56 protein-coding genes and 2 tRNA genes are annotated in these 53,719 nt (G+C 67.6%); 24 read left to right on the top strand and 34 right to left on the bottom strand.

The window, feature by feature from the left end:
- From ACE3Q6_RS16555 to ACE3Q6_RS16575, 5 genes are all read right to left on the bottom strand, one after another.
- Nucleotides 1–664: methionine--tRNA ligase (locus ACE3Q6_RS16555; protein ID WP_374434734.1), on the bottom strand; the 664-nt coding region annotated here is incomplete at its 3' end.
- A 64-nt stretch (nt 665–728) separates the two neighbouring features.
- Nucleotides 729–1,268, bottom strand: coding sequence for a cytochrome b (locus ACE3Q6_RS16560; RefSeq protein WP_374434736.1), 540 nt, complete (start codon nt 1,266–1,268; stop codon nt 729–731).
- A 1-nt stretch (nt 1,269) separates the two neighbouring features.
- Nucleotides 1,270–1,839: a YceI family protein gene (locus ACE3Q6_RS16565; RefSeq protein WP_374434738.1), complete on the bottom strand. Its 570-nt coding sequence runs from the start codon at nt 1,837–1,839 to the stop codon at nt 1,270–1,272.
- Nucleotides 1,840–1,935: 96 nt separating this feature from the next.
- The gene (locus ACE3Q6_RS16570; protein WP_374434742.1) at nt 1,936–2,688 is read right to left on the bottom strand and encodes an SDR family NAD(P)-dependent oxidoreductase; all 753 of its coding nucleotides are present in this window, start codon (nt 2,686–2,688) and stop codon (nt 1,936–1,938) included.
- Between the two features lie 72 nt (nt 2,689–2,760).
- Complete coding sequence (locus ACE3Q6_RS16575; RefSeq protein WP_374434745.1) at nt 2,761–3,399, bottom strand: ImuA family protein; 639 nt, start codon at nt 3,397–3,399, stop codon at nt 2,761–2,763.
- Between the two features lie 99 nt (nt 3,400–3,498).
- Between ACE3Q6_RS16575 and ACE3Q6_RS16580 the strand changes: the two genes are divergently transcribed.
- Genes ACE3Q6_RS16580 through ACE3Q6_RS16590 form a run of 3 tightly spaced genes read left to right on the top strand, consistent with a single transcriptional unit; the run spans nt 3,499 to nt 5,666 of the window.
- Nucleotides 3,499–4,539, top strand: coding sequence for an aldo/keto reductase (locus ACE3Q6_RS16580; protein WP_374434747.1), 1,041 nt, complete (start codon nt 3,499–3,501; stop codon nt 4,537–4,539).
- A 57-nt stretch (nt 4,540–4,596) separates the two neighbouring features.
- On the top strand, nt 4,597–5,190 hold the full coding sequence (locus ACE3Q6_RS16585) for a hypothetical protein (RefSeq protein ID WP_374434749.1): 594 nt from the start codon (nt 4,597–4,599) through the stop codon (nt 5,188–5,190).
- Nucleotides 5,178–5,666: a lipocalin gene (locus tag ACE3Q6_RS16590; protein WP_374434751.1), complete on the top strand. Its 489-nt coding sequence runs from the start codon at nt 5,178–5,180 to the stop codon at nt 5,664–5,666. Before ACE3Q6_RS16585 ends, ACE3Q6_RS16590 begins: the two co-directional genes overlap by 13 nt.
- Before the next feature lie 43 nt (nt 5,667–5,709).
- Here the strand turns inward: ACE3Q6_RS16590 and ACE3Q6_RS16595 are convergent, their stop codons facing one another.
- Entirely contained in the window at nt 5,710–6,564 is an 855-nt protein-coding gene (locus tag ACE3Q6_RS16595; RefSeq protein WP_374434753.1) for a helix-turn-helix domain-containing protein, read from the bottom strand.
- A 113-nt stretch (nt 6,565–6,677) separates the two neighbouring features.
- Between ACE3Q6_RS16595 and ACE3Q6_RS16600 the strand changes: the two genes are divergently transcribed.
- Nucleotides 6,678–7,667, top strand: a complete 990-nt coding sequence (locus tag ACE3Q6_RS16600; protein WP_374434755.1) for a fatty acid desaturase — start codon at nt 6,678–6,680, stop codon at nt 7,665–7,667.
- On the opposite strand, the gene ACE3Q6_RS16605 is transcribed toward ACE3Q6_RS16600, so the two are convergent.
- Both ACE3Q6_RS16605 and ACE3Q6_RS16610 read right to left on the bottom strand, forming a co-directional pair.
- Nucleotides 7,587–8,198: an NUDIX domain-containing protein gene (locus tag ACE3Q6_RS16605; protein WP_374434757.1), complete on the bottom strand. Its 612-nt coding sequence runs from the start codon at nt 8,196–8,198 to the stop codon at nt 7,587–7,589. The genes ACE3Q6_RS16600 and ACE3Q6_RS16605 overlap by 81 nt on opposite strands.
- Nucleotides 8,191–8,598 carry a DUF983 domain-containing protein gene (locus ACE3Q6_RS16610; protein ID WP_374434759.1) on the bottom strand — a complete coding sequence of 136 codons (408 nt, stop codon included), beginning with the start codon at nt 8,596–8,598 and terminating at the stop codon, nt 8,191–8,193. Before ACE3Q6_RS16610 ends, ACE3Q6_RS16605 begins: the two co-directional genes overlap by 8 nt.
- A gap of 183 nt (nt 8,599–8,781) precedes the next feature.
- Here ACE3Q6_RS16610 and ACE3Q6_RS16615 point away from each other — a divergent pair, with 183 nt between their 5' ends.
- The 4 genes from ACE3Q6_RS16615 to ACE3Q6_RS16630 are packed head-to-tail and all read left to right on the top strand — an operon-like array spanning nt 8,782 to nt 10,766.
- Complete coding sequence (locus ACE3Q6_RS16615) at nt 8,782–9,303, top strand: EF-hand domain-containing protein (protein WP_374434761.1); 522 nt, start codon at nt 8,782–8,784, stop codon at nt 9,301–9,303.
- A gap of 39 nt (nt 9,304–9,342) precedes the next feature.
- Nucleotides 9,343–9,951 (top strand): RNA polymerase sigma factor, encoded by a 609-nt coding sequence (locus ACE3Q6_RS16620; RefSeq protein ID WP_374434763.1) that lies wholly within the window; start codon nt 9,343–9,345, stop codon nt 9,949–9,951.
- The gene (locus ACE3Q6_RS16625; RefSeq protein ID WP_374434765.1) at nt 9,941–10,273 is read left to right on the top strand and encodes a dihydroorotate dehydrogenase; all 333 of its coding nucleotides are present in this window, start codon (nt 9,941–9,943) and stop codon (nt 10,271–10,273) included. The genes ACE3Q6_RS16620 and ACE3Q6_RS16625 overlap by 11 nt, the downstream gene beginning before the upstream one ends.
- Nucleotide 10,274: 1 nt before the next feature.
- Nucleotides 10,275–10,766, top strand: coding sequence for a periplasmic heavy metal sensor (locus ACE3Q6_RS16630; protein WP_374434767.1), 492 nt, complete (start codon nt 10,275–10,277; stop codon nt 10,764–10,766).
- On the opposite strand, the gene ACE3Q6_RS16635 is transcribed toward ACE3Q6_RS16630, so the two are convergent.
- A complete protein-coding gene (locus tag ACE3Q6_RS16635; protein WP_374434769.1) occupies nt 10,763–12,136 on the bottom strand; it encodes a diguanylate cyclase in 1,374 nt (457 codons plus the stop codon). The genes ACE3Q6_RS16630 and ACE3Q6_RS16635 overlap by 4 nt on opposite strands.
- 132 nt (nt 12,137–12,268) lie before the next feature.
- Here ACE3Q6_RS16635 and ACE3Q6_RS16640 point away from each other — a divergent pair, with 132 nt between their 5' ends.
- The 3 genes from ACE3Q6_RS16640 to ACE3Q6_RS16650 all read left to right on the top strand — a co-directional run bounded on the left by ACE3Q6_RS16640 (nt 12,269) and on the right by ACE3Q6_RS16650 (nt 14,908).
- Nucleotides 12,269–12,547 (top strand): DUF3572 domain-containing protein, encoded by a 279-nt coding sequence (locus ACE3Q6_RS16640; RefSeq protein ID WP_374434772.1) that lies wholly within the window; start codon nt 12,269–12,271, stop codon nt 12,545–12,547.
- Between the two features lie 8 nt (nt 12,548–12,555).
- On the top strand, nt 12,556–13,242 hold the full coding sequence (locus tag ACE3Q6_RS16645; protein WP_374434774.1) for an HAD family hydrolase: 687 nt from the start codon (nt 12,556–12,558) through the stop codon (nt 13,240–13,242).
- 109 nt (nt 13,243–13,351) lie between these two features.
- Nucleotides 13,352–14,908 (top strand): trimethylamine methyltransferase family protein, encoded by a 1,557-nt coding sequence (locus ACE3Q6_RS16650; RefSeq protein ID WP_374434776.1) that lies wholly within the window; start codon nt 13,352–13,354, stop codon nt 14,906–14,908.
- A 218-nt stretch (nt 14,909–15,126) separates the two neighbouring features.
- On the opposite strand, the gene ACE3Q6_RS16655 is transcribed toward ACE3Q6_RS16650, so the two are convergent.
- The 4 genes from ACE3Q6_RS16655 to ACE3Q6_RS16670 form a co-directional block, all read right to left on the bottom strand.
- A complete protein-coding gene (locus tag ACE3Q6_RS16655; protein WP_374434779.1) occupies nt 15,127–15,543 on the bottom strand; it encodes a DoxX family protein in 417 nt (138 codons plus the stop codon).
- 242 nt (nt 15,544–15,785) lie between these two features.
- Nucleotides 15,786–16,235 (bottom strand): SRPBCC domain-containing protein, encoded by a 450-nt coding sequence (locus ACE3Q6_RS16660; RefSeq protein WP_374434782.1) that lies wholly within the window; start codon nt 16,233–16,235, stop codon nt 15,786–15,788.
- A gap of 35 nt (nt 16,236–16,270) precedes the next feature.
- On the bottom strand, nt 16,271–16,738 hold the full coding sequence (locus tag ACE3Q6_RS16665) for an SRPBCC domain-containing protein (protein ID WP_374434788.1): 468 nt from the start codon (nt 16,736–16,738) through the stop codon (nt 16,271–16,273).
- A gap of 2 nt (nt 16,739–16,740) precedes the next feature.
- Nucleotides 16,741–17,079 (bottom strand): ArsR/SmtB family transcription factor, encoded by a 339-nt coding sequence (locus ACE3Q6_RS16670; protein ID WP_374434790.1) that lies wholly within the window; start codon nt 17,077–17,079, stop codon nt 16,741–16,743.
- 164 nt (nt 17,080–17,243) lie between these two features.
- On the opposite strand from ACE3Q6_RS16670, the gene ACE3Q6_RS16675 reads away from it, so the two are divergent.
- Genes ACE3Q6_RS16675 through ACE3Q6_RS16685 form a run of 3 tightly spaced genes read left to right on the top strand, consistent with a single transcriptional unit; the run spans nt 17,244 to nt 19,662 of the window.
- Nucleotides 17,244–18,530: a lipoprotein-releasing ABC transporter permease subunit gene (locus ACE3Q6_RS16675; protein WP_374434792.1), complete on the top strand. Its 1,287-nt coding sequence runs from the start codon at nt 17,244–17,246 to the stop codon at nt 18,528–18,530.
- Nucleotides 18,523–19,197, top strand: coding sequence for an ABC transporter ATP-binding protein (locus tag ACE3Q6_RS16680; protein WP_374434794.1), 675 nt, complete (start codon nt 18,523–18,525; stop codon nt 19,195–19,197). The genes ACE3Q6_RS16675 and ACE3Q6_RS16680 overlap by 8 nt, the downstream gene beginning before the upstream one ends.
- 54 nt (nt 19,198–19,251) lie before the next feature.
- Entirely contained in the window at nt 19,252–19,662 is a 411-nt protein-coding gene (locus ACE3Q6_RS16685) for a c-type cytochrome (protein ID WP_374434797.1), read from the top strand.
- 542 nt (nt 19,663–20,204) lie between these two features.
- Here the strand turns inward: ACE3Q6_RS16685 and ACE3Q6_RS16690 are convergent.
- From ACE3Q6_RS16690 to ACE3Q6_RS16700, 3 genes are all read right to left on the bottom strand, one after another.
- Nucleotides 20,205–21,233 carry a diguanylate cyclase gene (locus tag ACE3Q6_RS16690; protein ID WP_374434800.1) on the bottom strand — a complete coding sequence of 343 codons (1,029 nt, stop codon included), beginning with the start codon at nt 21,231–21,233 and terminating at the stop codon, nt 20,205–20,207.
- A gap of 3 nt (nt 21,234–21,236) precedes the next feature.
- The gene (locus ACE3Q6_RS16695; RefSeq protein WP_374434803.1) at nt 21,237–21,812 is read right to left on the bottom strand and encodes a heme NO-binding domain-containing protein; all 576 of its coding nucleotides are present in this window, start codon (nt 21,810–21,812) and stop codon (nt 21,237–21,239) included.
- A 62-nt stretch (nt 21,813–21,874) separates the two neighbouring features.
- Entirely contained in the window at nt 21,875–23,596 is a 1,722-nt protein-coding gene (locus ACE3Q6_RS16700; protein WP_374434806.1) for a hypothetical protein, read from the bottom strand.
- 128 nt (nt 23,597–23,724) lie between these two features.
- Between ACE3Q6_RS16700 and ACE3Q6_RS16705 the strand changes: the two genes are divergently transcribed.
- Entirely contained in the window at nt 23,725–24,174 is a 450-nt protein-coding gene (locus tag ACE3Q6_RS16705) for a GNAT family N-acetyltransferase (RefSeq protein WP_374434808.1), read from the top strand.
- Between the two features lie 61 nt (nt 24,175–24,235).
- Here ACE3Q6_RS16705 and ACE3Q6_RS16710 read toward each other — a convergent pair whose 3' ends face one another.
- The 5 genes from ACE3Q6_RS16710 to torT form a co-directional block, all read right to left on the bottom strand.
- Complete coding sequence (locus tag ACE3Q6_RS16710; RefSeq protein WP_374434811.1) at nt 24,236–25,264, bottom strand: ABC transporter ATP-binding protein; 1,029 nt, start codon at nt 25,262–25,264, stop codon at nt 24,236–24,238.
- Nucleotides 25,261–26,064 (bottom strand): ABC transporter permease, encoded by an 804-nt coding sequence (locus ACE3Q6_RS16715; protein ID WP_374434814.1) that lies wholly within the window; start codon nt 26,062–26,064, stop codon nt 25,261–25,263. The genes ACE3Q6_RS16710 and ACE3Q6_RS16715 overlap by 4 nt, the downstream gene beginning before the upstream one ends.
- Nucleotides 26,054–26,917, bottom strand: coding sequence for an ABC transporter permease (locus ACE3Q6_RS16720; protein WP_374434816.1), 864 nt, complete (start codon nt 26,915–26,917; stop codon nt 26,054–26,056). Before ACE3Q6_RS16720 ends, ACE3Q6_RS16715 begins: the two co-directional genes overlap by 11 nt.
- A 102-nt stretch (nt 26,918–27,019) precedes the next feature.
- Entirely contained in the window at nt 27,020–28,234 is a 1,215-nt protein-coding gene (locus ACE3Q6_RS16725) for an ABC transporter substrate-binding protein (RefSeq protein WP_374434819.1), read from the bottom strand.
- 89 nt (nt 28,235–28,323) lie between these two features.
- Nucleotides 28,324–29,397, bottom strand: coding sequence for a TMAO reductase system periplasmic protein TorT (gene torT / locus ACE3Q6_RS16730; RefSeq protein ID WP_374434821.1), 1,074 nt, complete (start codon nt 29,395–29,397; stop codon nt 28,324–28,326).
- A gap of 61 nt (nt 29,398–29,458) precedes the next feature.
- Here torT and ACE3Q6_RS16735 point away from each other — a divergent pair, with 61 nt between their 5' ends.
- Nucleotides 29,459–32,326, top strand: a complete 2,868-nt coding sequence (locus tag ACE3Q6_RS16735) for an ATP-binding protein (RefSeq protein WP_374434823.1) — start codon at nt 29,459–29,461, stop codon at nt 32,324–32,326.
- On the opposite strand, the gene ACE3Q6_RS16740 is transcribed toward ACE3Q6_RS16735, so the two are convergent.
- On the bottom strand, nt 32,307–33,008 hold the full coding sequence (locus ACE3Q6_RS16740; protein WP_374434826.1) for a response regulator: 702 nt from the start codon (nt 33,006–33,008) through the stop codon (nt 32,307–32,309). The two genes, ACE3Q6_RS16735 and ACE3Q6_RS16740, sit on opposite strands and share 20 nt — an antisense overlap.
- Before the next feature lie 195 nt (nt 33,009–33,203).
- Between ACE3Q6_RS16740 and ACE3Q6_RS16745 the strand changes: the two genes are divergently transcribed.
- The 3 genes from ACE3Q6_RS16745 (at nt 33,204) to ACE3Q6_RS16755 (ending at nt 37,182) form a co-directional block, all read left to right on the top strand.
- Entirely contained in the window at nt 33,204–34,136 is a 933-nt protein-coding gene (locus tag ACE3Q6_RS16745; protein ID WP_374434828.1) for an ABC transporter substrate-binding protein, read from the top strand.
- Between the two features lie 77 nt (nt 34,137–34,213).
- Entirely contained in the window at nt 34,214–35,236 is a 1,023-nt protein-coding gene (locus tag ACE3Q6_RS16750) for a glycine betaine/L-proline ABC transporter ATP-binding protein (protein ID WP_374434830.1), read from the top strand.
- A complete protein-coding gene (locus tag ACE3Q6_RS16755) occupies nt 35,233–37,182 on the top strand; it encodes an ABC transporter permease (RefSeq protein WP_374434832.1) in 1,950 nt (649 codons plus the stop codon). The genes ACE3Q6_RS16750 and ACE3Q6_RS16755 overlap by 4 nt, the downstream gene beginning before the upstream one ends.
- Nucleotides 37,183–37,184: 2 nt before the next feature.
- Here the strand turns inward: ACE3Q6_RS16755 and ACE3Q6_RS16760 are convergent.
- The 6 genes from ACE3Q6_RS16760 to ACE3Q6_RS16785 form a co-directional block, all read right to left on the bottom strand.
- Nucleotides 37,185–37,259, bottom strand: a tRNA-Glu gene (locus ACE3Q6_RS16760).
- Between the two features lie 43 nt (nt 37,260–37,302).
- Nucleotides 37,303–38,094: a lytic transglycosylase domain-containing protein gene (locus ACE3Q6_RS16765; RefSeq protein ID WP_374434992.1), complete on the bottom strand. Its 792-nt coding sequence runs from the start codon at nt 38,092–38,094 to the stop codon at nt 37,303–37,305.
- A gap of 114 nt (nt 38,095–38,208) precedes the next feature.
- Nucleotides 38,209–38,283 (bottom strand) — tRNA-Glu (locus ACE3Q6_RS16770).
- A 61-nt stretch (nt 38,284–38,344) separates the two neighbouring features.
- A complete protein-coding gene (gene recJ, locus ACE3Q6_RS16775) occupies nt 38,345–40,084 on the bottom strand; it encodes a single-stranded-DNA-specific exonuclease RecJ (RefSeq protein ID WP_374434834.1) in 1,740 nt (579 codons plus the stop codon).
- Nucleotides 40,085–40,424: 340 nt separating this feature from the next.
- On the bottom strand, nt 40,425–40,910 hold the full coding sequence (locus tag ACE3Q6_RS16780) for a cytochrome c (protein WP_374434836.1): 486 nt from the start codon (nt 40,908–40,910) through the stop codon (nt 40,425–40,427).
- A 51-nt stretch (nt 40,911–40,961) separates the two neighbouring features.
- Nucleotides 40,962–41,420 carry a cupin domain-containing protein gene (locus ACE3Q6_RS16785; RefSeq protein ID WP_374434838.1) on the bottom strand — a complete coding sequence of 153 codons (459 nt, stop codon included), beginning with the start codon at nt 41,418–41,420 and terminating at the stop codon, nt 40,962–40,964.
- A 120-nt stretch (nt 41,421–41,540) separates the two neighbouring features.
- On the opposite strand from ACE3Q6_RS16785, the gene ACE3Q6_RS16790 reads away from it, so the two are divergent.
- Nucleotides 41,541–42,455, top strand: a complete 915-nt coding sequence (locus tag ACE3Q6_RS16790) for a LysR family transcriptional regulator (protein ID WP_374434843.1) — start codon at nt 41,541–41,543, stop codon at nt 42,453–42,455.
- A 61-nt stretch (nt 42,456–42,516) separates the two neighbouring features.
- Here ACE3Q6_RS16790 and glpX read toward each other — a convergent pair whose 3' ends face one another.
- From glpX to ACE3Q6_RS16820, 6 genes are all read right to left on the bottom strand, one after another.
- Nucleotides 42,517–43,482 carry a class II fructose-bisphosphatase gene (gene glpX / locus ACE3Q6_RS16795; RefSeq protein WP_374434846.1) on the bottom strand — a complete coding sequence of 322 codons (966 nt, stop codon included), beginning with the start codon at nt 43,480–43,482 and terminating at the stop codon, nt 42,517–42,519.
- Between the two features lie 74 nt (nt 43,483–43,556).
- On the bottom strand, nt 43,557–44,846 hold the full coding sequence (locus ACE3Q6_RS16800) for a homoserine dehydrogenase (protein WP_374434876.1): 1,290 nt from the start codon (nt 44,844–44,846) through the stop codon (nt 43,557–43,559).
- Between the two features lie 65 nt (nt 44,847–44,911).
- Complete coding sequence (locus tag ACE3Q6_RS16805; RefSeq protein ID WP_374434889.1) at nt 44,912–45,145, bottom strand: hypothetical protein; 234 nt, start codon at nt 45,143–45,145, stop codon at nt 44,912–44,914.
- 79 nt (nt 45,146–45,224) lie between these two features.
- Complete coding sequence (locus ACE3Q6_RS16810) at nt 45,225–45,833, bottom strand: TadE/TadG family type IV pilus assembly protein (RefSeq protein WP_374434891.1); 609 nt, start codon at nt 45,831–45,833, stop codon at nt 45,225–45,227.
- A 5-nt stretch (nt 45,834–45,838) separates the two neighbouring features.
- Nucleotides 45,839–46,381: a TadE/TadG family type IV pilus assembly protein gene (locus ACE3Q6_RS16815; RefSeq protein WP_374434893.1), complete on the bottom strand. Its 543-nt coding sequence runs from the start codon at nt 46,379–46,381 to the stop codon at nt 45,839–45,841.
- Entirely contained in the window at nt 46,378–48,387 is a 2,010-nt protein-coding gene (locus ACE3Q6_RS16820; protein ID WP_374434897.1) for a pilus assembly protein TadG-related protein, read from the bottom strand. The genes ACE3Q6_RS16815 and ACE3Q6_RS16820 overlap by 4 nt, the downstream gene beginning before the upstream one ends.
- A 327-nt stretch (nt 48,388–48,714) precedes the next feature.
- On the opposite strand from ACE3Q6_RS16820, the gene ACE3Q6_RS16825 reads away from it, so the two are divergent.
- The 4 genes from ACE3Q6_RS16825 to ACE3Q6_RS16840 all read left to right on the top strand — a co-directional run bounded on the left by ACE3Q6_RS16825 (nt 48,715) and on the right by ACE3Q6_RS16840 (nt 53,652).
- Nucleotides 48,715–50,148, top strand: a complete 1,434-nt coding sequence (locus tag ACE3Q6_RS16825; RefSeq protein ID WP_374434910.1) for a Glu/Leu/Phe/Val dehydrogenase — start codon at nt 48,715–48,717, stop codon at nt 50,146–50,148.
- Nucleotides 50,149–50,447: 299 nt separating this feature from the next.
- On the top strand, nt 50,448–50,876 hold the full coding sequence (locus ACE3Q6_RS16830; RefSeq protein WP_374434915.1) for a TadE/TadG family type IV pilus assembly protein: 429 nt from the start codon (nt 50,448–50,450) through the stop codon (nt 50,874–50,876).
- A gap of 1 nt (nt 50,877) precedes the next feature.
- A complete protein-coding gene (locus ACE3Q6_RS16835; RefSeq protein ID WP_374434918.1) occupies nt 50,878–52,290 on the top strand; it encodes a Tad domain-containing protein in 1,413 nt (470 codons plus the stop codon).
- Nucleotides 52,291–52,401: 111 nt separating this feature from the next.
- Nucleotides 52,402–53,652, top strand: coding sequence for a sarcosine oxidase subunit beta family protein (locus ACE3Q6_RS16840; RefSeq protein ID WP_374434921.1), 1,251 nt, complete (start codon nt 52,402–52,404; stop codon nt 53,650–53,652).
- Nucleotides 53,653–53,719: the final 67 nt, after the last annotated feature.

Consider the following 53,719-nt stretch of genomic DNA (forward strand, 5'->3'; position numbering starts at 1 on the left):
GCCATTTCTTGGCGATCGAGGTGGTCAGGATCGGCCAGTCGGTCTTGCTATCGATCCAGGCTTCGAGCTTGTCCTTCAGCGCGCGCTGCTTGAGGTAGAGGTGCTTCGTCTCGCGGACCTCCAGGTTGGTCGAGCCGGAGATCGAGGAGCGCGGGTTGATCAGGTCGGTCGGATCGAGCTGCTTGGTGCAGTTCTCGCACTGGTCGCCGCGGGCGCTTTCGTAGCCGCAGTTCGGGCAGGTGCCGGTGATGTAGCGGTCGGGCAGGAAGCGGTTGTCGTCGATGGAGAAGACCTGCTTCTCGCTGACTTCCGCGATCAGGCCGTTTTCGGCGAGTTTCCCGGCGAAATGCTGGGTCAGGCGGTGGTTCCGTTGCGACGAGGACCGGCCGAAATGGTCGAAGGACAGCCGGAAACCTGCGGCAAGGTCCTTCTGCACCTCGTGCATCTCGGCGCAATACTCTTCCACAGGCTTGCCAGCCTTGGCGGCCGCAAGTTCGGCAGGCGTCCCGTGTTCGTCGGTGGCGCAGATGAACATCACCTCATGCCCCATCGCGCGGTTGAAGCGGGCGAAGAGGTCGGCGGGAAGCTGGGAGCCGACGAGGTTCCCCAGGTGCTTGATCCCGTTGATGTAGGGAATGGCCGAGGTGATGAGGATGCGTGCCATGTCTGCGCCTTCCGGGTGAGTCCGGCGATTGCTTAGCCCAAGCGTGCGAAAAGGGCCAGCGGCGCTAAGGGCGGCCCCTGATCATCCGGGTGAGGGTGCCATCGCCCTCCATTTCGCGCTTGAGGGCGCCGAGCATGTGGACGGTGATCAAGGCAACAAGGAGCTTGGTCAGGATGTCGTGGAGACGGAACCAGTAAGCCTCGCCGTCCTCGGACGCTTCGACGAGGGGAGGCACGGTCCAGCGGTCAGCGATCATCACGTCGATGCCGGTGGCGGAGCTTCCGGCCCAGCCCGTCAACGGAATGGCGATGACCAGCGCATAGATCGCCCAATGCGCGGCGCGGGCGGCCCAGAAAGTGGCGTTGCGCGGTCCCATCGGGACGGGTGGGGGCGAGATCAGGTGCCAGGCGATGCGGACGACGACCAAGGCGAGGATGCCGAAGCCGATGGTCTTGTGCAGGCCGTAAAGCCAGAGGTTCGCCAGCCCCGGCTCCATGTCCGCGATGCGCAGGCCAAGGGCAAGCTGGCCGATGATGAGAAGCATCATGGTCCAGTGGAGCACCCGGGTGACAAGGCCGAATTCGGCGGGGCCGTTCCGCAGCATCTTAGCCCTGGGCGTCGATGCGGGCGGTGATCAGGATGCGGACCTCATCCCCCACCATGTCGGCCCAGCCGGTGGCCCCGAAGTCCGAGCGGTTGACCTTGCCGGAGAGCTTCACGGTCAGGTGGTCGAGGTCGTCGGGCGCGCTGCCCTGGGGGCGGAAGAGCTGGGCCTTGAGGGTGACCTCTTTCGTGACGCCCCGGATGGTGAGGTTGCCCGTGACCTCGGCCACTTCGCCCGCGCCCTTGACCGAAGTGCTTTCGAAGGTCATCCGGGGATGATCCTTGGCGGCCAGAACCTTGGGGCCTTTCAGCGCCTGGGCGGCGAAGGGGAAGCTGGCGGTCGCCCCGGTCACGTCGAGCGCGACGTCCACGGTGCAGTTCGTGACATTGGCGAAGTCTAGCTGGAGGTCCGCCTTCTCCAGCGGGATCGCGCCGGTGATCTTGTCGGGGCCGAAGTCGGTCTCGAAGGCCACCGTCGAGTTGGCGGCGTCCATCTGGTAGGCGACGGTTCCGGCGTGGAGGGTCTGAGAAAGGCCGAGAGCCATCAGGGCAGCGAAAGCAAGGCGACGCATGGCAGGTCCCTCCGATGTCCAGGGGATGCTAGCACCGGAGGGTGGTTTGGCAAACTCAAGCCTTCGTGCGCCAGCGGGTGCGCGTCATGGGTGTCGTCATTGGGCGCAGTAGCCGCCATCGACCAGGTGGTAGGACCCTGTGATGAAGCTTGCCCGGTCGGAAAGCAGGAACTGGGTGAGATCCGCCACCTCTTCCGACCGGCCAAGGCGGCCGATTGGATGCACGCCGATCAGCGCCTCTTTCGCGCCGGGGGGCAGGTTGCCCAGAAGCGGCGTGTCGATGAAGGCGGGGCCGATCGCATTCACCCGGATGCCCTTGGCCGAATATTCCAGCGCGGCGGCGCGGGTAAGCCCGAGGAGCGCGTGTTTGGCGGCGGTATAGGCCGAGGCATTGGCAAAGCCGACCGAACCGAGGATCGAGGCGATGTTGACGATCGCGCCTCCGCCTGCGTCCAGCATCCGTGGGATGGCATAGCGCATGCCGTAGAAGACGGCGTTCAGGTTCACGTCCATCACCCGGTGCCAGCCTTCGATGGTGTATTCGCCCGTGGGCAACATCGGCCCGCCGATGCCGGCGTTGTTCACCAGAAGCTGGAGGCCCCCGCCCCAGTCCGCAGCCTCGGCCACCAAGCGTTCGACGGTGGGCGCATCGGCGACGTCGCCGCCGGTAGCGCGGGCCTGACCGCCGGTCTGGGTGATCGCCTCGGCCACGCGGGCGGCGGCCTCGCGGTTCAGGTCCTGGACGACGACCTTTGCGCCACTGGCGGCAAGGCCGATGGCGATGGCCTCGCCGATACCGGAGCCTGCGCCGGTGACGAGGGCGGTCTTGTCGGTGAAGGTGATCTGCATCGCTCTCTCCTTGCGGTTGGTGCCAGGAAAGGAAGGCACGGGCGGCAGCAAGGTTCCATGATCGAGGTCAAGTCAGAGATCGGGCAGGGGGCGGGGGTCCAGCACCTCGTCCTTCGACGTGGCGTGGAGCGTCCAGCTGGCCGGGGGCAGGAGGCGGGCGCGGAGGCGGGTGAGGGTGAAGCTGTCCTCGTCCGACCAGAGAAGCGCGCGGCTGGGGGCCGGGGCCAGGTGCCAGCGGCTTTCGACGCCCTGCGCGCCACCCTGGCCGGGCAGGAGGATCAGGCCCAGGGGCGGGGTCGCGCCATCGCGGCGGGCGGCCTCGGCCCCGGTTTCGGCAGCAAGGTGCAACCGGCGGGTCGGGGTCAGGGCGGGGGCGGCCAGAAGCTCGGCAATGACCAAGGGGGCGGCGCCGGAGCGGAGCGCCTCTTCGGCGGCCCAGAGCAGGCTGTCGTCGCGCGGCGCCTGGACGAGGATCAGGCGCGAGGGGGCGGCGAGGGGCTGCAGGCCGGCGGCGTTCAGCCGTTCGGGGGTCCAGCCGGGGCGGATCCAGACGACCGGACCCTGGCATTTGGCCATGATGCGGGCGGCGAGCATCATGCGGGAGGGGCCGCAAAGCTCATGCACCCGGCCGCGCTGCAGGGTCAGGTCGCCCGCAAGCGGTTGCTGGGCCTCGCCGCGACGGGGGGCGTGGTGGTGGATCGGCAGACTCATGCGGAAAAGGTAGCTTGTTCGTGAAATGTTCTCAAGCGCGGGTCTTTGCCCTGCCAAGGAACCGGCCTAGCTTTGCGGCCAACGAGAAGGAGTTTTCCGATGCAGACGCTGACCCTGGGCAAGACCGGCCTGACGGTTTCCGAGCTGTGCCTGGGCACGATGACCTGGGGCACGCAGAACACGGAAGCCGAGGGCCATGCCCAGATGGACATGGCGCTGGAGCATGGCGTGACCTTCTGGGACACGGCCGAGATGTATCCGGTGAACCCGGTCCGTCCCGAAACGGTCGGGCGGACGGAAGAGATCATCGGGACGTGGTTCGCCTCACGCGGGCGGCGCGACCGGGTCGTCCTGGCCACCAAGATTGCGGGCAAGGGGCCGAACGTGCGGCCGGGCCAGCCGATCACCGGAGCCACGATGCGCGAAGCGGTAGAGGGAAGCCTGCGGCGGCTGCGGACGGACTATATCGACCTTTACCAGCTGCACTGGCCCAACCGGAGCCATTACCACTTCCGCCAGATGTGGCGCTTTCAGCCCACGAAGCTGGACCGCGCGGCCGAAACGGCGAACATGACCGACATCCTGACCACGGCGCAGGCGCTGGTCAGCGAGGGCAAGATCCGGGCCATCGGCCTGTCGAACGAAACGGTCTGGGGCACGGCGCGCTGGCTGCACCTGGCCGACACGCTGGGCCTGCCGCGGATGGCCACGGTGCAGAACGAGTATTCGCTACTTTGTCGGCAGTTCGACACCGACTGGGCCGAGCTGTCGGTCATCGAGGACATCCCGCTGCTGGCGTTCTCGCCGCTGGCCACCGGATTGCTGTCCGGGAAATACGCGGGCGGGGTGATCCCCGAAGGCTCGCGCCGCAGCCTGAACCCGGATCTTTCGGGACGGGTGACGCCGCAGGTCTTCCCGGCGGTGGCGGCCTATCTGGGAGTGGCGGCGCGGCATGGGCTTGACCCCTGCCAGATGGCGATCGCCTTCTGCCGGACCCGGCCCTTCACGACGATCCCGATCATCGGGGCCACGACGCTGGAGCAGTTGCGCACCAACATCGGGGCGGCCGCGGTCACGTTGTCGTCAGAGGTGCTGGAGGACATAGCGGAAACCCACCGGGCCTACCCTGCGCCCTATTGACGGGACTTGCGGCCCAGGACGGATCAAGGCACTTCTTGCCGCGAACCGGAGACCCCGATGCCCCGCAAGCCGTTCCGCCTGTCGCTTGTTGCCGTTCTTGTCTGTGCGACGGGGTTTCTGGCGGCGTGCCAGAGCGGAGGTCCGGGCGGAAGCGGCAGGCCGTCGTCGGACGTGACGCCGAACGCCGTCGCGGGCGATCCCATCGAGGTGACGGCGCTGGACGATCCCGAAAGCGAAGGGGCGGCACCGGTGTCCGTCCCCGCCGAGGCTGGAGCGAGCGGAACCGCCGCCTTGCAGCCCGCCGCAATTCCCGCCGAGACACCTGCCGAGACCGCGGAGGGGACGCAGTCGGCTGCAGCCGAAGCGGAACCTGCGCCGCAGCCCGACCTTGCCGCGACGCCCGTGACGCCGAAGTCCGAGCAGCAGCTTGCCTGCGAGAAGCGGAAAGGTCGCTGGGCGAGGGTCGGTTCTGGCGACAAGCGCGCCTGCGTGTTCCAGACCAGGGATGCCGGCAAGCGCTGCGAGAAGGAAAGCCAGTGCGACAGCGTCTGCCTGGCCCGGTCTGGAACCTGCGCCCCGTTCAAGCCGATGTACGGCTGCAACGACATCCTGCAGGACAACGGGATGCGGGTGACGCTGTGTCTCGACTGATCTTCACGCTTGTCCTGATGCTGGCGGCCTGTGCGCCCAAGCCGCCTGCGGCCACGGCCTTCCGCGATGCAGGCGCGCCGATCTGGTCGGCGGCGGCCTTCGCCCCCGCGCAGGTGGCGGGAACCTGGCGACAGGTGGCGGATTTCGGGGCCTCGAAAGCGTGCCGCGACGGCGCGGTCGAGATCGTGCCGGTGGCCGGCGGCCTGCAGTTGCGCGGGACGCTGTGCCTGGCGGGGCGGGCCGAGACGGTCTCGGGCGTCGCGCCTCTGGTCGGGCCGGGACGGCTGCGGGTCAAGGGCGAGGACTGGTGGGTGATCTGGGTCGACGTCGGCTACCGGACGCTGGCCATCGCCACTCCTTCGGGCCGGTTCGGCATAATCCTCGACCGGGGCGCGCTTCCGGCGGACCGGCTGGCCGCCGCGCGGGAGATCTTCGATTTCAACGGCTACCGGACCGAGGCTCTGACCCCCTTGTGAGGGGAGACGGGTCGTCACGCCCTCGGCGGACGGCACCTTTCGGTCAGCGCACCCGGTCGAGCAGCATCTGCAGATGTCCCACCATTTCGCGTGCGCCGACCTCGGCTTCCCGGACGAGAAGGTCGAAATGCTGGGTGATCGTTTCGACACGGGCGCTGTCGCGGAACGCAAGGTAGTGCCGGCCCAGGTAGATGACGGCAAGCAGCGGGCCGAAAACGGTGACGGGGGCCGAGAAGAGCTTGCGCGCGTCGAAAAGGCAGATGCGCAGCGACGGATAAAGCTGTTCGCAAAGGGAAATCAGGTGGCGCAACTGCGCGCGGCGCGTGTCGGCCGGCAGGCCCTCGTAATAGCCCGAGGCGGTCGCGAAGGCAGCAAGCTCGTGCATTGGAAGCGCGATTTCATAGTCCGAGCCCGCGCCGCGCATCCATTTCAGCCGGTCCTCGAAGGCGCCGATGGCCTGTTCGGCCGTGCGTCCCAGTTGCGGCTCGTATTCCCATTCCACCACGGCGCGGGTCTTCAGCATGTCAGGCAAGGTCGCCGGGACATGGCGGATCTTGTAGCCCGCGGCCTCCTGGTGCCAGCCGAAGATGCGCTCGTCGATCAGGGCGCGGGGCGCTTCCGTCAGCGACAGCGACGCGGCAAGGAGGTCGGCGATCGGTTCCGGGCGGCCCGATAGTCCCAGAAGCCAGTCGGCGCTGATCCCAAGCGCACGGGCGCAGTCGGCGGCAAGCTGGGCGTTGGGCATCCGTGTGCCGTCCTGCAGCAGCGCCGAGATCGTGGACCGGTCGACGCCCGTCTGCCGCGCAAGCTCGGCCTGCGTCATCTTGCGCGCTGCCATCGCCTCGGCCAACCGGGCGCGAAACTGCGGAGCGCGATCGCGTTTGTCGATCTTTTCCATCGCCCGATGATTTTACAAAACGAATGCGGAGTAAAGTTTACAATATCCCGAATTTCAGTCAGATGGCGATCTTGCTACTGTCACAGAAACGTTACCCCTTGCCGAGGACCATCTTGCAGACCGAGACCCGGGCCATCGAATGGCCCACCCTGATCGTCTTCGCGGCCACCTATGCGCTTTGGGCGCTGGCGACCACCCTCCTCTGGACCTTCTCTCCCCCACTTGCCGTTCTCGCCGCCGCCCTGGCCATCGGACAGTATTCCTCGCTGACGCATGAGGTGCTGCATGGCCATCCCTTCCGGTCGCAAACCCTGTCGGAAGCGCTGGTCTTTCCCGGTCTCACGGTCTTCGTCCCTTACCTGCGCTTCAAGGACCTGCACCTGCAGCACCATTTCGACCCGGCGCTGACCGATCCCTATGACGACCCGGAGTCGAACTACCTCGACCCAGCCGTCTGGGCACGGTTGTCGGGTCCGGTGAAGGCCGTGCTGCGCTTCAACAACACGCTGTTCGGGCGGATGCTGGTCGGTCCGGCGATCTCGACCTGGGCGCTTGTGAAGGGCGACTTGGCCGCGATGCGCAAGGGTGACCGGCGGGTCTGGCTGGCCTGGGGGCTGCATCTGCCGGGGCTGGCGATGGTCTGGGCCTGGCTGGAATGGGTCGGCATCATGCCGGGATGGGCCTATCTGCTGGCCGCCTACCTGGGCTGGAGCCTTCTGAAGATCCGCACCTACCTGGAGCACCGAGCGCATGAGGCGGCGCGGGCGCGCACGGTGGTGATCGAAAGCCGGGGACCGCTGAGCCTTTTGTTCCTGAACAACAATTTCCACGTGGTGCACCACATGCACCCGGGCGTTGCCTGGTACAGGCTGCCGGCACTCTACTTCGGGAACCGCGAGCACTACCTGCGGCGGAACGAAAGCTACCGCTATGCCAGCTATGTCGAGATCTTCCGGCAGTTCCTGTTCCGCGCCAAGGACCCGGTCCCGCATCCGGTCTTCCCGGTCGAGAAGGGCGGGGCGCTAGACCAGCCGGCGGAACTGCGGGGTGGTGCCGGAATTGTCGAAGAACGGCACGCCGGGCTGATCGTGGCCCGCCACTAGGGCGGCGACCTCGGCCAGGACGACCTCGGTGATGAAGGGCAGGTCGAGCGCGCGGGCCTCGGGCAGGGGCAGCCAGCGCAGGTGAGACAGCTCTCCCGATGCAAGGCTGAAATCCTCGCGGTTGTCGTCCAGGCTGTCGGCATGGGCCAGAAGGAAGCGCGCATCGAAGCGGCGGCTCCGTCCGGGGGGCGTGATCGCGCGGAAGATGAACTTCAGCGATGGATGCTCCATCCCCGCAAGGTTGAGGCCCGTCTCCTCGGTCAGCTCGCGCAGCGCAGTGGCGACCAGCGTCTCGGGCGTGGGGGCATCCTCGGGGACCAGAAGCATCAGGCGACGGGCGCAGTCGGGGGCCAGGAAGCCCGGACGGGCGGCCTCGGCGTCCTCGGCGTCGACGCGGCCGCCGGGGAAGACGAATTTCGAAGGCATGAAGACCGCGCCCTCGCCCCGCTGGCCCATCAGGACCTGCGGGCCCTCTGAGCCGTCCCGCCAGAGGACGACCGTTGCGGCGGGACGGATCGGTTCCTCAGTCATGCGTGCGGCCGGAGAAGCCATGCATCCGGTTTGCCCATTGTAGGCCAACCAGTGCGCCCTTCAGCCGGGGCAGCAGATACAGCGACAGGGCCACCGTGCCGATGGTGAAGCCCACCGCCATGACCAGGGGCTCGGGCCGCCACTTGGTGTAGGTGAACAGCAGGATCGGCGCGAGCAGGTGACCGACTATCAGAATCGTCAGGTAGGCCGGCCCGTCATCCGCACGGTGGTGATGCAGCTCCTCGCCGCAGACCGGGCAATTGTCGCGCACCTTGAGATAGCCGCGCAGCATCGGTCCCGCGCCGCAGCTCGGGCAGCGCCGCCGCCAGCCGCGCAGCACGGCGGGCTTCCACGGACGTTCGTCTTGGTCGTTTGCGGGTGTCGTGTCGGTCATGGTCATCGGGATTTCCTGCGCCCCTTGGCGCTGTGGCAAGGGCCCTACATAGCGGTTGGAGGGCCCGGTTTACAGGGGAAAGACCGGCCTGTGTCGGGATGTCGCAAAAATCCGCGACGGAAATCCGCGCGCCGTCCGTTTGACAGGCAGAAGGGTCGGAATGTCGGCCCTCGTCAGATGGAGAGAAAGATGTCTGCACCGAAGAAGACCGCAATCGTCGCGCTGGCCGTGATGGGCGCCCTGATGGGCACGGCCGCGCTGGCCGAGAAGGGCGGCATGGGAATGGGTGGCGAAATGGGCATGGGCATGGGCGGCGAGGGCCGCGGTGCGATGCTGGCCCGGATGTTCGACACGATTGACGCCGACAGCGATGGCAAGGTGACGCTGGCCGAGCTTCAGGCGCACCGGAAGGCCGAGTTCGCGGCCGCCGACACCAACGGCGACGGTGCGCTCAGCCCCGAGGAACTGTCGGCCCACCAGCTGGCCCGGATGCAGGAACGGATGGCAGAGCGGACCCAGGCGATGCTCGACAACATGGACAATGATGGCAACGGTTCGCTGTCCGAGGACGAGATGGGCGAGGGGCCGGGCGAGCGCAACTTCGCGCGGCTGGACACCGACAACGACGGGGCGATCTCGAAGGCCGAGGCTGAAGAGGCGATGCAGCACCGCCGCAAGCGTGGCCACGGCTGGGGCATGGGCGACCACTAAGCTCTTTGCGGCCCAGCCGCCCGCCGCTAAGCAGTCGGAATGACGATGGCCTTCGATGCGCATGGGGATGTCTCGGACGAGGCGCTGATGGTGCTCTATGCCAATGGAGACCGTCACGCCGCGCTGGCGCTGACCCAGCGCGTCACGCCGCGCGTCCTGGCCTATGCGGCGCGGCTTCTGTCGGGCGACCGGGCCGAGGCCGAGGACGTGGCGCAGGAGACGATGCTGCGTCTGTGGAAGGTCGCCCCCGACTGGCGGCAGGGCGAGACGAAGGTGACGACCTGGGCCTACCGGGTCGCCACCAACCTGTGCATCGACCGGCAGCGGTCGCGCGGACGCAGGCGGCAGTTGGCGCTGGACGATGCGCCCGAGGTCGCCGATGCCGCTCCGGGGGCCGAAGGTCAGCTTCAGGAGGCCGACCGGATGGCGGCGCTGGAGGCGGCCCTGGCCGAACTTCCGGACCGTCAGCGCCAGGCGGTGGTGCTGCGGCACCTGGAAGGGATGACGAACCCCGAAATTGCAGCGATCATGGAGATCGGGGTCGAAGCGGTGGAAAGCCTGACCGCGCGTGGCAAGCGTGCGCTGGCGGCGATACTTTCGGGCCGGAAGGCCGACTTGGGCTATGAGGATGACGAACATGCAGGATGATCTGGACGACCTGCTGGCGCATGCGGCACGGCGGCCTGCCGTCCCGTCCGAGGCGCTGATGAACCGGGTCATGGCCGACGCTCTCGCGCTGCAGCCCGCGGTCCCGACCCCGCGTCAGGCACCCGTGAGGCGACCGGGCGTCCTTGCCCGGCTGGGCGCCCTTTTCGGCGGGCCTCCCGCCCTGGCAGGGCTGGGCACTGCGGCGGTCTTCGGGCTGGCGCTGGGCTATCTGAACCCCACCACCTTCGACTACCTGACAGGCGCCTCGGCCGACACGGCGGAGTTCTTCCCCGAGGCCGATTTTCTGACGACGGAAGGCTGAGATGAGCGATCCTACCACCCAGGACCGGAAGGCACCCGACACCTCGCGCGAGGTGAAGATCGCGCTGGTGATCTCGGTCGCGCTGAACCTGGGCGTCGCCGGGCTGGCTGCCGGGGCCTGGCTGGGCGGCGGCCATCGCGGGATGCCTCGGGACATGTCCTTCGGCCCGTTCAGCGAGGCATTGGACGACCGCGACCGCCGCGAAATCCGTCGCGCCCTGCTTGACCGGATGGGCGAGTTCCGGGCCTCGCGCGCCGAGGCACGGGCCGAGTTCCAGGCCCTGCTCGACACGCTGCGCGCCGATCCCTTCGATCCGCAGGCGATGAAGACCGCGCTGGCCGCCATCGAGACGCGCAATGCCGAACGGCTTGAGCTGGGTCGGAGCCTGATCGAGGCCCGGCTGATCGAGATGTCGGACGACGACCGCCGCGCCTTCGCCGACCGGCTGGAGAAGGGCTTGCGCCGGGGCGGCGGGGACAAGGAACGCGATTAGGCGGCGGCCAGCCGGTAGGTCACCTGGTTCCGCCCCGCGCCCTTGGATTCCAGCAGCGCAAGATCCGCCTGCTCGACGAGCCCTTCGATGGCATAGCTGTCATCGCCGGCCGCGCCTGCCACGGCCACGCCAATCGACATGGTCACGTGCAGCTCTTCGCCCGAGACGAGGCGGATCGGCTGGTCGTCCATCACCTGGCAAAGCCGCTCGGCTACACGTCGGGCGACCATCATGCAGCTTTGCGGCAGGATGGCCAGGAACTCCTCACCGCCGATGCGGGCCAGCACGTCCGTCTCACGCAGGTTGGCGGTCAGGCGGCGGGCGACCTCGACAAGGACCTGGTCGCCGGCGGCGTGTCCATACTGGTCGTTCACCTGCTTGAACCGGTCGAGGTCCATGACCATGACGGCGAACTGGCTGCCCTCTGCCCGGGAACGCGCGGCGATCTCGGCCAGTTGGGGTGCCGCGCAGCGCCGGTTGTATAAACCTGTCAGCGGGTCCAGCATGGCCAGGCGCAAGCCGTCCTGCATCCGTTCGCGGCGCCGGTCTGACTGCCGCTTGCGGCGGAGCAGGCCACGCGTCCGCAAGGCAAGCTCTGCCGCGGTGATATCGGTCCCCACGGCGTCGTCCGCGCCAAGGTCGAAGGCCATCGCGGCTTCGTCCCCCTCACCGGCAGGTCCCACGACGCAGACGGCGGCATGGCGCGTGGCGTGGTGGCTTTTCAGTTCCGACAGAAGCCGCAATGTGCCCGACGGGTCGCGACCGTCATCGTGCAGGATGAACACTTCGGGCAGGGTCGGCCCGGTCGAGAGGGCCGCCAGCGCTTCGCGCCGCGAGAGGGTGACCAGCCGGTCGCGGACCAGTCCGGACAATTGCGCCCACAGCGGATTCTCGGGGTCGGCGCCCACGACGGCGATGGTTCCCTGCGGGTCATAGGCCATCGGCGCCTCTGCAAGGCCTGCGATGGCCAGCCGCTCGGACGAGGGGAATTCGCTTTCCGCCTTGAGCCGCAAGAGGTTGCGCAAGCGGGACAGGAGCACCCGCTCGTTCGCCGGGCGGTCCATCACGTCATCCGCGCCGGCCGCGAACGCCGCCAGCCGTTCCTCGACCGTGCCGGTGGCCGTCAGCGCGATTACGGGGATGTCGCGGCTGGCCGGGTCGCGGCGCAGGCGCTGAAGGACGTCGAGCCCCGACATGTCGGGCAGGCCGATGTCCAGAAGCACCAGATCGGGACGTTCGGTGCGGGCCGCCGCCAGGCAGGAGGCGCCGTCGACAGCAAGCATCGGGTCGTAAAACGCCGCCGCGAGCCGGGCTTGCTGCACGATCCGGTTCGCTGCCACGTCGTCAACGATGAGAATCCGTGCGCTCATCCAAGATGCCGTCTTTTCATTCCACCTGTCGTGGACAACTCTGCGGTCAGGAAGGTTAAGAAATCCTTTCTGCCAGTCCGCAAACGGTCGAATTTCATCTGCCAACACCAGAAGGCAACGAAAGCGAGAACAATGCAATCGGAAGTTGCACAAGTGCTGGCCATCCAGGCCCTTGGCTGGATCGCGGCCGAGGACGAGATCTTTCCCGTCTTCCTTACGGCGACGGGCGCGAGCATGACGGAATTGCGCAGCCGGGCGGCAGATCCAGAGTTTCTGGCGGCGGTTCTGGATTTCCTTCTGCAGGACGACCGCTGGGTAGTTGCTTTCTGCGATGCCGAAGGCCATCCCTACACTGCGCCCCAGGAGGCGCGGGCGGCGCTTCCGGGCGGCGCTGTGATGAACTGGACCTGAGGGATGTGATGATCGACGGGCTGATCTTCGACAAGGACGGGACGCTCTTTGACTTCCGGGTCAGCTGGGGCAACTGGGCCGGGACCTTCCTGCGCCGGATCGCTTCGGACGAGGCGCATGCCCGACGGCTGGGTCAGGCCATCGGCTATGACCTGGAAGATGGCAGCTTCGCTCCCGACAGCCCGGTGATCGCAGCGACCGCCGCCGACATCGCCGCGGCGCTGCTTCCGCACCTTCCCGGCCTCACGCATGCCGAGCTGACCGACCGGATCGACGCCAGCGCCGGAATGGCGCCCATGTCCGAAGCGGTCCCCTTGCGGCCGCTCCTGGAGGGCCTTCGCAGCAAGGGCCTGCGGCTTGGCCTGGCCACCAACGACTCCGAGATCCCGGCCCGGCAGCACCTGGCGACGCACGGCATCACCGACTGCTTCGACTTCATCGCGGGCTACGACTCGGGCCACGGGCCGAAGCCCGGTCCGGGCATGTGCCTGGCCTTCGCCCGTGAGACCGGCCTCGATCCGGCCCGGGTGGCGATGGTGGGCGACAGCCGGCACGACCTGGAAGCCGGGCGGGCCGCGGGGATGCGCACGATCGCCGTGCTGACGGGTGTCGCGAAACGCGAGGACCTGGCACCCCATGCCGATGTCGTTCTGACGGACATCGGCGCCATCCCGGGCTGGCTTGCCGGCCTTTAAGACTGAAATCCGCAGGTCAGGCGCGAAAAACGACGCATATTCGTCGCAAACGCGGTGACCAGACCGGCCAGGCTTCGCCATCCTCGCGCCATGCGAATGGAGAGTGACGATGGCGGATGAACCAGGTCGGAGAAAGCGCGCTGGTGGACGGGCGGGGATGAAGGTTCGCGCAGGGACCGCGGTGATCGATCAGATGCCTTGGCGGATTCCGGTGAACCCCGACGCTCCCGTGGAACCGCTGGATGCCGAGGGTGTGCAGCGCATCCACAAGACCGCGATGCGCATCCTGCGCGACATCGGGATCGAGTTCCTGAACCCCGAGGCGGTGGAACACCTGCGGAAGGCGGGTTGCATCGTGAACGGGACCAACGTCCGGATGGACGAGGACTTCGTGATGGAGATGGTCGCCCGCGCGCCCGAGACCTTCACGATCACGCCCCGGAACCCCGATCACGAGCTGATCATGGGCGGCAAGCACATGCTGTTCGTGAACGTCTCGTCCCCGCCGAACGCCTGGGACATGGAGCGCGGCAAGCGGTCGGGCGACTTCGAGACGTTCAAGGAGTTCATGAAGCTGACGCAGTATTTCAACTGCATCCACATCGCGGGCGGCTATCCGGTGGAGCCGGTGGATATCCATGCCTCGGTCCGGCACCTGGATTGCCTGTATGAAAAGCTGACGCTGACCGACAAGGTCGTCCACGCCTATTCGCTGGGGGCCGAGCGGGTCGAGGACGTGATGGAGATGGTCCGCATCGCCGGGGGCCTCACGGAAAGCGAGTTCCAGGCCAAGCCGCGGATGTATACGAACATCAACTCGGTCAGCCCGCTGAAACACGACTATCCGATGCTGGACGGCGCTATGCGGATGGCCAAGCGGGGGCAGCCGGTGGTGGTGACGCCCTTCACGCTGGCGGGCGCGATGGCTCCGGTGACGATGTCGGGGGCGGTGGCGCTGTCGATTGCCGAGGCTTTGGCGGCGGTGGCGCTGCTGGAGTACATCGCGCCGGGCTGTCCGGTGGCGATCGGGACCTTCACTTCGAACGTCGACATGAAATCGGGCGCGCCGGCCTTCGGCACCCCGGAATACATGCGGGCGACGCAGATGACGGGGCAGCTGGTGCGGTTCTATGGCGTGCCGATGCGGGCCTCGGGCGTCTGTGCGGCGAACGTGCCGGACGGGCAGGCGATGTGGGAGACGTCGAACAGCCTCTGGTCGGCGGTGCAGAGCCGGACCAACATGGTCTACCACGCGGCGGGGTGGCTGGAGGGGGGGCTGATTGCGAGCCCCGAGAAGTTCATCATGGACTGCGAGGTCCTGCAGATGATCCAGCGGTATTTCGAGGAGGTCACCTTCGCGACGCGGGACGAGGACCTGGCTTTCGACGCGATCAAGGAGGTGGGGGCCGGGGGCCATTACTTCGGGATCCAGCACACCCAGGACCGGTACCAGCAGGCCTTCTACCAGCCCTTCGTTAGCGACTGGCGGAACTATGAGGCCTGGCAGGCGGACGGGTCGGTCTGGACGGTGGAGCGGGCGCACCGGATCTACAAGCAGATCCTGGCGGAGTTCGAGGCGCCGGAGATGCCGGGGGACCACCTGGAGGAGCTGCAGCGCTTCGTGGCGCGGCGGAAGCAGGAGGGCGGGGCGCCCACCGACTTCTAGTGTCCACGGTGGACAAACGCGGATGGTCCTTTGGAGTCAAGGACTTGGTCGCGGATGTTAGGGGTTTCTTAACTTGTGCGGATGGTGGGTCAACCTGCGCCTTTGCGGCGCAGAACGACCCACCCTACGCCGGTCCTTGGTCCTGGGACGCGGTTTCTTCCAGCTGCCTGCGGATGCCTCCGGCGGGGATATTTGGTGCCAGGTGAAAGGGCCTTGCCTCAGGTGGATTGCCGGGCCGGCGGTGCGAGACCCGGGACAGCGGGGACATTCGGCGAAGCGGTCTTCCGCGCGGCGTTCTGGGTGAGGAAGGACGTCAGCATCAGCGCGAGAGCGGCCAGCGCGGGGCCGTAGCCGCCGTCGCCTGCGTTGAGGTGGGCGGAGACCGCGAGGAGCAGGTGGTAGAACATCCCGGCATAGGCGAGGTCGCTGAGGCGGACGGAGAGGCGCGTCAGAATGGCGAGCGGCGCGGCGATCTTGGCGACGATCAGGAGCGGCACCAGCCAGGCAGGAAAGCCGAAGGCGGTGAAGCCGTCCTGCGCCAGTTGCAGGTTGGTCAGGTAGAACCCGGCCGCGGCGAGGTAGATCAGGCTGAGGAGGACCGTGCTGGCCCAGTAGAGGAGTGCGGTCTTGGTCATCGGGGTTTCCTTGATCGGGTGGTGCGGTGCGAAGGTGGGATTGAACGTCTTTGTGGGGAGCGGTGGATCGGAACGGCCGCAGGGGGCGGGTCTTGGGCGGGCGGCAGTCGTGGAGACTTGTGCGGCCTTCACGGGACGACGGGTGCGCAGGGGGCCGTGCCTCCGGCGGGGATATTTGGGCAAAGATGAAAGGCTGTGGGCGTAGCCTGGTCGGCTGGAGCGTTCGAAAGGCGGGGACGCCGTCAGACCGGGAAGGTCAACGCCTCGATCCGGCCATAGACCTCGTCAATCCCGTCGGTGAAGCCCTGTTCGATGTCGGTGGCCCGTGCGGCGGCGTCGGGGTAGCGCATCACAACGGTCATCCGGGTGCCATGTCCGTCCGGGGTCAGGGTGGTGGTGACGGTGGGACCGCGGGTGGTGTCGCCGTTGAAGTGCTCGACATGGACCATCCGCATCGCGGGGACCGCTTCGAGGATCGGACCGGAGAAGAAGAACTCCGCCCAGGCGTAATGGAAGCTGCCGCCGGGGCGGGCGTCCATCCGGCACTCGGTCAGGTCGGGGGAGAGCCACTGCCTGATGAGCGCGGGTTCGGTCATGGCGCGCCAGACCTTGGCGGGCGGGTGGGAAAAGCGACGGCGGATCACCACGTCGGTGTCGCCGTCGAGAGAGAGTTGCGGCTGGTGCAGGGTCATGGTCCGGTCCTTCCGGTTGGAGGGATTGCCGCGCGTCAGTCGATCTTCAGACCGTCGAGCTTGGCGTAGACCTCGTCCATGCCGTCGGTCATGCCGGTGGCGATGGCGGCGGCACGGGCCTCGGCGTTTTCGTAGCGCATGACCATCGTCATCCGGGTGCCGGTGCCTTGTGGCGCGAGGTCGGTGGTGATCCGCGCCGACATCGCCGGGTCGCCGTTGAAATGCTCGATATGGGTGATGTGGTGGGGGGCGCGGACCTCGAGGATCGGGCCGGAGAAGAAGAAGCCGTTGCCCTCGGGACCCTGCCATTCGAAATGGAAGGTGCCGCCCGCGCGCGGGTCGAAGTCGCAGCGGGTCATCGGGTGGCCTTCGACGGCCATCCACTGGCGGATCAGCGGCGGCTCGGTCAGGGCGCGCCAGACCTTGGCGGGGGGATGGGCGAAGTCGCGGCGCAGGATGATGTCGGTGTCGCCGTCGAGGACGGTCTGGAGTTGGGCGGTCATCTTTAGGTCCTTTCTGTGGGCGGATCGTCGGGCAAACTGTCGAGGACGGCGTCGAGGCGCTGGAACTGGGCCTCCCACAGCGCGCGGTATTGGCCGAGCCAGTCCCAGAGCTGCGCCATCGCGTCGGGCTTCAGGCGGCGGGGGCGTGCGGTGCCGTGGATGCGGGTTTCGATGAGCCCGGCATCCTCCAGCACCTTGAGGTGTCGGCTGATCGCGGGCTGCGAGATGGCGAAGGGGCGGGCGAGGTCCTGGACCGTGGCCTCGCCTTCCGCGAGACGCGCAAGGATGGCGCGGCGGGTGGGGTCGGCGAGGGCGGCGAAGGAAGCGTCGAGGTCGGGCATCTGCGGGTCCGTTATTTAACGAATCGTTTATATAACAGAATTGCGATTCTGGGAAGCGGTTCCGGCGGGCCGTGGAAGTTGGCGGGACCATGCCTTGACCTTTCAGCCCCTGTCCCGCAGTTTGCCGGGCAATCAACAAAGGCCCGACTGGGGCGAAAAGGCAGATGGCAAAGAGCACGCGCCCCTTCTCGGGCTTCGAATTCATGATCGCCTGGCGCTACCTGCGGGCGCGGCGGGCCGAGGGCGGGGTCAGCGTGATGACCTGGATTTCCCTCATCGGGATCACGCTGGCGGTCTTCGCGCTGATCCTGACGCTGGCGGTGCGCGCGGGGTTCCGGGCCGAGTTCGTGGACACGATCCTGGGCGCGAATGCGCATGTCACGGTCTATTCCTCTGGCGTGGTGGGGGAGGACGGCCAGCTGATCCGGGGCTTCACCGAGCCTGACGCGATGGCGGCGGCAATCGCCAAGGTGCCGGGGGTGACGCGGGCGGCGCCGTTGATCCGGGGCAAGCTGATGGTCACGGACGGCGAGGACACGACGGGGGCCGAGGTCTTCGGCCTGCTGCCGGAGGATTTCGCCTCCATCCCCCGGGTGGGGGCGGGGTCGGATGCGATTGGCGACCTGGCGCGGTTTCCCGAAGGCATCGCGCTGGGGTCCGGGATCGCGCGGGAGCTGGGCGTCTCGGTGGGTGACCGGGTGCGGCTGATCGCTCCGGGTGGGGTGCGGACGGCGATGGGGACGACGCCGCGGGTGAACGCCTATGAGGTGGTCTACATCTTCAGCGCGGGCCGCTACGACATCGACACGACGCGGATCTACATGCCCTTCAGCGAGGCGCAGAGCTTCTTCAACAAGGAGGGGCGGGCGGACGAGATCGAGGTGATGGTCGAGAACCCCGACGCGATCGAGAGCTATGGCCAGCCGATCCTGGATGCGGCGGGTCCGGTGGCGATGCTGTGGACCTGGAAGGACAGTTCGGGGGCCTTCCTGCGGGCGCTCGACATCGAGGACAACGTGATGTTCGTGATCCTGTCGGTCCTGGTGCTGATCGCGGCGATGAACATCGTCAGTGGCCTGATCATGCTGGTGAAGAACAAGGGCCGCGACATCGGGATTTTGCGGACCATGGGGCTGACCGAGGGGTCGGTCCTGCGGGTGTTCTTCATCTGCGGGGCGTTCACCGGGCTGGTGGGCACGGTGGCGGGGGTGGCGCTGGGCTGTGTGACGGCGCTGAACATCGACCAGATCATGAGCGCGATCAACTGGATCAACGGGGCCGAGGTCTGGGACCCCTCGATCCGGGGGATCTATTCGCTGCCGGCGAAGCTGCAGCTGGGCGACGTGATGTCGGCGGTGGCGCTGTCCTTGGGGCTGTCGTTCATAGTCACCTTCTTCCCGGCTCGGCGCGCGGCGCGGATGAACCCGGTGGAGGCGCTGCGCTATGAGTGAGATGCTGCGGCTGGAGGGGGTCGAGAAGGGTTACAACCGGGGCAAGCCGTCCGAGGTGATCGTGCTGCGGGGCGCTTCGCTGACCGTGGCGCGGGGCGAGGTGGTGGCGCTGGTGGCGCCGTCGGGCGCGGGTAAGTCGACGCTTCTGCACATTGCGGGGCTTCTGGACGTGCCGGACAGCGGCACAGTGCGGCTCGACGGGCGCGAGATGGGGGGGCTGTCGGACAAGGCCCGGACCGAGGCGCGGCGGGATGAGGTGGGGTTCATCTACCAGTTCCACCACCTGCTGCCCGAGTTCACGGCGCTGGAGAACGTGGTGATCCCGCAGTTGGCGAATGGCGTGGGGAAGGCCGCGGCCGAGGCGCGGGCGATGGAGCTGCTGGAGAAGGTCGGCGTCGGCGCGCGGGCGGGGCACCGGCCGGCGGCGCTGTCGGGAGGCGAGCAGCAGCGGGTGGCCTTCTGCCGGGCGCTGGCCAACGCTCCGAAGCTGTTGCTGGCGGACGAACCGACGGGGAACCTTGACCCCGGCACTTCGGACCAGGTGTTCGGCGTGCTGATGGAGCTGGTGCGGGCGACGGGGCTTTCGGCGCTGATCGCGACGCATAACCTGGAGCTTGCCGCCCGGATGGACCGGGTGGTGCGTCTGACGGCGGGCCAGGTGACCTAGATCAAGGCAGGCGCGGTCGGAATGCCGCTTCCTTGCCGCACGGAGGAGAGAACGATGCGTCATGCCTGGATGATCCTGCCGCTGGCCCTGTCGCTTGCGGGATGCGTCGAGACCGAGAAGGTCCCGACCGGGGCCGAGGACTTCGGCGATTTCTGTTCGGCCTGCCACGGGCTGTCCGGCAAGGGCGACGGAGAGGGCGCAGCGGCGCTGGCCCGCAAGCCCGCGGACCTGACGCAGCTGTCGGCGAAGAACGGCGGGGTTTTTCCCGGTACGCGGGTGATGGCGAAGATCTGGGGCTACACGGGCGTTGCGCCGGGCCGTCAGGACAGTGCCTCGCCGATGCCGGAGTTCGGTCCGCTTCTGCAGGGCGAGCTGGTGCCCTATGACGGCGGCGACGGGATCCCGACACCGACCCCGCTGCGCCTGGTGCAGATCGCGGACTATCTGAAAACGCTGCAAGAGTAAGGCTGGCGGGGCGTCCCTTCGACTTTCGTGGGGTGCAAACGGGCGGAGACGGTCTGGTCTCGCGCGTGGGTGCGCGCCGTCGTGAAGTGGTCGCGCACTTTGAACAAAAGCCACATTCGCGGGATCGCGTGTCGGCTTGCGGAATGCGGCACGATGCCAACACGCTGCGGCTGAGAGATCACCTGACCTGAAAAAATGCTGATAAAACAGGAACCTTTGGGGCCGCCCGCTCGAGTTGCGAACGGTGCAGCCGGAAAGGAGGCTCAGGTGGAGAGAGTTTGATCTCTTGCAGAAAACCCACATCATCGCGAGGCGGCTTCGGAGTTACTCCACCCCGCCGCGCGTGCTGGACTGCGCGCCAGTGCGACCGCTGCAGACGCGGAAAGGTCGGATCGCCCGGTTCGGGCAGGAGACGAAGCCGGCAGTGGCGATCGGCTGAGCACGGACCGGCCCGGGCTTCCGCCCGCGGAAGGACCCGCAGCCTTGCAGGAGTGCCCGTCGACAGCGCCCGCGCTCCCAAGGCGGGTGTCGGCGCCCGCTGTTCAGACGCTCCCGTCGGAAAGACGCTCGTCGGCCCGGTCCTCGGCGGCCAGCAGCATGGCGCGGCCCCGTCCGGCATGTTTGGCCGCGTAAAGCGCCCGGTCGGCGGCCGCCAGTATCCGGCCGGGTTCGGGTACGGCCAGGTCCAGGGACCGGACAATCCCGATGCTTGCCGAGACTTTGCAGGCCTGCCCCTCGAACTCCATCGGCCGGTTGATCCGCGCGATGATCCGCGCGGCGATGGCTTGCAGCTTCTTCGGCTCGATCAGGCCGGAGAGGATCACCACGAACTCGTCCCCGCCGATGCGGGCGGCACAGTCCTCGGCGCGCAACTGCTCGCGCAGGATGCGGCCGACCGTTTCCAGCACGAAATCGCCCGCAGCATGGCCCAGCGTGTCGTTGACCGCCTTGAAGTAGTCGAGGTCGATGTGCAGAAGCCCGAACGCCGTCCGGGCGGCACAGAGCCGGTCGAGCACAAGGTCCGCCGCGCGCCGGTTGCGCAGGCCCGTCAGCGGATCGGTCATCGCCTCTTCCTCGGCGGCCAGCCGCGCGCCGTCGAGCCGCAGGCTCCACCCTTTCAGCTCGCGCTTCACGGCCTCGTTCGCCTCGGCCATGAACAGAAGTTCGAGCGCCAGGTCGGTGGCCGAGAAGTCGGCATCGGTCAGCGCCAGTTCGCGCACGGCGGTCAGAAGATCGCTGCCGAAGGACAGGTTCATCAGGATGCGGCCGGCGGCCAGCCGCCGCCCAAGCCCGCGAAGCCCGACCCGAACCCCCTTGCGCGGCATGAGCCGGAAGCGGCTGGCGTTTCGCGAAAGGACATCGCCGACCGTGGTCGCGCCGCCGGGGGAGCGGACCTCGAACAGGTCCTCGAAGCGGGCACCCGCCACCGCGTCTTCGCCTAGGACGCGGGCCAGCGTCGGCCCGAAGCTGAGGACGCGGCCTGCCTCATCCAGCAAAAGATGCATCGGCATGAACTGTGCTGCGGCGACAGGGTCGAGCTCGATCCGCGCGTCTGGGCGTAGGTCCTGCATCCGCTACCCCCTTGGCGCAGCCAGATCGAAGCGACGTGCCGCCGCGTGTCGCCAGTCGAGAATGGCGATGGACGTGCGGTCGTCGGACTGCGGCTCGATCAGGCAGAGTGCGCCGTAGTCGTCGGCCATCGCGGTCAGAAGGCCGACGAGCACCCGCTGCGTGGCCCCGAGGCGCGTCTTCAGGCAAAGCTCGTACCGGTCACCGCCGAGATCGACCAGCACCACGTCGGGCAACACCAGTTCCGGCATGGCAAGCCGTGCACGGCCCGGAAGCTCTTCCAGGGAATGGAGGAAATCGGCAAAGGTCACCCCGCCGAAGCGCAGCAGTCGACGAATCCCGTCCCGCGCGGGGTGGGTCACCAGGTGGATGCCCACATCCTCCCACACCGTTTCGACCGGACGGCCGAGGACCTCTGCAGCGGCGCGTGCAACATGGTCGGCGGTCCCCGGTTCGTAGCGGAGCATCGGCTCGAAGCTTTGGACGCCGAGGTCGGCCCGCTGGCAGACCAGTTGCCAGCGCGCGGCCCCGAACGTGTCGGTCACATAGCTTTGCAGGGACCGCAGCAGCAGCGCATCCATGTCCGTTCCCATGACTGTCCGGGGCGCAAGGCTACCGAGCATCGGTTAACAACCTCTTTCCGTCATGGCAGGAACACGAGCCCGTCCTCGCCCGTGCCAAGCTGGTTCAGCTCGGCCCCGGTCAGCGGCGGCGGCGCGGCCTGGTACTGGCGCAGAAGCTGCGCGGCCTCCTCGGAAGAAAGGAACCTCCCGTCGGGGCGCGTGGCTGACCGCCAGACCAGCATCCCGCTGTCGTCGAGGTAAAGTCCGCTGACCTCGACGTAGTCCGGGCTGCGGTGCAGGAAGAGCATCGCCTCCTCGCCCGGCCGCAGCGGCAGAAGGTCGGCCACCACCAGGAGGCAGGCTGACAGCCCGTCGTCAAGTGGCACGGCACAGACCTGCAGCCAGTCCTGCAACTGGTATTCCCCGGCCGCACCCAGGATCACGTCCCGCATTCCCGTGGCCGTGGTGGGTTGCACGGGCAGCTTGGCCGCCAGCTCGGCCGCCAGCGCGGGGGCGTTGTCCGGCGTGTCCGTCGCCCCGCCAGAGAGTGCCAGGGCCAAGGCTTCCTGCCCGGGCTCGGTGGACCGGTTCCGCAGATCCTCCAGGACGGCCGCGCCCGGCTTGCCCCAGCTTTCCAGGGCCCCGATGTCCAGGGCCTCTACCCCTTGCGCCTCGAACCGCGCAAGCTGGCTTGCCGCCGAGATCCGCTCGGCGTTGAGGACAGGCGTCAGCCACAGCGCCGCCACGGCCAGAATGCCCAGGGCCACCCGGATGTTGCCCTGCCGGATACGCTCCATCCACGCTCCGCCGCGCAGGACCGAGACCGCGTAGACCAGCCCGTAGACCAGACCGATGACCGCGACCAGCAGGATGAACAGCCGCCCGGGTGTCCAGCCATGATCCGCGACCCGGATCCAGATCGCCCAGACAGCGAGCGTCGCCATCACCGGCAGGATCAGCGCCATGCCCTGCGCGCAGCGGATCAGAAGGAGGCTTTGCGTGGCCTCGGCATCGGTCTGGTCGATGGCGATGGACACCAGCGCGACCCCACCGGCCACCATCGTCAGAAGCAGCGTTGCGGGGGAAAGCCCGCTGACCAACCCGTCGAGACCGCGGAACGGCAGCGCGACCAGGAAGACCGCCATCACCGCCAGGACCACGGGCAGGAACAGGCGGAAGAGGCGCAGGACAACGTAGGGCGACAGAAGGTCGGCGAGGTCGTGGATCACCGCCATGGCCAGGCCGAAGATCGCCCCCACGAGCGCCAGCGCCACGAGGTCATGCTCGACCAGCCGGCCGATGACCTCGATCCCGACGATCCGCAAGAGTGCGTCCGACAGGAAGATCACCAGCCAGACCAGCCCGGTGAAGGCCCCGGCGGCGGCAAACCGAACGACCACCGACCAGGCTTCCAGGAACAGCACCGGATAGTCGTTCCAGCGGCTGCGGACCTGGGCGATCAGGAAGGGGATCGGCAGGGTGGCAAGAGTGGCGACCGCGAACAGCGGCAGGGCGCTGAACATGAAGTCGTCCACATCGCCGTAGCGCAGTGCGGCGAGCCAGGCCAGCCCCGCCACCACCAGCGCCAGCAGGGCCGCACGGGGCGTGGCCCGGCCCAGGCCGATCGGGCCGGCCATGGCCATCAGCGCGCCGTTGCTGGTCACGAGGAACACGAACAGGGCAAGCGCCGGGATGTCCGCGATCCATCCCCTGTCTGCCGCCTCCAGCGCCGCCCAGACCGCTGCGCCCCCAATCGCGCCCGCCAGCGCAAGCCGGATCCGTGCCGCTATCTGGCCTGTCATCTTACACACTCCCGGTCCCGTCCGCCCTTATGCGTCCGGGCGGTAGGGCGCATAGTCAGGATTTCCGTCCGGTTGCCAAGCGTTAACATCTTTGGCAGGCTGAAACTGTCGCATCGGCCAGGACCACCATGCCCGCCTTGATCCGCCCGCTCGAACCCGGCGACCACGACCAGTGGCGACGCCTGTGGACCGGCTATCTTGCCTTCTATCAGACCAGCGTCCCCGAAGAGGTCTATGCCACGACCTTCACCCGCCTCCTTGGGTCCGACCCGCGCGACTTCTCGGCGCTTGTGGCAGAGCAGGACGGTCAGCTTCTTGGCCTGACGCATTACCTTTTCCACCGGCACTGCTGGAAGATCGAAGAGGTCTGCTACCTGCAGGACCTCTACGTCGCACCCGAGGCGCGCGGCATTGGCCTTGGCCGCGCCCTGATCGAAGCGGTCTACGCCGCCGCCGACGCGGCCGGCGCTCCGGCGGTCTACTGGCTGACCCAGGACTTCAACCACGAGGCCCGCCAGCTTTACGACCGGGTCGCGCGGGTCAGCCCTTTCATCCGCTACAACCGGCCGCTGCCGTAAGCGCCGCAGGGGCGAAATCCCCTTTCGTCCCGCGCTTCAGGGCCTGTTCAGGATGTCCCATTCAGGTCGTCGGCAGAAGCCACAGCGCCTCGGGAGGGAGGGAAACGGTAATCTCCGCCCCCGGCACAAGGGCGACCGCTGCGTCGGGCACCGTGAGAGCCTGCAGGACCGTGTCACCAATCCTGACCAGGACGCGGGTTTGCGTGCCGAGGAAGGTGACGGACTGGACAAGGGCGGTGGCGGCGTTGGGGCCGGGGGACAGGCGCAGCGCCTCGGGGCGGATGGTCAGGAGGTGAGCGCCCTGGGCCGCCTGGGGAAGGGTCAGGGGGCCGATGGGCGAGTGGAAAGTGCGCCCTCGTGCCTCGCCCGGCAGGAAGTTCACCCCGCCGAAGAACTGCGCCACGGCAAGCGAGGCGGGGCGGCGGTAGAGGTCCTCGGGCGGGCCTTCCTGGGCAAGGCGGCCGTCCAGCATCAGGGCGGTCCGGTCGGCAAGCGCCACGGCTTCTGCCTGATCGTGGGTGACGACGATCGTGGTGATGCCGGTTTCCTGCTGCAGCTCGCGGATCAGGCTGCGCATCTCGTCGCGCAAGGCGGGATCGAGGTTCGAGAGCGGCTCGTCCAGAAGCAGGACGCGGGGGCGAAGCACGAGGGCCCGGGCGAGGGCGGCGCGCTGTTGCTGGCCGCCGGACAGCGCGGCGGGGTGGCGGTCGCCAAGCCCGTCCAGGCGGACCCGGGACAGCATGGCGGCGACCGTTTGCGCGATCCCGGTGTCGCCCCGCATGCGCAGGCCGAAGCCCACGTTCTGCGCAATGGTCAGGTGCGGAAAGAGAAGCGCATTCTGGAAGACCATGGTCACGCCGCGCCGGTCCGGTGGCAGATGCGTGATGGCGGTCCCGTCCAGGCGGATCTCGCCCGCATCCGGGGAAAGGAGGCCGGCGATCAGCTTCATGGTGGTGGTCTTGCCGCAGCCCGAGGGTCCGAGGAGCGCGGTCAGGCTGCCACTGGCGACGGTCAGGTCAATGCCGTGCACGGCGGCCCCACCCGCGCCGGGGTAGGTCTTGCGGAGGCCGTGCAGCGAAAGGTGCGTCACGGATGCAGCCTTTCCGTCAACGCCGCGCCCCGGCCGGTGATCCGGCGCGCGGTGACGGCAAGGATCAGCAGACCCGGCAGGATGTAGAGCAGCGCAATGGCGGCCGTGATGTCGTTCCGCCCGGCGCTGGCGAAGCTGAAGAGAAGGAGCGGCAGTGTCTGCACCCGCCCGGCGCCGATGGAGAGCGTCAGCAGGTACTGCGACCAGGACACGAGGAAGGCGAAGAGGGCAGCGGTCAACAGGCCGGGCAGGATCGCGGGCAGGGTGACGTTGCGGAACACCTGCCAGCGCGTCGCGCCCAGGCTGCGGGCCTGGTCCTCGAACGCCGGGTCGAAGCGGGCGAAGACGGCGGCGAGGACGAGGGTGGCGTAGGGCAGGACGGGGACAAGGTGCGCGAGGATCACGCCCGGGACCGTCCCGACAAGGCCCGCGCGGAGGAGGATGCCGTGCAGGCCGAAGACCGTGGCGATGCCGGGCAGAAGCGCGGGGGCGAGAAGGAGGAGGAGCACGAGGCCACGGCCACGGAAGCGGTGCAGCCCCAGCGCCCTCCCGGCGGGCAGTCCGATCAGAAGGGCGATGGCCGTGGTGGCGGCTGCGATCAGCGTGGTGATGCCGAAGCTTTGCAGGACGCCCGATTGCGGCGACAGAGCGAAGCTCCAGGCCTTTGCGGACAGGCGGTCGGGCAGAAGATCGGGGTAGCGCCAGCCCTGCGCGACGGACCAGCCCAGAAGGGGCAGAAGCGGAAGGACCAGCCAGCCCGCGAGCGCAAGGCCGCCGAGAAGGCGCAGGCTACCGGGCAAGGGTGCCGCCCCGGCCCAGCATCCGGGCATAAAGCGCAAGCAGCCCCAGGCCGATCCCCGCGATGACGACGGCCATCGCCATTGCCTCGGGCCGGGCGGCGAGGTCGGTGTCGGTGGAGGCCTGCCAGGCGAGGACCGGCAGCGCCTTCGGGGCATGGGCGCCAAGGACGAGAGGCACCTCGTAGGCGCCGAAGGCGAAGGCGAAGACCAGCGTCGAGGCCGCCAGGAGGCCGGGCATCAGCATCGGCAGAAGGACATGGCGGAACGCCTGCCAGCGCGAGGCCCCCAGGGTGCGTGCGACGGCCTCGTGGTCTTCGCCCAGAGACTGCATGTTCGCGAGCAGGATCAGGGTGATGAAGGGCAGCTCCTTCCAGACGTAGAGGAGGATGATGCCGATGCCGGAGGGGTCATTGGTCAGGATGGGAAAGTCCTGCGGGCCGGAAATGAGCCCCGCGGCATGGGCAAGGCGGGCGAAGCTGCCGGACTGCGAGAAGAGGTAGAGGATCCCGATGGCGCCGACGATGTGCGGGATCGTGAGGTTCAGCTGGACGAGGAAGGCGATCACCGTGCGGCCGGGGAAGGTCTGTCGCAGGAGAAGCGCGGCGGCAAGGGCCAAGACGGCCGCGATGAGGGTCGAGGCGGTGGCGATCCAGAGCGAGAAGCCCAGCGATTTAAGGAAACCGGGCGCGCTCAGGATGGCGGCATAGGCGGCGAGGTCGGGCTCGGTCAGGCCAAGCGCGGGCATGTAGCGGAAGGACCGCAGGAGCGTGAGGCCGAGCCCCGTGAGGAAGAGCCCGCCCAGCACCAGAAGCGCGGGGGCGAGCATGAGGGCAAGGCGGGTGCGGTCGGTCACCTTGGGGCCTTTCGGGCGGGTCGGTGGCAGAGTGCGCCAAGGCGAAAGCGCGGGCAAGCGGCGGCGCGTCGTTTGGCCCGCGCCGTGCGGGCGCGCGAAAGGTCAGTTGCCGACGTTTTCCGTCCAGCCCTTCTCGATCGCGGTCAGCCAGTCCGCCTGCAGTTCGGGCAGCGCGGCCTTGGCCAGTTCCGAGGCGGGAACGACCGAGGGGTGCGTCTTGATCGCGGCGAAACCGGCCTGGACCTCGGGCGTGGTGCGGCTGATCTCGATGGCGGGGGCGGCGCCCCAGACCTCGGCCTTGGCCTTTTCCAGCTGCGCTTCGCCGGACAGAAGCAGGTTCTGCACCACCATCGCGGCGGCCTTGTTGGGCGAGTTGAACGGGATCAGCGTGTAGTTCGTGTTGCCGATGGTCCCGTCCGTCAGCCCGAAGGAGCGCGTCGTCTCGGGCCAGGTGCCGGCCTGGACGGCAAGGCCGAACTGGGCGGGGTCGTAGTTGAAGCTGAAGTCGATCTCGCCATTGGCGAACAGCTCGTCCAGCTGGGTGACGGTGGTGGGGTAGGTCGCCCCCTCGCGCCAGAGGAAGGGCTCGATCTCGTTCAGGATCGCCCAGGTCTTGCCCGCGACCGCGTCGAACCTCGCCTGGTCGAAGGGGCCGAGCAGGCTTTCCGGGCCGCCTGCGGCGTGGATGAACACGTGACGCAGGAAGGCGCTGCCGGTGAAGTCCGGCGGGGCAGGATAGGTGAAGCGGCCGGGGTTGGCCTTGATCCAGGCGAGGAGCGAGGCCATGTCGCGCGGCGGGTCAGCGACCACGGCGCTGTCATGGGCGAAGGCGAACTGGACCGTGTTCCAGGGCACCTCGCAGCCGTCGACGGGCACGCCGAAGTCGTTGGCGATGGCGGGGTTGTCCCAGTTCACCAGCGCGTCGTTGGGCAGCAGCGTGGTGTAGCCGCAGAAGGCGAGGTCGGCCTGTTTCATCGAGCGGAAGTTCTCGCCATTGATCCAGATGAGGTCCACGGAGCCTTCATCGGTCACGCCAGCTTCCTTCTCGGACAGGACCTGGTTCACGATGTCGGCGGCATCCGTGATCGGGACGCGGTTCAGGGTGATGTCGTAGTCGGCCTTCAGCCGGTCCGCGACATAGCCCGAGACATAGGCGTTGATCGTGTCGGAGCCGCCCCACATGAACCAGTTCACCGTGCCACCGCGGGCTTCCTCGACCACCTGGTCCCAGGTCATGGCCTTCAGGGCCTCGCCATCGGCGGTGTCGGCCACCGCGGCGGAGGAGAGAAGGAGAAGGGCGGCCAGGGAACGCAGCATGGGAACCTCGTGTTGGGACTGGCGCATATCAATGCCATCCGGCCCGCTATTGCCAGTCACAAGGGAGTTGGCCGCCTGTAACACGGGCGTCAGGGACCCGGAGGCGAGGCAGGTGCGGGCAGCGAGAAGATCGGGACGAAACTCGCCGGGGCGAGCGAGCCCTCTATGACCTCATCCCCCGCCGTGGCCTGGGTCACGGTCCAGACCGGGGGACCCGCGTGCGGCGTGGTCAGCCGGTCCTCAAGCGCGCGGACGGCCATCTCGATGGAAAGCCGTCCCTGCAGGACGGGAGAATCCGTGGGAGCCGCCAGGATGCGGCCGCGCACGACGCCGCGATAGACGGCGTGACTGAGATAGGTCGAGACGACGGCGATCCTCCCCTCAAGCCCGCGGGCGCGAAGGATCGGGACGGCGGCCTCGGCCATCGGGCCGCTGCCGACCAGGTAGTCGATGTCCGGCATGGCCTCGAGCACCTCTTCGACGAGAAGGACCTGCTCCTCGGTTCCCGTGTCGCCGAAGCGGGTCATCACGATCTGGGCGGAACTCTCGGCCAGCGCGGCGCGGAAGCCCGCCTCCACGAAGGTGACCCAGCCTGCGCCTTGCGGTCCGGGAAACCAGGCGATGCGTACGGGCGGGCTGCCCTTGGGGTGGCGCTGGGCCAGGAAGCGGCCGGCGGCGGCGCCCATTTCGGTCCAGGGGACGCTGGCCTTGGCGGTTATGCCGCTGTCGTCGATGTCGTTCACGGTGGCGATCACCGGCTTCAGGCGGGCGATGCGTTCGACCTCGGCGGTCAGGCCCGCGTAGGAGACGGTCCCCAGGATCACCGCGTCGAATTCGTCGCTGGCGCAGGCCTTCAGCTGGTCGATCTGGCGATTGAGGTTGGGGTAGCCCCCGGCCTCGAACACGTCGAAGCCCACGCCCAGGCGGCGGGCCTCTTCGACCATGCCGTAGTTCACCGACAGCCAGTAGGCGTCTTTCAGGTGCGGGTAGAGGATGCAGAAACGCCAGGGCCGCGCCGCGTGGTCCAGCGGCGTGTAGTCCAGGGGCACCGCGGCGCTGGTGTCATCGAAGGGCACGGCGCGGGCTTCGAGGGGCCAGGTCTCGCCCCGGGCAGAGAGGGCCAGGCCCGCCATGAGGATCGCCGCGGCGACCGCCTTTTGCATCCGTCTCTCCCCTTTCGCGGATTCGGTGATAGCCTGCATCCGCACATATGCGGGGAAAGCCTTGCGGAACTTCGGCTTCAAGTCGAGTCTTGGCGGACGGCTCTTGCTGGCGATCGGGCTGATCGTGGGCTTTCCAGTCGCGACCGGCCTTCTGGGCTGGTTCGAGCTGCAGGACGTGGCGGCGAACCAGTCGCGGGTGGTGACCGAGGCGATCCCGGCGATTTCCGAAGTGCGCGGCGTGGCTGAGGAGACAAGCCGTGTCGTGGCCGTGGCGCCGGAACTGGCAGAGGTGACGGACGAGGCGCAGCGGGCGGAACGGGCAGCGTTCCTCTTCGACCAGGCCAATGCGCTGCGGGCGCGGCTTCTGCGGCAGACGGGGTTGCCGGACGATGCGCTGGCCGATGCGTTGGCAGCCGAAGCGGGCCTGCGGCAGGCCCTGACGGCGATCGACCGGCTGGTGCGGCAGCGGATCAGCCTGATCGTCCGGCGCGATGCCCAGCTGGCCGAGGGTCTTGCGGCGGCCGTGGAGCTGACCGAGATCGCCGATACGCTGGTCGCGAACGCCGAGATGGGGGCCTCGGCCGTGATTTCCAGCCTTTACGGGATGGACGGGACCGATACCGCGGACCCCGAGACGCGGCTCGACACGCTGGACAAGCTGATCGAAGTCGACCTTTTCCAGATGGGACTGATGTTCGAGCTGCGGTCCCATGCGTCCGAGGTCGGGCTTCTTCTCAACCGGGTGGCGGGGGTTCAGACGCAGGCCGAGCTGCAGTCGCTGCGTGACGAGTTGGCCGCGCGGGTCCGGGTGATCTCGCGGCGGCTTGAAGCGGTGCAGGACCCACGGCGGGCGGACCGGGTACGGGTGCTCTTGCGGGTGATCGGGGCAGCCCCGGCCTCGCCCCCCGAGACGTCGGCCTTGTTCGAGAACGCAGGCCAGGTGCTGGCGCTGACGGACCAGATCGCCGGGGCCGAGACCGAGCTGCGCCGGGCAGCGCTGGAGCTGGAGCGGTCGGCCTCGGCGCTGGCGGATCGGATCGAGGACAATGCCGTCGCGGCAGGCCAGTCGGCGCAGCAGACGATCCTGGCGACCCAGCAGCTGTACGCCTTCTCGGCGATGCTGGCGCTGGTGATGTCGCTGGGGGTGCTGTGGTTCTATGTGCGCGGCAACCTGATTCGGCGGCTCGACGCCCTTGCGGCACGGATGGCGGGGCTGGCGGAGGGCCAGCTGGGCGACGAGGTCACCCGGTCGGGCACCGACGAGATTGCGCAGATGGAAGGGGCGGTCGAGGTGTTCCGCCAGCAGGCCATCGCCAACCGGGAGCTTGCGGCGGAACGCGAGCGGCACCTCGAGGAGCTGCGCCGTCATCGCAGCGAGTTGCAGGAACTGGTCGACGAACAGACCGAGGCGCTGCGGGGCGAGGTGGCCGCCCATGACGCCGCGCGCGATCGGGCCGAGGCGGCGGACCGGGCGAAGTCCGAGTTCCTGGCCATGATGAGCCATGAGATCCGGACTCCGATGAACGGGGTGCTGGGGATGCTGCGCAACCTCCCAAGGGACGGGCTGACGCGCGACCAGGTGGCGCGGCTGGATGCGGCGGTGGCGTCGGGCAAGGGGCTGATGGGCCTTCTGAACAGCATCCTCGACTATTCCAAGCTGGAGCAGGGCCAGAGTGCCGCCGAGACGGTCGACTTCGACCTGGGCGAGGCCCTGGGCGACATCGCGCTTCTGATGGCGCCGATGGCCGAGGAGAAGGGGCTGGAGCTGGTGACGGACCTGCCCGGGGTCGCTTTGCCGGTGCTGCGGGGCGACATGGGCAAGCTGCGGCAGATCCTGTTCAACCTGGTGTCGAACGCCGTCAAGTTCACCGACCGCGGCGAAGTGCGGATCGCGGTGGCGCTGGCCGGGCCGCAGGACGCCGATCCGCTGCGCCTGCGCTTCACGGTCAGCGACACGGGGCGCGGGATCGCTCCCGAGGCGCTGGAGCGGATCTTCGACGCCTTCCAGCAGGCCGACCCGCAGACCGCGCGGACGCATGGGGGGACGGGGCTGGGGCTGACGATCAGCCGCCGGTTGGCCGGGCTGATGGGCGGGGTCCTGACCGTGGCCAGCCAGCCGGGGCAGGGCGCGACGTTCACGCTGCACCTTCCCTTCGCGCGCGGGACGGCGGTGGCGTCACGGCCCGACCCGGTCCTTCCGGATCTGCCGCCCCTGTCGGTGCTGGTGGTCGAGGACCACCCGGTCAACCAGGAGGTCGCGCTGGGTTTCCTGCAGGCGATGGGCCACCGCGCGGCGGTTGCGGCGACGGGCGAGGCGGCGCTGGACCTCATGGCGCGCGACCGTTTCGATGCGGTGCTGATGGATGTGAACCTGCCGGGGATCTCGGGCATCGAGGCGACCGAACGCCTGCGCCGGATGCCGGGGCTGGAGCGGCTGCCGGTGATCGGGGTGTCGGCCCATGCCCAGCCGCGCGACGTCGCGGCCTGCCTGGCCGCCGGGATGGACGAGGTGGTGGCGAAGCCTCTCACGCCCGAGTCCCTTGCCGCCGCGCTGGGGCGGCTTTGCGGTGCGGGTGTCGCGCCCGCGGTGCAGGCGGCGCTGACCGATCTTGGACCGAAGGCCACGCGCGACCTGGTGCGCCTGATGCTGGACCGGCTGCGCCCCGAGGTCGAGGCGCTGGCCGAAGCCATGCGCCGAGGCGCCAGCACCGAGGTCGAGCGCCGGGCGCATCAACTGAAGGGGGCCGTGGGCAACTTCGAACTGGCCGAACTGGGCGCCGTGCTGGCAGATCTGTCGCGCCGCGATGCGGCCCCGGACCCCGCCGCTGTGGGTGCGCTTCTGTCGGCGGCCGCCGCGGCGGAGAGGGCGCTGGCCCGGTCGCTGTGGGCGCTGGAGGATCAGGCGGGCGTCAGGACAGCGGCGCAGTGAAGACGTAGCCCTCGCCATGCGAGGTGCCGAAGATGCGCGGCTGCTTCGGGTCGTCGCCGAACTTGGACCGCAACCGCTTGACCATCACGTCGACCGTCCGGCTGCCCGAATCGCCGTGGCGGTGGGTGATGCTGGCAAGCAGGCGGTCGCGCGACAGCACGATGCCGGGATTCAGGACGAAGGTGCGCAGAAGCTCGTACTCGGCGCGGGTCAGCTGGACCCCGGTGCCGTCCCCGCTGCTGACATGGCGGGCGGCGGTGTCGAAGGTGAAGCCTGCGAAATGCACCACGCGGCGTGACAGCTGCCGCATTGCCGCTGTCCGCCGCAGAAGATTCTTCACCCGCGCCAGAAGTTCGCGCCGGTTGAAGGGCTTGCAGACGTAGTCGTCGGCCCCAAGCTCCAGCCCGACGATCCGGTCGACGTCGTCGGTGCGGCCTGACAGGAGGATGATGCCAACCTCGGACCGCGCGCGCTGTTCGCGGGTGATCTCCAACCCGTCCTTGCCGGACAGGTTGATGTCCACGATCAGAAGGTCGGGGTTTTCCTGCGCCAGTACCTTTTCCGCGGCCTCGGCCCCGGCGCAGGCGGTGACGCGGTAGCCGAAGCTTTCCAGATAACCCCCCAGCGCAGTGCGGGTCACCGGGTCATCCTCGATCACGACGATATGGGAAGCGGCGGTCATGCAGTCGGGCGTCCCCAGGGGCAGGCGCGCCTTGTTAACATTTTGTAACAACATTCTCCAGCCCGTTCATCGCTAGGGTCTGACGTGTTCACATCCCCTGCTTAACCTTCCTGTCAGGAAAGCGTTCGACTTTCCGAGGAAACGTCGCCGCCGCATCAGGCGCGACCTGAACAGGGATCGAAACACATGCAGACCATGTCCAGACTGCTTCTTGGCGCGGCAGCCATCGCTCTTGCCTCGCCCGTCCTCGCCGAGGACTCCTCGGACCCGATCATCATCCCGACGCACAACTGGTCGAGCCAGATCGTGATGTCGAATGTGGTCGGGCAGATCTTCGAGGGGATGGGCAATTCCGTCGAGTACGTCTCGACCGACAGCCAGGCGGTGTACGAGGCCGTGCGCCTGGGCGACGCCACGCTGGAGTTGGAGGTCTGGGAAGGCGCCTTCGGCAAGTCGTTCCGCGCCGCGGTGGAAAAGGGCGGCATCCACGATGTCGCCACCCACGCCGCTATCACGCGCGAGGACTGGTGGTATCCGATGTGGACCAAGGAAGCCTGCCCGGGCCTGCCGGACTGGAAGGCGCTGAACGACTGCGCGGCGAAGTTCGCCACTCCGGAAACCGGGGACAAGGGCCGCTTCCTCGGCGGGCCGGTCGACTGGCTGAAGCACGACCAGGAGAAGGTCGACGCGCTGGGGATGAACTTCGTGGTGGTGAACGCGGGCTCGGCCGCGGCGCTCTGGGCGGAAATCGCGGCGGCCGAGAAGGACAAGACCCCGATCGTCCTGTTCAACTGGACCCCGAACTTCGCCGAGGCTGTCTGGCCGGGCGAGTTCGTCGAATTCCCCACCTGGGAAGAAGGCTGCGACACCGATCCGGCCAAGGGTCCGCTCCCCGACAAGGTCTTCGACTGCGGCAACCCGGCCAACGGCTACCTGAAGATCGCCGCCTGGGACGGGATGAAGGACAAGTGGCCCGCCGCCTATGCCACGCTGCAGAAGGTGACCTTCACCAACGCCCAGATCGCCGAGATGGCAAAGCTCGTGGACGTCGACGGGATGGAGCCCGAGGACGCGGCCACCGCCTGGCTCGAAGCGAACGAGGCGGTCTGGAAGCCCTGGACCGAATGATCTCCGGCGTCACCACAGGGTGACGAGCACTTGCCACCCGGTCTTCCCCCGGGTGGCCCTTTCCTTCGGAGGGCACCATGACCACAAGCGATGCAGTGATTTCCTGTCGAAACGTCTGGAAGGTCTTCGGCGACCATCCCGAACGGTTGCGGCTGACCCCGCAGACGACGATGGACGAGTTGCGCGCGACGAACCACATCGCGGCGGTGCGCGACGTGTCGCTGGACATCCGGCGCGGCGAGATGCTGGTGGTGATGGGCCTGTCGGGGTCGGGCAAGTCGACGCTGGTGCGCTGCCTGGCGCGGCTTGTGGACATCACCTCGGGCGCGGTGACGGTCGAGGGGCGGGACATCGGCAAGCTGTCCGAGGCCGAGCTGATCGAGCTCAGGCGCAAGAAGATGGGGATGGTGTTCCAGAGCTTCGGCCTCCTTCCCCACCGCACGGCGTTGGAAAACGTGGCCTTCCCGCTGGAGATGCGGGGGCAGGATCGCACTTCCCGCATCGCGCGGGCGCGGGACATGCTGGCCCTGGTCGGGCTGAAGGGCCGCGAAGGGTATTTCCCGCGTGAGCTTTCGGGCGGCCAGCAACAGCGTGTGGGCATTGCCCGGTCCTTGGCAGTGGAGCCGGACATCTGGTTCCTGGACGAACCGTTCAGCGCGCTCGACCCTCTGATCCGGCGCGAGATGCAGGACGAATTCCTGCGGCTGAAGGGGATGCTGGCAAAGACCATCGTCTTCATCACCCATGACTTCGACGAGGCTTTGCGCCTGGCCGACCGCATCGCGATCATGAAGGACGGCGCGGTGGAACAGATCGACACGCCCGACCGGATCGTCATGGCCCCCGCGACGCCCTATGTCGCCAAGTTCACCGAAAGCATTGACCGTGCGCGCGTGATCCACGCCGGGGCGCTTGCCCTGCCGGTCGAGGGCCGTGCGGTGGAAGGCGAGCCGCTTCCGGCGCATGAGACGCTGCACGCCCTGGCCCGCCGGATCGTGGGAGACAGCCGGACGCTGATCCCGCTGGCCGACAAGGGCCGGGTTGCCGGGCTTCTGGACCGCAAGGCCGCGCTCGACCTCATCCTGGGGCCGGCAGCATGATGGTGGCGACCCTTCCGCAGCCCCCGTTCCGCCTGGACCAGAAGCGCATCGCGACGGCGATCCTGTTGGCCGCGCTGGTGCTTGTGGTCTTCCGTGGCGTCCTGCCCGCCGGGCTGGTCCGCCTGCCCGAAGGCATGGTCCTGCCCTTTGCCGACTGGATCAACGCGGCGTTTCGCTTCGCGCAGGACGACCTGGGCCTGATGGCCTTTACCCGCGCCTTCTCGGACATGGTGGAGTTCTGCCTGGATGTGACGGCGAACCTTCTTTACGGCAAGTCGCGCTGGCCGCATGTCGGGCCGATCCCCTGGGTGGTGATCGCGGCGACGGCCGGCATGGCGGGCTATGCGCTGGCGGGCTGGCGGCTGGCGGCGCTGGGGGCCGGGACCTTCGTCTGGATCGCCGTGATGGGCCAGTGGAAATGGGCGATGGAGACGCTGTCGGTCATCGTCGTGGCCGTTCCGTTCTCGGTGGCACTTGGGCTGGCGCTCGGGACGCTCGCCTGGCGGTCGCGGCTGGCGGAGCGGATCCTGAACCCGGTCCTGAACATCGCGCAATCGTTGCCGCATTTCGCCTACATGGTCCCCGTGGTCGTCTTCATCGGGGTGGGGCCGAAGGCCGGGGCCATCGTGACCATCATCTTCTCGGTCCCGCCGATGATCCGGATGACCCTCCTCGGCCTGCGCGGCGTGTCGCCCGAGATCATCGAAAGCGGCAAGATGAGCGGCACGACCAAGCTTCAGCTGATGACCCGCGTCCGCCTGCCCGCCGCGCGGACCGAGATCCTGATCGGCGTGAACCAGGTCATCATGCAAAGCCTGGCCATGGTGGTGCTGGCCAGCTTCATCGGGATGCCGGGGCTGGGGCAGAAGCTGTTGCAACTCCTGCAAGCGCTGAAGATCGGGCTGTCGGTAGAGATCGGCATCACAATCGTCCTTCTGGCCATCGTGCTGGACCGGATGTCCAAGGCCTGGGCCGTGAAGCAGCCGGAGCATGTGGAGGGGAGCTGGCTGCGACGCCACCGGCTTCTGGTGATCTGGCTGGGGCTTGTGGCGCTGGGGTTCCTTGCCGCCTGGGCACACCCCTATTTCGCCGAAGTCGAACGGAAACAGGCGCTGAGCATGGCCGGGCCGGTGGATGCCGTGGTGGGCGGGTTCATCGACCTGATCGACCCGGTGACCGACTGGCTGCGCTGGTTCCTGATCACCTGGGTCCTGATCCCGCTGCGCGATGCCTTCCTGTGGCTGCCCACGGGGGCTGTCCTTCTGGCGCTGGCGGGGTTCGGCTGGCGGATCGGCGGGCTGCGGTCGGCGCTGGTGTGCCTTGCCTTCGCGCTGCCCATCGCGCTGTCGGGCTGGTGGGACCGGGCGATGATCACCGCCTACACGGTCTTCGTCAGCGTGACGCTGGCGCTGCTGATCGGCGTCCCGCTGGGTCTGCTGGGGGCCGCGAACGAGACCCGCGCGCGCCGGTTCCTTCTGGTCTGCGACACGGCTCAGACCTTCCCCAGCTTCATCTACCTGATCCCGGTCATCATGCTCTTCGGCGTGAACGACGTGGCCGTGGTGGCTGCCGTAATGGTCTTCGCCACCGTGCCCATCGTGCGCTACACGATCGAGGGGCTGCGCAGCATCCCGCCCGAGATCGTGGAGTCTGCCCAGATGTCAGGCGCAAGCCCCGGCCAGCTTCTGCGCCATGTGAAGCTGCCGCTTGCCGTGCCGACCCTGGTCGTGGGGGCGAACCAGTCGATCATGTTCGCGCTGTTCATGGTGATCATCGCGGCCTTCATCGGCACACAGGACCTGGGCCAGGAAATGCAGCGGGCGCTGTCCTCGACCGATGTCGGCAAGGGGCTGGTGCTGGGACTGGCCGTAGCCTTCATGGGCCTGATGGCGGACCACCTGCTGATGAAGTGGGCACGGACCCACGGCGCGGCTTTGGGAAGATGAGATGGCAGCCCGTAGGGGAGTCGAACCCCTCTTACCTGGTTGAAAACCAGGTGTCCTAACCGATAGACGAACGGGCCAGTGCCGCGCGTCCTACAGGGGCGCGCGGGCGGGTGCAAGGGGTCAGCCGTCGATCTTGGCGCCCATGATCGCGATGGCCTGCTGATAGACCTTCGCGGCGTTCCACTGCTTGATGACCGCGAAGTTCGGCTCGCCCTCCTGGTAGCCCTGGCCGGCCTTCCAGCCCTTCTGCCGCAGGAAATTGGCCGTGGTCGCCAGGGCATCGGCCTGGTTGTAGAGGTCGACGGCGCCGTCGCCGTTGCCGTCCACGCCGTATTTGTAGGCGTTGCCCGGCAGGAACTGGGTGTGCCCAAGCTCGCCATGCTTGGCGCCAACGGTGTCTGGCGAAATCATGCCCTTGTCGACCATCTTCAGCGCCCCGATCAGATGCGGGCGGAAGAAGTCGGACCGGCGGCAGTCATAGGTCAGCGTGGCGATGGCCGAGACGACATTGGTGTCGCCCATGAAGCCGCCGAAGCCCGTCTCCATCCCGTGGATCGCGATGATCACGCCGGCGGGCACGCCATAGGCGGCTTCGAGGCTGGCGTAGAAGTCGGGGTTCTTCGCCTTGCGGCTGCGGCCCTGGGAGACGATGGTGTCGGCCCCGCGCACGTTCAGGAACTTTTCCAGACTGTACTTGAAGCTTTTCTGGTTCCGGTCGGCGTTGATCGTGGCCTTGGAATAGGAGGTCGCCATCAGCGCCGCGACACCGCGCTTGCCGACGCCTTCGGCCTGGGCTTCTGCCGCCATCTCGGCCTTCCAGGCCTCATACTGGCCGCCCGTGTCCGAGCAGGTCGCGGCCTGGGCGGCAAAAGGCAGAAGCGCCAGCAGCGCGGCGGTGGAAACACGGGACAGAAAGCTCACGTTGGGCACCTTTGCAATGAATTTGGGCCAATCTATTGAACGGACAGCAACAATCAAGCACGCCTTTTAGAGGGGGTGCCTTGCCTGCCTGACAAGTTGGTGAAGTGGCAGCCCGTAGGGGAGTCGAACCCCTCTTACCTGGTTGAAAACCAGGTGTCCTAACCGATAGACGAACGGGCCGCGCTTTCGGTGGGCGGTGTGTAGAATCTGCCGGGGCCTTCCGCAAGAGGAAAAATGCGGCTTACGCCAGTGCCGCATCGTCGAGGCGCAGCTGCACCCGGGTCCGTCCGTTCCAGTGGTTCAGTTCCAGCTTGCCCGCCAGGTGGAAGCGCTGGTGCCCCCCGGTTTCCAGGCAGGGGCCGAGCGGACCGTCGAAGGCCCCGAAGGCGATGCAGTCGAGCGCGGGTCCCCCGCCGTCCGAGACAGACAGCTTGAGGTGGCTTTCCCCGATCCGGCGGCAGGTGACGGCGACATTGGCGAACGCGAAGCGGGGGGCGGGGGCGGCCTGGCCGAAGGGGCCGGCGTTCTCGATCTCTTCGACCAGCGCGACAGTGGCGGCCGAGGGGGCCAGCAGCCCGTCGATCCGCATGTCGCGCGGGCCGGCGGCACCGGAGCCCTGCCGGGCGAGAAGGTCCCCCAGGCGCTCCATCGCGGGCTCCAGCTGCGCGCGGGTCAGGGTGAGACCGGCGGCCATCTTGTGTCCACCGCCCTTCTGGATCAGCCCCTCGGCCGCGACGCGCTGGATCGCCGCGCCAAGGTCGACGCCGGGGATCGACCGGGCCGAGCCCTTGCCGATGTCGCCCTCGAATCCAATGACGACCGAGGGGCGGTTCGCAGCTTCCTTGAGCCGCGCCGCGACGATGCCGACGACGCCCGGGTGCCAACCCTCTGCGGCGGCCCAGACGAGGGGGCCGTCAAGGCCCCGTGCCTCGGCCTGGGCAAGCGCCTCCTCACGGACCCGCTCGGTGATCTCGCGCCGTTCGGTGTTCAGCTGGTCGAGCCGGGCGGCGATGCGGGCGGCCTCCATCTCGTCCGCGGTGGCGAGGAGGCGGGCACCGAGGTCGGCCTGCCCGATGCGTCCGCCCGCGTTGACGCGGGGGCCGAGGAGGAAGCCGAGCGCGTAGCAGGTGGGCGCCTGGTCCATGCGGGCGACATCCGCGAGCGCGCGCAGGCCGGGGCGTTCGCGGCGGGCCATGACCTTCAGGCCCTGCCGGACGAAGGCGCGGTTGACGCCGGTGAGGGGGGCCACGTCGGCAACCGTCGCCAACGCCACGAGGTCGAGGAGTGCCATCAGGTCGGGACCCTGGGCACCCTGCTGTTTCAGGCGGCGGTTGGCCTCGACGAGGAGGAGGAAGACGACTCCGGCCGCGCAGAGATGGGCGAGGGAGCCGTCCTCGTCCTGCCGGTTCGGGTTCACGATGGCCAGCGCGGCGGGCAGGGTTTCTAGGGCAAGGTGGTGGTCGAGGATGACCACGTCGGCCCCCTGGGCGGCGGCGATGGGGTCGTGCGAAAGCGTGCCGCAGTCCACGCAGAGGATGAGGTCGTGGGCGAGCGCGAGGGCCGACATGGCGGGGACGTTGGGCCCGTAGCCTTCGTCGATGCGGTCGGGGATGTAGAGGGTGGCGGCGAGGCCGAAGTGGCGCAGCCAGGTGAGCAGGAGGGCGGCGGAGGAGCCGCCGTCCACGTCGTAGTCGGCGAAGACGGCGATCCGTTCCCGGCGCGCGACGGCCTGGAGGAGGCGGTCGGCGGCGGGACCCATGTCCTTCAGCGTCATCGGGTCGGGGAGGAGGTCGCGCAGGGCGGGGGCAAGGAAGGCGGGTGCGGCCTCGGCGGTGACGCCACGGGCGGTGAGGATGCGGCAGAGGGGGAGCGACAGGCGGGTCTGCTGGGACATGCCTTCGGCCAGCCGGTCGGCCTCGGCGTCGGGGCCGACCCAGCGGCGGCCGGTGAGGGAGGCGGCGACGTTGAGGAAGGGGGTCATGGGCCAAGGGGTGCCGCAAAGGACCGCCCCGCGCAAGGGGGAGGTTCCTGTCCACGCTGGGCGGCCTGACGGGCGCCTTTGGAGTCAAGGGGTTGGCTGTGGGCGTTTACCTTCGTTTAGGGATGTTTCCGATGCAGGCCGGGCGCGGGTCGCGGCGTGGGGTGCCTCCGGCGGGGATATTTGAGCCAGTATGAAAGGCCGGGAGGGGTGGCTGGGGGTGGAGCCTCCGGCGGGGATATTTGGGCAAAGATGAAAGGACCGCGGCCCGGGTGGGGGTCGCGGCCGGAAGGGCGTCGGTGGCTGGGTCTGCGCCAGCGGCAGGTATGCGTCGCGGCCCTGGTCAGGGGGCGGTGACCTTCATCACGAAGCCGCCGCTCGGCTCGCCGGGGCCGAAGGGGCCGGGGACGTCGTTCGCCACAGGGGGCAGGGTCTTGAGGTAGGCGGCGATGGCTTGGGCGTCCTCGTCGGTCAGGGCGGCATAGCCCATCCAGGGCATGGCGGGGGCGAGCTGGCTGCCGTCGGGGCGCGTGCCGGTGCGGATTGCGGCGACGATCTGGTCCTCGGTCCAGGCGCCGAGGCCGGTCGGGTCCGGGGTGAGGTTCGGGCCGTGGAAGATGCCGAGGCCCGGGATCTCGAACCCCACGTCCGAGCCGCCGAGGAAGCGGGTCATGTCGGGCTGGCCGAGGAAATGGCCCGGCGTGTGGCAGTCGGTGCAGCCCATGATGGTGACGAGGTATTGGCCGCGGTCGGCGGGCGTTTCGGCGAGGGCGGGCAGGGCAAAAAGACCGACCAGAAGGGCGGCGACGGTCAGGTGGGGGGCGGGCATGGCTGTCTCCGGTATGAGGAGGCGCCCGGAGAAGTCCGGGCGCCGGAGGGGTCAGGCGGCAGCGGCCGCGTCGAAGACGAAGCGCAGGTTGAACTGTTCGCCGATCTGGCAAATCCGGTCCAGGCTGGCGCCCGGTTCCCGGGCCACGGCGGGGAAGAAACCCTCAAACCCGCCGGGGGTCATCACGACCATGAGCCGGCCCATCGAGCTGCCGATGTTCTGGAAGCGATGCTCGGCGCCACGGGGCACGCAGATCACGCCGCCCTCGGTCAGCTCGACGCGGGCGCCGTTGCACCAGAAGGCGAAGCGACCCTCGAGGACGCGGAAGAATTCCTCTTCCTTTTCATGGACATGAAGCGGCGGGCCATCCCCCGCGGGAACCTCGGATTCGAAGCATCCGAGGCTCCCGCCGGTCTGGTCCGCGGTAATGCGGATGATGTGGCGGCCGAAGGCGAGGGCTTCCTGCCCGGCGTTGGCGGTGGAAAAGGCTGCCTGGTCGAAAGTCGTCATTTTCTGTCTCCTTGATGAAATGAACCGTTGCGAAACCGCTTTGGTGGGCGCTGTATAGGGGCAAAGCGTCGCAGGGATAAATCCCGTTGACCTTGCAGGATTGTCTGGATGATTTGACAGATGAAGACGGTGGATCCCTTGCACGGGCTGGCGGCTTTCCTGGCGGTGGCGGAGCATGAGAGCTTCACCGCCGGTGCGGCGGCGCTGGGGCTGACGCGGGCCACGGTCAGTGCGCAGGTGGCGGAGCTTGAGGCGCGGCTGGGGGTGCGGCTTCTGCACCGGTCCACCCGGAGCGTGCGGCTGACCCCCGCAGGCGCGGCCTACCGGGAGCGGCTGGTGGACTTGCCCGGCCGGATGGCCGAGGCGGAACGGGCGGCAAGGGCGGAACAGACGGCGCCCGAGGGGCGGCTGCGGGTGACGGCACCTCCTGATCTGGCGATGCGCTTCCTTGTGCCTTGGGTCGCGGAGTTCCTGGCGGCGCATCCCGGCATTTCCGTCGAGATGGAGCTGTCGAACGCGCCGCGCAACCTGATCGAAAGCCGGTTCGACCTGGCGATCCGGGGGACGCTGGATGTTGGGCCGAACCTGATCACGCGGGCCATCGGCCAGTCGCGGCTATACACCTGCGCGCGAGCGGATTACCTGGCGCGGCGGGGCGTGCCCGAGGCTCCGATGGATCTGGTGCGACATGACCTGCTGCATTTCTCGGGCCTGCGGCAGGGGCGGAGCTGGACCTATCTGCGGGGCGAGGAACGGGTGGTGGTGCCCGTCTCGCCCCGGTTGGAGCTGTCGGACGGCTGGGCCCTGCGGGGGGCGGCGCTGGAAGGCGCGGGCGTGGTGCAACTGCCCGCGTTCATCATCGGGCACGACCTGCGCGAGGGGCGGCTTGTGCCGATCCTGGAAGGCTGGCAGGGCCGACCGGTGCCGCTGCACGCGGTCTATCCGGACAACCGGCTGATCGCCGCGCGGGTGAAGGCCTTCGTCGGCTTCCTGGCGGGGAAGGCGAGGGGCGAGGTGGACCTGCAGGCGGGATGAGGCCTTCGTTCGGAAGGTGGGCAGATTGCCCAGCCTGCGAGTCGGCGTCCGGGGTAGGGACCTACTTCACCGGCGTCTTGTAGATCATCCGGCGGATCGAGCCGGACTTGGAGCGCATCAGGATCGTCTCCAAGGTCACCCAACCCGGATCGCGCTTGATGCCGGCGAGCAGCGAGCCGTTCGTCACCCCGGTGGCCGAGAAGATCACGTCCGAGCGGACGAGGTCATCGCGGGTGTAGACGCGGTCGAAGTTGGTGATGCCGGCCTTGCGGGCGCGGGCCTTCTCATCCTCGTTGCGGAAGAGGAGCTTGCCGTAGAACTGGCCGCCCATGCATTTCAGCGCGGCGGCGGCAAGGACTCCTTCCGGTGCGCCGCCCGACCCCATGTACATGTCGATGCCGGTGATCTCGGGCTCGGCGCAGTGCATGACGCCCGCGACGTCGCCGTCGGTGATGAGGCGGATCGCGGCGCCGGTGGAGCGGACCTCGGCGATCAGGTCCTCATGCCGGGGGCGGTCGAGGATGCAGACGGTGATGTCCTCGGTCGAGCAGCCCTTGGCGGCGGCGAGGTTCGAGACGCGTTCCGAGGGGGACATGGCCAGCGTCACGGTGCCGGGCTTGAGGCCGGGGCCGATGGCGAGCTTGTCCATGTAGACGTCGGGCGCGTGGAGGAGCGTGCCGCGCGGGGCCATCGCGATGACGGTCAGCGCGTTGGGCATGTCCTTGGCGGTCAGCGTGGTGCCTTCGAGCGGGTCGAGGGCGATGTCGACCTCGGGGCCGTTGCCGGTGCCGACCTCCTCGCCGATGTAAAGCATAGGGGCCTCGTCGCGTTCCCCCTCGCCGATGACGACGACGCCCTTGATGTCGAGGAGGTTCAGCTGGTCGCGCATGGCGTTGACGGCAGCCTGGTCGGCGGCCTTTTCATCGCCGCGCCCGATCAGGCGGGCCGAGGCCAGCGCGGCGGCTTCGGACACGCGGCCAAGGCCGAGCGACAGGAGACGGTCCTGGAATTGCAGCTTGTCAGACATGGGTCCCCCGTGTGCGCTTTTGCCCCGTGTAGCCGGGGGTCAGGGGCACGGCAAGCGTGGTGGCGCTAACGGGGTCAGACTTCCTCGATCCGGATGGCGACGGGGTTGCCCACGAGGACTCCGGTCGCGGCGAAGCGGGTCATGGCGTGGGCGACGTCGTCCGGGGCGGCCTTGTGGGTGACGATGAGGACGGGGGCGTTCGATCCCTGGTGGCCATACTGTCGCATCTGGTCGATGGAGACGCCGGCATCGCCGAGGCAGGTGGCGATCTTCGCCAGCGCGCCGGGTTTGTCGAGCAGCGTCATGCGCAGGTAGTAGGGCGCGGGTGTGGCCGAGCGGGCGGGTTGGGCGGCGGTGAGGGTGCTGGCGGGCTGGCCGAAGGTCGGAAGGCGGAAACCACGGGCGATGTCGATGACGTCGGCCATCACGGCGCTGGCGGTCGGGCCCATGCCCGCGCCGGGACCGCGCAGGACGATCTGGCCGACGCTGTCGCCTTCGAGGACGACCATGTTGGTGCCGCCTTGGAGCTGGCCCAAGGGACTGTCGGCGGGGACGAGGCAGGGGGTCATGCGCTGTTCCAGGCCCCGCCCGGTCATCTGCGCGACGCCGAGGAGCTTGATGCGGTAGCCCATGTCCTCGGCAAGGCGGATGTCGTCGATCGAGACATTGCCGATCCCCTCCAGCTCCACGGCGTCGAAGGCGACGCGGGTGCCGAAGGCGATGGAGGCGAGGAGCGAGAGCTTGTGGCCCGCGTCGATGCCGCCCACGTCCAGGTTCGGATCGGCTTCGAGGTATCCCAGTTGCCGGGCCTCTTCGAAGACGGTCTCGTAGGGCAGGTTCTCGTTCTGCATCCGGGTCAGGATGTAGTTGCAGGAGCCGTTCATCACGCCCATCACGCGCTTCATGCGGTTGCCGGCAAGACCCTCGGTCAGGGCCTTGATGACGGGGATGCCACCAGCGACGGCGGCCTCGAAGCGGAGCGCGAGGTTCGCGGCCTCTGCCTGTTCGGCAAGGGCCTGGCCGTGGTGGGCGAGCAGCGCCTTGTTGGCGGTGACGACGTGCTTTCCGGCGGCCAGCGCGGCCTCGGTCGCGTCCTTCGCGGGGCCCTCGTGGCCGCCCATCACTTCGACGAAGACGTCGATGTCGGCACGCTTGGCCAGCGCCACGGGATCGGTTTCCCAGGCATAGCCGGAAAGGTCGGCGTCGCGGTTCTTCTTCGGATCGCGGGCTGAGACGGCAGAGATCACCACCGGACGGCCGGAGCGTGCTGCGATGAGGTCGGCGTGGGCCTGGACGATCTTGACCACACCGATGCCGACGGTCCCGAGACCGGCAAGACCAAGACGCAGGGGGGCGGCGGACATCGGAAGACCTCGGGCAGTTTGTGGCTGACGTCTGTTAGCCGGTTGCCGGGAGAGGTGCAACGCCGTCAGGGTGCTGCGGGGGCGGCGGCGATTGCGGCGGCGCGAGCTTTCAGACGGGCGGTGCGGGCGGCGAGGTCCGGGGCGGGATCGGGGCTGGGCTGGCCGGCCTGGGCAAGGAGATCATCGAGGGGCAGCAGTTGCGGCGGAGGGCCGGTTTCCGCACCCATCGCGTCGATCTCGGGGAAGGTGGCGCAGGCGGCGAGCGTGCCTGCAAGGAGGACTGGAAGGATCCGGCGCATGGTGGTCCCGTTGTGACCCGCCCAAGCTACCCCCGGAACGCGCCGGGGGGAAGCGGAAGAGAAGGCGGGCAGGCCGGGATCAGGTGCAGGTGTTGGTGCCTTCCAGGCAGAGACGGCGATGACGCGGCCGGGTCACGACGAAGGTGCCATAGGTGCCATCCTCCACCGCCACCATGAAGCCCGCGAGAACGGTCTTCATCTGGGTTCTGAAGTCGACCTGCGTTTCGACCACGTAAAGGCTATCGCCGTTGTTCATGATCGGGATCCGGACGCCCCGCCAGGATTGGATCTGTGCCTGTGTCAGATCGGGGACCTTGTTCTGCGGCGACCGCGAGAACAAAAGCCGGTAGGACCCGTTATTCGCGTCGCAGACCAGTCGGGTGGGCGAGACGCATTCGAAGCTGGTGACGCGGATCGAGAGTTCGTGACCGCCGGGCGTCAGGAAATCGCCGATGTTCTGCAATCCGTTGAGGAAGGCCGTCGGAATCGTGTCCCGCTGGCGCGACAGGAGGTCGGCGATGGAATAGGCGGCCTTCTGGGTCACGTTGACCGTGCGGAACACGTCCCAGTAGATGAACATGGCCACCAGCGCCCAGATGAGCAACGGCAGCATCATTACCGTTTCGGCCAGGATCAGACCGTCTTCGTCCTTGAGGAAGGCCTTGAAGCGGTTGAGGGGCTTCTTCATCGGACTCATCCCGGCTCGTTCACAAAGGTCGTGGTCACAAACAGCGCATAGGTGCCGTCGGGTTCTGGGGACATCCCGACCGAAAGGTAAGTGGTCGGGAACATCGGCTCTTCCTTCAGGCAGACGCGGACGAGCATGATGTCGTTCTCGGTCCCGAAGGCGAATTCGTTCGCCGGCGGTTCGTTCAGGTTCAGCGGCTGGCGACGGTCGACGCAGTTGTTCGGAGGCGCGGCCATCACGAAGTTCCCGGTGTTCACCGGCTGCATCCAGATCTTCATGTCGTTCACGCATTGATCGATCGAGCGGACCAGCATGCCTTCCGAGCAGATCCGGCGCTTCAGCTGCTGGTGCGTGATGTTGCGCGTCACGCCAAGGCGGATGTCCCGGACGGTTTCGTCCACGGCGCGTTCGAACATGACAAGGCGCGCCATGAACATGCTGCTTTCGAACGATGCGGTGAAAACCGTGAAGACGACCGGGAAGATCAGCACGAATTCGATCGGCGTGGATCCGCGGTCGTCCCGCAGGAAGTTGCGCAGCCAGGTCATTGGGTCAACCTCAGCGGCGAGATCAGGACAGCGATCTGTTCGAAGGCGGCGTTCAGGTTGTCGGCATTGGTCACGCGGTAGTAGTAGCCCGTGCCCGGCGACGAGCAGTTGCGCACGGGGCCTTCGGTCACGTTGTCGCCAAGCACGATGCCGAAGATCTCGACGCCGGCGTTCTTGGCAGCGGTGCAGTTCTGGGACAGCAGGTTGTCCATGTTCGCCGTGCTGGTAAGGTAGCTGTCGGTGAACATGTCGTAGAGCGTGGCGTAGTTGGTCGCACCGATCACGTTCGAGCGGATGTAGAGCTGCTCGATCACCCAGTCGACCGAGGCGAAGCGCCAGACTTCCGACCAGTCGAGCCGGCGGACGGCACCGCTGCCCTGCCAGGCGGGGGCTGCGGGCGTTCCGGTCGCCGTGACCCAGGCACGCGGATCGCAGCCGCCGTTCACCTGCGTACCAGTGCCTTGGCCTTCCGGCTCGCTTGCATTGACGCGGCGACGCACACTGCTGGCCTTGAGGTGGGGGACGAAGAAGTTGCGCCGGACGGTGTTGCCGTTGACGACGGTGTTTGCCAGCGACCAGCCCGAGCAGCTGTTCGGCGGGTTGCCGGTGGGGGCAATGCCGGGACGCGTGCCGCCGTTCGGGGCGATGCCGCTGTCGCTGAACTCGATCGCGAAGCGGCCGTCAGCCCCGCGCCAGATGGGGGAGGGGCCGCTTTTGAACGCGTCGACGACATGGCGGCTGGAGACGTGCGTGCCGTCCGTCATCAGGACGATGATCTTGCGCGTCTCGCTGTCGTTGTTGGCGGCAGGCCGCCCGGCCATGCCAGGGACGCCACCGCGAAGCGCGGTGTAGATCGGGCGGGCCGATTCATCGATCAGCGCGGTGGCCCAGCGCATCCCGACCGCGATGGAGGTGTTGCCGCGGGGGATCAGCTGGTTGATCTGCGTCCTGAGTGTGCTGATGTCCGTGGTGGGCAGCTGGATCAGGTTGGACCCGGATTCATCGGCGCCCGTCGCGGTGTTGTCGCCGTGGTGGCACATGTTGCTGGCGCTGGCGTAATCCGTCGCCACGGGTGCCGTGTAGCTGCGGTTCACGACGCCGCCATTCGCGCCGTTGGTATTCGTGGCACCGGGCAGAGTGACCGAGACGCCCGGATCGCTTTCCCCGGCATTCGTGACGGCCGCCATCGAAATCGGATTGGTCCGCGACAATGCCATCGTGCCAAAAGTGTCGGGAGAGATCTCCAGGCAGTTGACCCGGGGCACGCCCTGGTTCGGCTGGAAGTCCCAGGACGAAAGGTGCCGGACATTGAACTGCTGCCGCAGTGCCTCCGGGACGTTCACGTTCGACGAATAGGGGACCATCCCGATCGAGATCAGGTTGTTCGGGTCCTTCGGAATCGTGTAGGCGCCGTTGGCGTCGCGGTTGAACTTCAGGATGTTGACGAAGTTCGTGGCGGCCTGGCGGAGCGCGGCGATCTTGGTCGTCGAGCCCGAGGATTCCCCCATCGAGCCGGTGATGTCGAGCGCCATGATGACCTCGATGTTCGACACGCCCTGTTCGGCGGCCGAGGACACCCGGCTCTGGAACCACGGGATGTCGACCATGTGCATGAAGTGGTTGTAGGACCGCACGGTGGCCTGGCCGACGACCCGACGGGAGTTGGCCGTCGCTTCGCCGTCCAGCGTGTTCAGCGTGTAGTCCACGGTGAGCTCGTCGCCGAGGCCGGCCACGTCGAACCAGTTCTGCGCCACGGACTCGGGCGTCTGGTTCGGCGGCACGACCAGGTTTGCCGAGGCGAGCATGGCGCGGTCCATCGTTTCCTGCAGCGTGACGCGGCGCCATTCGAAGCGCATCACGTCGACGGCGATGCCGCCGAAGATGATCATCAGAATGAACAGGGAGATGACGAAGATCGTGACCCCGCCCTCTTCCTCGGATCGGAAATCCGAAAACTTGCGGACGACGAGTGCGGATACCGGTCGCTTGGCAGGTTTGGTCAACATGTCACTATCCATTGCAGCACCCCGGCCGAAATTGCCGGAACTCGATTGGCGATCTAGTCACAAGATCAGGCGGAAGTATGGCATTTCCTGCATGGTCCGCCGTGGGCTGCCACAATCCGGAAACAATCTGCGGGAATCTGCGGCGTTCTTCTGCAATCGCGGAAAATTTCTCCGTCGTTCAGACTTTGTCAACGAAACCCAGGGCAAATGATTCGCTGAGCGCCCGTGTGGACGCTGCGCGATTTCGGGGTTCCCAAGGCACGGGGTGGTCAGTACGGTCCGCAGCGGCGCCAGGCCCACGGCGCCGCCTGTTTTGGGAGGAACAGAATGGCCGTTTCCGGAGAGCCGAGCTTCCGCGAATCCGTTGATCTCATGTTCAACCGTGCCGCCAAGCTGATGGACCTGAGCCCAGGTCTGGAACAGAAGATCCGCGTCTGCAATTCGACCTACACGGTCCGTTTCGGGGTCCGCCTGCGCGGCAAGATCGAGACCTTCACCGGCTATCGCTCGGTCCATTCCGAACATATGGAACCCGTGAAGGGCGGTATCCGCTTTGCGCTGTCGGTCAACCAGGACGAGGTGGAGGCGCTGGCGGCGCTGATGACCTACAAATGCGCCCTGGTGGAAACGCCGTTCGGCGGGTCGAAGGGGGGATTGTGCATCGATCCACGCCAATGGGACGAACACGAGTTGGAGCAGATCACCCGCCGCTTCGCCTATGAGCTGATCAAGCGCGACCTCATCCATCCGGCGCAGAACGTGCCCGCCCCGGACATGGGGACCGGGGAGCGCGAGATGGCCTGGATCGCCGACCAGTACGCGCGGATGAACACGACGGACATCAACGCCAAGGCCTGCGTGACCGGGAAACCGCCCCATGCCGGCGGCATCCAGGGCCGGGTCGAGGCGACGGGGCGCGGGGTGCAGTATGCTCTGCGCGAGTTCTTCCGGCACAAGGAGGACGCGGGGAAGGCGGGGCTGACCGGGACCTTGGACGGCAAGCGTGTGATCGTGCAGGGCCTGGGCAACGTGGGTTACCACGCGGCGAAGTTCCTGTCCGAGGAGGATGGCTGCAAGATCATCGCGGTGATCGAGCGGGACGGTGCGCTGCTGGATCCCAAGGGGCTGAACATCGAGGATGTGCGCCAGTGGATGAACAGCCATGGCGGCCTGCTTGCAGGCTATCCCAGCGCCACCCACGTGCCCGAAGGCGCCGCCGTTCTGGAGGAAGCCTGCGACATCCTGATCCCGGCGGCGATGGAAGGGGTGATCAACCTTGGCAACGCCGCGCGGATCAAGGCGCCGCTCATCATCGAGGCGGCCAATGGCCCGATCACCTTCGGCGCGGACGAGATCCTGCGCAAGAAGGGCTGCGTCATCATTCCGGACATGTACGCCAACGCCGGCGGCGTGACGGTGTCCTATTTCGAATGGGTGAAGAACCTGTCGCATATCCGCTTCGGCCGGATGCAGCGCCGCGCCGAAGAAGCGCGCTCGCGCCTTCTGGTCGAGGAGCTGGAACGCCTATCGGCCGACCAGGGCCTTGGCTGGTCCCTGGCTGAAGGGTTCAAGGAGAAGTTCCTGCAAGGTTCGGACGAGCTGGCGCTCGTCCGCTCGGGCCTCGACGACACGATGCGGACCGCCTACCAGTCCATGCGCGAGGTCTGGCACAGCCGCCAGGATGTCGAGGACCTCCGTGTCGCGGCCTATATCGTGGCCATCGACCGGGTGGCCAAGACCTATCGGTCCAAGGGCCTGTAGCCGGGCAGCGGACCGCCAAAGGGGGGCCGTGGGCCCCCCGATTCGCCTACAGTGAACCGCGATCCGTCAGGGATAAGCCACGGGCGACGCGTCTTGATGGGCGCGCGGCTGAGTGCGTCACTCCAAGGACAACCCCGGATTGAAGAGCGCCCCTGCTGAGTGTCGGGCTGCCCAGATTTTGCCGCAAAGAAGCCACCTCCTGACCATGTGTTAAACTTCGGTTAATGTTGGTTCAGATATCCAGATCGTTAGTTAAGTTGGATTTTCCAACGACATGGTGATTGATCGGGATGGGTGCCATGCGTCATCGGGCAGGCGGTATCGGCAAGGCGTTTAAGGCATTTTTGCGGCAGGAGAGCGGGAGTTCGTCCATCGAGTTCGTGCTTTGGGTCCCACTCGTCCTGGCGATCCTATTGCTCGTCGTGGACTCCAGCATGTTGTTCATGAGCCGGACCCACGCCATCCGGGTTCTGCAGGACACCAACCGGCTTTACTCCGTGGGCCAGTTCACCGGCACCCAGGCGGAACGCATCACCGCGGCGCAGCGGTATGCGCTGCAGCGGCTGCAGGGGCTTTCGCCCAGCGCGACCATCACCACGACCGAGACCAACCGTGTGGTGCGCACCCGTGCCACGCTTGAAACCGCAGAGATCGCCCAGATCGGGTTCCTTGGGCTGATGATCGACAGGACCATGGTGGTCGCCGCCGAACACAGAGTGGAGTTCTGACATGCGCCGCGTTCCCTCACTTGCGTCCTTTGTCGCGTCCGAAGACGGGGGGATGACGGCCGGCGGGCTGATCTTCACCACGATCATCCTTGCGGTGGGCGGCCTGGCCGTAGACGTCTCGAATGCGATTACCCAGCGGACCCACCTGCAATTGACAGCGGACGCGACGGCCCATGCCGCGCTTTACGTCCGCAACGCCACGCTTACGGCAACCGCCGAGGAAGCCAAGGCATCGGCCCTGGCCTTGGGTCAGACCAACATGCCGCCGGGCGTCTATGGCAACGTGCTGACGACCGAGGACATCGAGTTCGGGGTCTGGGACCGCGAGACCCGCAGGTTCACCCCCGATGAAAACTCGCGCACGGCGGTCCGGGTCTGGACCCATCGCACCGCGGCGGACGACAACGAGGTCACGACTTACCTGCTGAAGTTCGCGGGCTTCGATGCTTTTGACGTCCGCACCGCCTCGATTTTCGAAACCTACAAGCCGCCGTGTGATCCCGAGGGCTTCGTGGCCGAGAACGAGGTCGACATCCAAAGCAACAACAGCTTTTTCAACGGCTTCTGCATCCATTCGAACGACGTCGTGTCGATCAACAGCAACAACTATTTCGAGGAGGGCACGGTGGTCTCCATGCCGGATTCCACCCGCCTGGACACACCCGCTTCGGGCTATCGCACGAACGAGGGTCTGCGTGAGGCGCTGCGCTACGGGGCGATGCAGATCCGGCTGATCAATGCTCTGCGCGAGGTGCCGCCGTCGCCCTTCGGGACGGGTAGCGCGGCGATGTGGAACTACATCCAGCTTGCGACCAGGGATGGACAACTGAGCTATCTGTCTGCTCCCCCGCGCAACGTCACCATCGTAAACGGACGACCCGCGCCGGCTGGTGCGAATGCCGACTCCGTCGAAGCAGGGCGCAACCTGCTGGATCGCAACGATGCGCTGGCGCTGCGGCCCAACGCGGTCAACTATGTCTTCTGCTCGAGTTCGAGCATGCAACTGCAGATCGACCGACCGATCACGAACGTGGTGGTCATCACCAACTGCCAGATCAGCTTCCGGTCTGGCGGGGCCTTGGAAAACGCCCTGATGGCAACGCTGCACACCAGCGCCACGGCGATCACGGGCGCGTCCGACACGCGTATCGGGGTGATCGATGATTGCGCGCCAGGCGGCGGAGCGCAGTTGGTTGCCCTGGGCGGAATGAACTTCGCGGCCGGCATTTCGATCAACGGGGGTCAGCTGATCGCTCTGCGCGAGATTGCCTTTGCCGCGAATGCCGAGGGCCTGCGCGGGACCTCGATCATCTCGGGCGACACGGTGTCGGGGACCTCGAACATGTCGATGGGCCTCTGCGGATCGGGAATGGAGGACAACCTTTCGCTCGACTACTTCCGGATGGTGCAGTAGGGCGCGAACCGTTTGCGACGCAGTTTGTCGCGGGAAGCGCAGGAATTCGGCGCACGGTCTTGAATATGGCGACCAGAGCCGGTCTTATGGCCGGGTCTGGGGAGTACATCCATGCGCTATTCCGGCCTGAAGGTCATCACCGAGGGATTGTTCGGCAACAAGGGCTGGACGCCCGCCTGGCGCGATCCGGCGCCGAAGGCGGAATATGACGTGGTGATCATCGGGGGCGGCGGGCATGGGCTTTCCACCGCTTATTACCTGGCCAAGAACCACGGCATCACCAATGTCGCGGTGCTGGAGAAGGGCTATCTCGGCGGCGGGAACGTGGGGCGGAACACCACCATCGTGCGCGCGAACTACTTCCTGCCGGGGAACTCGGAATTCTATAGCCATTCCATGAAGCTGTGGGAGGGCCTCGAGTCCGAGCTGAACTACAACGTGATGCATTCGCAGCGCGGGTTGATCAACCTGTTCCACTCGGACGGCCAGCGCGACGCCTTCGTCCGGCGCGGCAATGCGATGATCAACCAGGGGGACGACGCGATCCTTCTGGACCGGGAGGGGGTGCGGGAGCATCTGCCCTATCTGGACTTCGACAACACGCGGTTTCCCATTTACGGCGGGCTGTTGCACCCGCGCGGAGGGTCGGCCCGGCATGATGCGGTGGCCTGGGGCTATGCGCGGGGGGCCGATCAGCGGGGCGTGGACCTGATCCAGAACTGCGAGGTTACGGGGATTGATGTCTCCGGGGGCAAGGTGACGGGCGTGCAAACCACGCGCGGGGCAATCCGGGCGAAGAAGGTTGGGATCGTTGTGGCGGGCCGGTCGTCTCAGGTGGCAGCGATGGCGGGGATGCGGTTGCCGATCGAGAGCCACATCCTGCAGGCCTTCGTGACCGAGGGGCTGAAGCCGGTGATCCACCACGTGATCAGCTTCGGGATGGGGCACTTCTATATCAGCCAGTCGGACAAGGGCGGGTTGGTGTTCGGCGGGGACCTGGATTTCTATGCGTCCTATGCGGCGCGGGGCAACCTGCCGATGGTCGAGCATGTGATGGAAGCGGGGATGACGCTGATGCCGATGATCGGACGCGCCAAGGTGCTGCGGTCCTGGGGCGGGATCATGGACATGTCGCCGGACGGGTCCCCCATCATCGACAAGACGCATGTCGACGGTCTGTTCCTCGACTGCGGCTGGAACTACGGGGGGTTCAAGGCGGTCCCGGCGTCCGGCTGGTGCATGGCGCATCTGATGGCCACGGGCGAGCCGCATGAGGTGGCCAGGCGCTTCCGGCTGGACCGCTTTGCGACGGGGCATCTTCTGGACGAAGAAGGCACCGGGTCGCAGCACAACCTGCATTGAGGGCGGTGATGGGTGATCTGACGGCGGCCCCCCACCCCCATCCCCTCCCCACGCGGGGGAGGGGAGG

Source organism: Tabrizicola sp. (assembly GCF_041913445.1).
Lineage (GTDB): Bacteria > Pseudomonadota > Alphaproteobacteria > Rhodobacterales > Rhodobacteraceae > Tabrizicola.

Excerpts from the sequence above, each read along its gene's own strand:
- ACE3Q6_RS16565 (WP_374434738.1), bottom strand. The coding sequence starts at position 1,839 with ATGCGTCGCCTTGCTTTCGCTGCCCTGATGGCTCTCGGCCTTTCTCAG.
- ACE3Q6_RS16840 (WP_374434921.1), top strand. The coding sequence starts at position 52,402 with ATGCGCTATTCCGGCCTGAAGGTCATCACCGAGGGATTGTTCGGCAAC.
- ACE3Q6_RS16675 (WP_374434792.1), top strand. The coding sequence starts at position 17,244 with ATGGCAAAGAGCACGCGCCCCTTCTCGGGCTTCGAATTCATGATCGCC.
- ACE3Q6_RS16810 (WP_374434891.1), bottom strand. The coding sequence starts at position 45,833 with ATGAAGAAGCCCCTCAACCGCTTCAAGGCCTTCCTCAAGGACGAAGAC.
- ACE3Q6_RS16605 (WP_374434757.1), bottom strand. The coding sequence starts at position 8,198 with ATGACTGAGGAACCGATCCGTCCCGCCGCAACGGTCGTCCTCTGGCGG.
- ACE3Q6_RS16805 (WP_374434889.1), bottom strand. The coding sequence starts at position 45,145 with ATGCGCCGGATCCTTCCAGTCCTCCTTGCAGGCACGCTCGCCGCCTGC.
- ACE3Q6_RS16680 (WP_374434794.1), top strand. The coding sequence starts at position 18,523 with ATGAGTGAGATGCTGCGGCTGGAGGGGGTCGAGAAGGGTTACAACCGG.
- ACE3Q6_RS16690 (WP_374434800.1), bottom strand. The coding sequence starts at position 21,233 with ATGCAGGACCTACGCCCAGACGCGCGGATCGAGCTCGACCCTGTCGCC.
- ACE3Q6_RS16755 (WP_374434832.1), top strand. The coding sequence starts at position 35,233 with ATGATGGTGGCGACCCTTCCGCAGCCCCCGTTCCGCCTGGACCAGAAG.
- ACE3Q6_RS16835 (WP_374434918.1), top strand. The coding sequence starts at position 50,878 with ATGCGCCGCGTTCCCTCACTTGCGTCCTTTGTCGCGTCCGAAGACGGG.
- ACE3Q6_RS16620 (WP_374434763.1), top strand. The coding sequence starts at position 9,343 with ATGACGATGGCCTTCGATGCGCATGGGGATGTCTCGGACGAGGCGCTG.
- ACE3Q6_RS16815 (WP_374434893.1), bottom strand. The coding sequence starts at position 46,381 with ATGACCTGGCTGCGCAACTTCCTGCGGGACGACCGCGGATCCACGCCG.
- ACE3Q6_RS16585 (WP_374434749.1), top strand. The coding sequence starts at position 4,597 with ATGCCCCGCAAGCCGTTCCGCCTGTCGCTTGTTGCCGTTCTTGTCTGT.
- ACE3Q6_RS16725 (WP_374434819.1), bottom strand. The coding sequence starts at position 28,234 with ATGCTGCGTTCCCTGGCCGCCCTTCTCCTTCTCTCCTCCGCCGCGGTG.
- ACE3Q6_RS16650 (WP_374434776.1), top strand. The coding sequence starts at position 13,352 with ATGGCGGATGAACCAGGTCGGAGAAAGCGCGCTGGTGGACGGGCGGGG.
- ACE3Q6_RS16785 (WP_374434838.1), bottom strand. The coding sequence starts at position 41,420 with ATGACGACTTTCGACCAGGCAGCCTTTTCCACCGCCAACGCCGGGCAG.
- ACE3Q6_RS16670 (WP_374434790.1), bottom strand. The coding sequence starts at position 17,079 with ATGCCCGACCTCGACGCTTCCTTCGCCGCCCTCGCCGACCCCACCCGC.
- glpX (WP_374434846.1), bottom strand. The coding sequence starts at position 43,482 with ATGTCTGACAAGCTGCAATTCCAGGACCGTCTCCTGTCGCTCGGCCTT.
- ACE3Q6_RS16780 (WP_374434836.1), bottom strand. The coding sequence starts at position 40,910 with ATGCCCGCCCCCCACCTGACCGTCGCCGCCCTTCTGGTCGGTCTTTTT.
- ACE3Q6_RS16660 (WP_374434782.1), bottom strand. The coding sequence starts at position 16,235 with ATGACCCTGCACCAGCCGCAACTCTCTCTCGACGGCGACACCGACGTG.
- ACE3Q6_RS16665 (WP_374434788.1), bottom strand. The coding sequence starts at position 16,738 with ATGACCGCCCAACTCCAGACCGTCCTCGACGGCGACACCGACATCATC.
- ACE3Q6_RS16645 (WP_374434774.1), top strand. The coding sequence starts at position 12,556 with ATGATCGACGGGCTGATCTTCGACAAGGACGGGACGCTCTTTGACTTC.
- ACE3Q6_RS16640 (WP_374434772.1), top strand. The coding sequence starts at position 12,269 with ATGCAATCGGAAGTTGCACAAGTGCTGGCCATCCAGGCCCTTGGCTGG.
- ACE3Q6_RS16820 (WP_374434897.1), bottom strand. The coding sequence starts at position 48,387 with ATGTTGACCAAACCTGCCAAGCGACCGGTATCCGCACTCGTCGTCCGC.
- ACE3Q6_RS16750 (WP_374434830.1), top strand. The coding sequence starts at position 34,214 with ATGACCACAAGCGATGCAGTGATTTCCTGTCGAAACGTCTGGAAGGTC.
- ACE3Q6_RS16685 (WP_374434797.1), top strand. The coding sequence starts at position 19,252 with ATGCGTCATGCCTGGATGATCCTGCCGCTGGCCCTGTCGCTTGCGGGA.
- ACE3Q6_RS16630 (WP_374434767.1), top strand. The coding sequence starts at position 10,275 with ATGAGCGATCCTACCACCCAGGACCGGAAGGCACCCGACACCTCGCGC.
- ACE3Q6_RS16745 (WP_374434828.1), top strand. The coding sequence starts at position 33,204 with ATGTCCAGACTGCTTCTTGGCGCGGCAGCCATCGCTCTTGCCTCGCCC.
- ACE3Q6_RS16635 (WP_374434769.1), bottom strand. The coding sequence starts at position 12,136 with ATGAGCGCACGGATTCTCATCGTTGACGACGTGGCAGCGAACCGGATC.
- ACE3Q6_RS16825 (WP_374434910.1), top strand. The coding sequence starts at position 48,715 with ATGGCCGTTTCCGGAGAGCCGAGCTTCCGCGAATCCGTTGATCTCATG.
- ACE3Q6_RS16595 (WP_374434753.1), bottom strand. The coding sequence starts at position 6,564 with ATGGAAAAGATCGACAAACGCGATCGCGCTCCGCAGTTTCGCGCCCGG.
- ACE3Q6_RS16800 (WP_374434876.1), bottom strand. The coding sequence starts at position 44,846 with ATGTCCGCCGCCCCCCTGCGTCTTGGTCTTGCCGGTCTCGGGACCGTC.
- ACE3Q6_RS16700 (WP_374434806.1), bottom strand. The coding sequence starts at position 23,596 with ATGACAGGCCAGATAGCGGCACGGATCCGGCTTGCGCTGGCGGGCGCG.
- ACE3Q6_RS16790 (WP_374434843.1), top strand. The coding sequence starts at position 41,541 with ATGAAGACGGTGGATCCCTTGCACGGGCTGGCGGCTTTCCTGGCGGTG.
- ACE3Q6_RS16655 (WP_374434779.1), bottom strand. The coding sequence starts at position 15,543 with ATGACCAAGACCGCACTCCTCTACTGGGCCAGCACGGTCCTCCTCAGC.
- ACE3Q6_RS16570 (WP_374434742.1), bottom strand. The coding sequence starts at position 2,688 with ATGCAGATCACCTTCACCGACAAGACCGCCCTCGTCACCGGCGCAGGC.
- recJ (WP_374434834.1), bottom strand. The coding sequence starts at position 40,084 with ATGACCCCCTTCCTCAACGTCGCCGCCTCCCTCACCGGCCGCCGCTGG.
- ACE3Q6_RS16560 (WP_374434736.1), bottom strand. The coding sequence starts at position 1,268 with ATGCTGCGGAACGGCCCCGCCGAATTCGGCCTTGTCACCCGGGTGCTC.
- ACE3Q6_RS16625 (WP_374434765.1), top strand. The coding sequence starts at position 9,941 with ATGCAGGATGATCTGGACGACCTGCTGGCGCATGCGGCACGGCGGCCT.
- ACE3Q6_RS16740 (WP_374434826.1), bottom strand. The coding sequence starts at position 33,008 with ATGACCGCCGCTTCCCATATCGTCGTGATCGAGGATGACCCGGTGACC.
- ACE3Q6_RS16705 (WP_374434808.1), top strand. The coding sequence starts at position 23,725 with ATGCCCGCCTTGATCCGCCCGCTCGAACCCGGCGACCACGACCAGTGG.
- ACE3Q6_RS16695 (WP_374434803.1), bottom strand. The coding sequence starts at position 21,812 with ATGGATGCGCTGCTGCTGCGGTCCCTGCAAAGCTATGTGACCGACACG.
- ACE3Q6_RS16830 (WP_374434915.1), top strand. The coding sequence starts at position 50,448 with ATGCGTCATCGGGCAGGCGGTATCGGCAAGGCGTTTAAGGCATTTTTG.
- ACE3Q6_RS16580 (WP_374434747.1), top strand. The coding sequence starts at position 3,499 with ATGCAGACGCTGACCCTGGGCAAGACCGGCCTGACGGTTTCCGAGCTG.
- ACE3Q6_RS16615 (WP_374434761.1), top strand. The coding sequence starts at position 8,782 with ATGTCTGCACCGAAGAAGACCGCAATCGTCGCGCTGGCCGTGATGGGC.
- ACE3Q6_RS16610 (WP_374434759.1), bottom strand. The coding sequence starts at position 8,598 with ATGACCATGACCGACACGACACCCGCAAACGACCAAGACGAACGTCCG.
- torT (WP_374434821.1), bottom strand. The coding sequence starts at position 29,397 with ATGCAAAAGGCGGTCGCCGCGGCGATCCTCATGGCGGGCCTGGCCCTC.
- ACE3Q6_RS16575 (WP_374434745.1), bottom strand. The coding sequence starts at position 3,399 with ATGAGTCTGCCGATCCACCACCACGCCCCCCGTCGCGGCGAGGCCCAG.